This is a genomic window from Reyranella sp., assembly GCF_017305915.1.
Lineage (GTDB): Bacteria > Pseudomonadota > Alphaproteobacteria > Reyranellales > Reyranellaceae > Reyranella.
On the sequence record NZ_JAFKJN010000037.1, the window covers coordinates 1 to 54557 of the forward strand.

General features: G+C 68.2%; 59 protein-coding genes, 2 tRNA genes, 1 pseudogene and 1 riboswitch (1 of these 63 running past the window's edge). Of the genes and pseudogenes, 23 read left to right on the plus strand and 39 right to left on the minus strand.

Annotated features, from left to right (window positions below; translation table 11 throughout):
* Positions 1-112 (plus strand): annotated as a pseudogene (locus J0J01_RS29100) (IS110 family transposase); the annotation flags it as partial.
* 45 nt (positions 113-157) lie between these two features.
* Here J0J01_RS29100 and J0J01_RS29105 read toward each other — a convergent pair.
* From J0J01_RS29105 to J0J01_RS29180, 16 genes are all read right to left on the minus strand, one after another.
* Complete coding sequence (locus J0J01_RS29105; RefSeq protein WP_296387129.1) at positions 158-1120, minus strand: tripartite tricarboxylate transporter substrate binding protein; 963 nt, start codon at positions 1118-1120, stop codon at positions 158-160.
* Between the two features lie 148 nt (positions 1121-1268).
* Positions 1269-2408: a mandelate racemase/muconate lactonizing enzyme family protein gene (locus tag J0J01_RS29110; protein WP_296387130.1), complete on the minus strand. Its 1140-nt coding sequence runs from the start codon at positions 2406-2408 to the stop codon at positions 1269-1271.
* Positions 2409-2518: 110 nt separating this feature from the next.
* Positions 2519-3658 (minus strand): mandelate racemase/muconate lactonizing enzyme family protein, encoded by a 1140-nt coding sequence (locus J0J01_RS29115; protein WP_296387131.1) that lies wholly within the window; start codon positions 3656-3658, stop codon positions 2519-2521.
* Positions 3659-3804: 146 nt separating this feature from the next.
* Positions 3805-4740, minus strand: a complete 936-nt coding sequence (locus J0J01_RS29120) for a dienelactone hydrolase family protein (protein ID WP_296387194.1) — start codon at positions 4738-4740, stop codon at positions 3805-3807.
* A gap of 51 nt (positions 4741-4791) precedes the next feature.
* The gene (locus tag J0J01_RS29125; RefSeq protein WP_296387132.1) at positions 4792-5523 is read right to left on the minus strand and encodes a pentapeptide repeat-containing protein; all 732 of its coding nucleotides are present in this window, start codon (positions 5521-5523) and stop codon (positions 4792-4794) included.
* On the minus strand, positions 5520-7565 hold the full coding sequence (locus J0J01_RS29130) for a hydantoinase/oxoprolinase family protein (RefSeq protein ID WP_296387133.1): 2046 nt from the start codon (positions 7563-7565) through the stop codon (positions 5520-5522). The genes J0J01_RS29125 and J0J01_RS29130 overlap by 4 nt, the downstream gene beginning before the upstream one ends.
* 3 nt (positions 7566-7568) lie before the next feature.
* Positions 7569-8270, minus strand: a complete 702-nt coding sequence (locus tag J0J01_RS29135) for an ABC transporter ATP-binding protein (protein WP_296387134.1) — start codon at positions 8268-8270, stop codon at positions 7569-7571.
* 94 nt (positions 8271-8364) lie between these two features.
* Positions 8365-9114 (minus strand): ABC transporter ATP-binding protein, encoded by a 750-nt coding sequence (locus J0J01_RS29140; RefSeq protein WP_296387135.1) that lies wholly within the window; start codon positions 9112-9114, stop codon positions 8365-8367.
* On the minus strand, positions 9111-10949 hold the full coding sequence (locus tag J0J01_RS29145) for an ABC transporter permease (protein WP_296387136.1): 1839 nt from the start codon (positions 10947-10949) through the stop codon (positions 9111-9113). The genes J0J01_RS29140 and J0J01_RS29145 overlap by 4 nt, the downstream gene beginning before the upstream one ends.
* A gap of 88 nt (positions 10950-11037) precedes the next feature.
* On the minus strand, positions 11038-12243 hold the full coding sequence (locus J0J01_RS29150) for an ABC transporter substrate-binding protein (RefSeq protein WP_296387137.1): 1206 nt from the start codon (positions 12241-12243) through the stop codon (positions 11038-11040).
* A gap of 57 nt (positions 12244-12300) precedes the next feature.
* The gene (locus J0J01_RS29155; protein ID WP_296387138.1) at positions 12301-12681 is read right to left on the minus strand and encodes a hypothetical protein; all 381 of its coding nucleotides are present in this window, start codon (positions 12679-12681) and stop codon (positions 12301-12303) included.
* Entirely contained in the window at positions 12678-13634 is a 957-nt protein-coding gene (locus J0J01_RS29160) for a UPF0280 family protein (RefSeq protein WP_296387139.1), read from the minus strand. Before J0J01_RS29160 ends, J0J01_RS29155 begins: the two co-directional genes overlap by 4 nt.
* Entirely contained in the window at positions 13631-15061 is a 1431-nt protein-coding gene (locus J0J01_RS29165) for a 6-hydroxynicotinate reductase (RefSeq protein WP_296387140.1), read from the minus strand. Before J0J01_RS29165 ends, J0J01_RS29160 begins: the two co-directional genes overlap by 4 nt.
* Positions 15058-17754 carry a molybdopterin cofactor-binding domain-containing protein gene (locus J0J01_RS29170; RefSeq protein WP_296387141.1) on the minus strand — a complete coding sequence of 899 codons (2697 nt, stop codon included), beginning with the start codon at positions 17752-17754 and terminating at the stop codon, positions 15058-15060. The genes J0J01_RS29165 and J0J01_RS29170 overlap by 4 nt, the downstream gene beginning before the upstream one ends.
* Positions 17751-18575: an FAD binding domain-containing protein gene (locus J0J01_RS29175; RefSeq protein WP_296387142.1), complete on the minus strand. Its 825-nt coding sequence runs from the start codon at positions 18573-18575 to the stop codon at positions 17751-17753. The genes J0J01_RS29170 and J0J01_RS29175 overlap by 4 nt, the downstream gene beginning before the upstream one ends.
* Before the next feature lie 68 nt (positions 18576-18643).
* Positions 18644-19111 (minus strand): MarR family winged helix-turn-helix transcriptional regulator, encoded by a 468-nt coding sequence (locus J0J01_RS29180; RefSeq protein WP_296387143.1) that lies wholly within the window; start codon positions 19109-19111, stop codon positions 18644-18646.
* Between the two features lie 161 nt (positions 19112-19272).
* Here J0J01_RS29180 and J0J01_RS29185 point away from each other — a divergent pair, with 161 nt between their 5' ends.
* Positions 19273-20472 (plus strand): CoA transferase, encoded by a 1200-nt coding sequence (locus J0J01_RS29185; protein ID WP_296387144.1) that lies wholly within the window; start codon positions 19273-19275, stop codon positions 20470-20472.
* On the opposite strand, the gene J0J01_RS29190 is transcribed toward J0J01_RS29185, so the two are convergent.
* Together J0J01_RS29190 and J0J01_RS29195 are read right to left on the minus strand one after the other, a co-directional pair.
* Positions 20473-21414, minus strand: a complete 942-nt coding sequence (locus J0J01_RS29190; protein WP_296387145.1) for an ornithine cyclodeaminase family protein — start codon at positions 21412-21414, stop codon at positions 20473-20475. It abuts the gene before it with no gap.
* A complete protein-coding gene (locus J0J01_RS29195; RefSeq protein WP_296387146.1) occupies positions 21411-21842 on the minus strand; it encodes a lipopolysaccharide assembly protein LapA domain-containing protein in 432 nt (143 codons plus the stop codon). Before J0J01_RS29195 ends, J0J01_RS29190 begins: the two co-directional genes overlap by 4 nt.
* A gap of 51 nt (positions 21843-21893) precedes the next feature.
* Here J0J01_RS29195 and J0J01_RS29200 point away from each other — a divergent pair, with 51 nt between their 5' ends.
* A complete protein-coding gene (locus J0J01_RS29200; protein WP_296387147.1) occupies positions 21894-22025 on the plus strand; it encodes a hypothetical protein in 132 nt (43 codons plus the stop codon).
* A 1-nt stretch (position 22026) separates the two neighbouring features.
* Here J0J01_RS29200 and ihfB read toward each other — a convergent pair whose 3' ends face one another.
* From ihfB to aroA, 4 genes are all read right to left on the minus strand, one after another.
* Complete coding sequence (ihfB, locus tag J0J01_RS29205; RefSeq protein ID WP_296387148.1) at positions 22027-22362, minus strand: integration host factor subunit beta; 336 nt, start codon at positions 22360-22362, stop codon at positions 22027-22029.
* Between the two features lie 107 nt (positions 22363-22469).
* Entirely contained in the window at positions 22470-24191 is a 1722-nt protein-coding gene (gene rpsA / locus J0J01_RS29210) for a 30S ribosomal protein S1 (RefSeq protein WP_296387149.1), read from the minus strand.
* Between the two features lie 151 nt (positions 24192-24342).
* Entirely contained in the window at positions 24343-24963 is a 621-nt protein-coding gene (locus J0J01_RS29215; protein ID WP_296387195.1) for a d(CMP) kinase, read from the minus strand.
* Positions 24964-25054: 91 nt separating this feature from the next.
* Positions 25055-26395 (minus strand): 3-phosphoshikimate 1-carboxyvinyltransferase, encoded by a 1341-nt coding sequence (gene aroA, locus J0J01_RS29220; protein ID WP_296387196.1) that lies wholly within the window; start codon positions 26393-26395, stop codon positions 25055-25057.
* 145 nt (positions 26396-26540) lie between these two features.
* On the opposite strand from aroA, the gene J0J01_RS29225 reads away from it, so the two are divergent.
* The 3 genes from J0J01_RS29225 (at position 26541) to J0J01_RS29235 (ending at position 27242) form a co-directional block, all read left to right on the plus strand.
* Positions 26541-26894, plus strand: coding sequence for a TIGR02300 family protein (locus J0J01_RS29225; RefSeq protein WP_296387150.1), 354 nt, complete (start codon positions 26541-26543; stop codon positions 26892-26894).
* Between the two features lie 27 nt (positions 26895-26921).
* Positions 26922-26997: transfer RNA gene (locus tag J0J01_RS29230), tRNA-Ala, on the plus strand.
* Positions 26998-27166: 169 nt separating this feature from the next.
* Positions 27167-27242 (plus strand) — tRNA-Ala (locus J0J01_RS29235).
* 58 nt (positions 27243-27300) lie between these two features.
* On the opposite strand, the gene J0J01_RS29240 is transcribed toward J0J01_RS29235, so the two are convergent.
* From J0J01_RS29240 to J0J01_RS29250, 3 genes are all read right to left on the minus strand, one after another.
* The gene (locus J0J01_RS29240) at positions 27301-27600 is read right to left on the minus strand and encodes a hypothetical protein (RefSeq protein ID WP_296387151.1); all 300 of its coding nucleotides are present in this window, start codon (positions 27598-27600) and stop codon (positions 27301-27303) included.
* A gap of 209 nt (positions 27601-27809) precedes the next feature.
* Entirely contained in the window at positions 27810-28055 is a 246-nt protein-coding gene (locus J0J01_RS29245) for a hypothetical protein (RefSeq protein WP_296387152.1), read from the minus strand.
* Positions 28056-28167: 112 nt separating this feature from the next.
* Complete coding sequence (locus tag J0J01_RS29250; protein ID WP_296387153.1) at positions 28168-28422, minus strand: hypothetical protein; 255 nt, start codon at positions 28420-28422, stop codon at positions 28168-28170.
* A gap of 201 nt (positions 28423-28623) precedes the next feature.
* On the opposite strand from J0J01_RS29250, the gene J0J01_RS29255 reads away from it, so the two are divergent.
* Entirely contained in the window at positions 28624-29979 is a 1356-nt protein-coding gene (locus tag J0J01_RS29255) for a hypothetical protein (RefSeq protein WP_296387154.1), read from the plus strand.
* Positions 29980-30020: 41 nt separating this feature from the next.
* Here the strand turns inward: J0J01_RS29255 and J0J01_RS29260 are convergent, their stop codons facing one another.
* Positions 30021-30539 (minus strand): type VI secretion system-associated protein TagO, encoded by a 519-nt coding sequence (locus J0J01_RS29260; protein WP_296387155.1) that lies wholly within the window; start codon positions 30537-30539, stop codon positions 30021-30023.
* 239 nt (positions 30540-30778) lie between these two features.
* On the opposite strand from J0J01_RS29260, the gene J0J01_RS29265 reads away from it, so the two are divergent.
* From J0J01_RS29265 to J0J01_RS29275, 3 genes are all read left to right on the plus strand, one after another.
* Positions 30779-30943: a Flp family type IVb pilin gene (locus tag J0J01_RS29265; RefSeq protein WP_296387156.1), complete on the plus strand. Its 165-nt coding sequence runs from the start codon at positions 30779-30781 to the stop codon at positions 30941-30943.
* 147 nt (positions 30944-31090) lie between these two features.
* Positions 31091-31291, plus strand: coding sequence for a hypothetical protein (locus J0J01_RS29270; protein WP_296387157.1), 201 nt, complete (start codon positions 31091-31093; stop codon positions 31289-31291).
* A 5-nt stretch (positions 31292-31296) separates the two neighbouring features.
* Positions 31297-31761, plus strand: coding sequence for a hypothetical protein (locus J0J01_RS29275; protein ID WP_296387158.1), 465 nt, complete (start codon positions 31297-31299; stop codon positions 31759-31761).
* Positions 31762-32197: 436 nt separating this feature from the next.
* Here J0J01_RS29275 and J0J01_RS29280 read toward each other — a convergent pair whose 3' ends face one another.
* Complete coding sequence (locus tag J0J01_RS29280) at positions 32198-32395, minus strand: hypothetical protein (RefSeq protein WP_296387159.1); 198 nt, start codon at positions 32393-32395, stop codon at positions 32198-32200.
* A 57-nt stretch (positions 32396-32452) separates the two neighbouring features.
* Between J0J01_RS29280 and J0J01_RS29285 the strand changes: the two genes are divergently transcribed.
* On the plus strand, positions 32453-32974 hold the full coding sequence (locus J0J01_RS29285; protein ID WP_296387160.1) for a cupin domain-containing protein: 522 nt from the start codon (positions 32453-32455) through the stop codon (positions 32972-32974).
* Here J0J01_RS29285 and J0J01_RS29290 read toward each other — a convergent pair.
* The gene (locus J0J01_RS29290) at positions 32971-33759 is read right to left on the minus strand and encodes a hypothetical protein (RefSeq protein ID WP_296387161.1); all 789 of its coding nucleotides are present in this window, start codon (positions 33757-33759) and stop codon (positions 32971-32973) included. The genes J0J01_RS29285 and J0J01_RS29290 overlap by 4 nt on opposite strands.
* Positions 33760-33938: 179 nt before the next feature.
* Here J0J01_RS29290 and J0J01_RS29295 point away from each other — a divergent pair, with 179 nt between their 5' ends.
* Entirely contained in the window at positions 33939-34808 is an 870-nt protein-coding gene (locus J0J01_RS29295; protein WP_296387162.1) for a Ku protein, read from the plus strand.
* 122 nt (positions 34809-34930) lie between these two features.
* Here J0J01_RS29295 and J0J01_RS29300 read toward each other — a convergent pair whose 3' ends face one another.
* A complete protein-coding gene (locus J0J01_RS29300; protein ID WP_296387163.1) occupies positions 34931-35383 on the minus strand; it encodes a hypothetical protein in 453 nt (150 codons plus the stop codon).
* A gap of 447 nt (positions 35384-35830) precedes the next feature.
* Positions 35831-36808: an OmpA family protein gene (locus tag J0J01_RS29305; protein ID WP_296387164.1), complete on the minus strand. Its 978-nt coding sequence runs from the start codon at positions 36806-36808 to the stop codon at positions 35831-35833.
* A gap of 175 nt (positions 36809-36983) precedes the next feature.
* Between J0J01_RS29305 and J0J01_RS29310 the strand changes: the two genes are divergently transcribed.
* The 7 genes from J0J01_RS29310 (at position 36984) to J0J01_RS29340 (ending at position 42893) form a co-directional block, all read left to right on the plus strand.
* Entirely contained in the window at positions 36984-37775 is a 792-nt protein-coding gene (locus J0J01_RS29310) for an outer membrane beta-barrel protein (RefSeq protein ID WP_296387165.1), read from the plus strand.
* Between the two features lie 250 nt (positions 37776-38025).
* Entirely contained in the window at positions 38026-38751 is a 726-nt protein-coding gene (locus J0J01_RS29315) for a PhoH family protein (RefSeq protein ID WP_296387166.1), read from the plus strand.
* 239 nt (positions 38752-38990) lie between these two features.
* Entirely contained in the window at positions 38991-40910 is a 1920-nt protein-coding gene (gene uvrC, locus J0J01_RS29320; RefSeq protein WP_296387167.1) for an excinuclease ABC subunit UvrC, read from the plus strand.
* A gap of 111 nt (positions 40911-41021) precedes the next feature.
* Positions 41022-41591: a CDP-diacylglycerol--glycerol-3-phosphate 3-phosphatidyltransferase gene (pgsA, locus tag J0J01_RS29325; RefSeq protein WP_296387168.1), complete on the plus strand. Its 570-nt coding sequence runs from the start codon at positions 41022-41024 to the stop codon at positions 41589-41591.
* Positions 41588-41839, plus strand: a complete 252-nt coding sequence (locus J0J01_RS29330) for a MoaD/ThiS family protein (RefSeq protein WP_296387169.1) — start codon at positions 41588-41590, stop codon at positions 41837-41839. Before pgsA ends, J0J01_RS29330 begins: the two co-directional genes overlap by 4 nt.
* 2 nt (positions 41840-41841) lie before the next feature.
* A complete protein-coding gene (locus J0J01_RS29335) occupies positions 41842-42312 on the plus strand; it encodes a molybdenum cofactor biosynthesis protein MoaE (RefSeq protein WP_296387170.1) in 471 nt (156 codons plus the stop codon).
* A 68-nt stretch (positions 42313-42380) separates the two neighbouring features.
* The gene (locus tag J0J01_RS29340; RefSeq protein ID WP_296387171.1) at positions 42381-42893 is read left to right on the plus strand and encodes a hypothetical protein; all 513 of its coding nucleotides are present in this window, start codon (positions 42381-42383) and stop codon (positions 42891-42893) included.
* On the opposite strand, the gene J0J01_RS29345 is transcribed toward J0J01_RS29340, so the two are convergent.
* The 8 genes from J0J01_RS29345 to J0J01_RS29380 form a co-directional block, all read right to left on the minus strand.
* Positions 42890-43132: a DUF2630 family protein gene (locus J0J01_RS29345; RefSeq protein WP_296387172.1), complete on the minus strand. Its 243-nt coding sequence runs from the start codon at positions 43130-43132 to the stop codon at positions 42890-42892. The genes J0J01_RS29340 and J0J01_RS29345 overlap by 4 nt on opposite strands.
* Before the next feature lie 20 nt (positions 43133-43152).
* Positions 43153-44118 carry a HesA/MoeB/ThiF family protein gene (locus J0J01_RS29350; protein ID WP_296387173.1) on the minus strand — a complete coding sequence of 322 codons (966 nt, stop codon included), beginning with the start codon at positions 44116-44118 and terminating at the stop codon, positions 43153-43155.
* Positions 44115-44723, minus strand: coding sequence for a thiamine phosphate synthase (locus J0J01_RS29355; protein WP_296387197.1), 609 nt, complete (start codon positions 44721-44723; stop codon positions 44115-44117). Before J0J01_RS29355 ends, J0J01_RS29350 begins: the two co-directional genes overlap by 4 nt.
* Positions 44719-45507 carry a thiazole synthase gene (locus tag J0J01_RS29360; protein WP_296387198.1) on the minus strand — a complete coding sequence of 263 codons (789 nt, stop codon included), beginning with the start codon at positions 45505-45507 and terminating at the stop codon, positions 44719-44721. Before J0J01_RS29360 ends, J0J01_RS29355 begins: the two co-directional genes overlap by 5 nt.
* On the minus strand, positions 45504-45701 hold the full coding sequence (gene thiS, locus J0J01_RS29365; RefSeq protein ID WP_296387174.1) for a sulfur carrier protein ThiS: 198 nt from the start codon (positions 45699-45701) through the stop codon (positions 45504-45506). Before thiS ends, J0J01_RS29360 begins: the two co-directional genes overlap by 4 nt.
* On the minus strand, positions 45670-46656 hold the full coding sequence (gene thiO, locus J0J01_RS29370) for a glycine oxidase ThiO (protein WP_296387175.1): 987 nt from the start codon (positions 46654-46656) through the stop codon (positions 45670-45672). The genes thiS and thiO overlap by 32 nt, the downstream gene beginning before the upstream one ends.
* Positions 46649-46757: riboswitch (TPP riboswitch) on the minus strand. Its footprint overlaps the gene before it by 8 nt.
* A 131-nt stretch (positions 46758-46888) precedes the next feature.
* Complete coding sequence (locus J0J01_RS29375) at positions 46889-49156, minus strand: S8 family serine peptidase (RefSeq protein WP_296387176.1); 2268 nt, start codon at positions 49154-49156, stop codon at positions 46889-46891.
* Between the two features lie 128 nt (positions 49157-49284).
* Positions 49285-50196, minus strand: a complete 912-nt coding sequence (locus tag J0J01_RS29380) for a branched-chain amino acid aminotransferase (RefSeq protein ID WP_296387177.1) — start codon at positions 50194-50196, stop codon at positions 49285-49287.
* A 164-nt stretch (positions 50197-50360) separates the two neighbouring features.
* On the opposite strand from J0J01_RS29380, the gene J0J01_RS29385 reads away from it, so the two are divergent.
* From J0J01_RS29385 to J0J01_RS29400, 4 genes are read left to right on the plus strand one after another with little or no spacing between them, the layout of a single operon-like run.
* Complete coding sequence (locus J0J01_RS29385; protein WP_296387178.1) at positions 50361-50861, plus strand: MarR family transcriptional regulator; 501 nt, start codon at positions 50361-50363, stop codon at positions 50859-50861.
* A gap of 26 nt (positions 50862-50887) precedes the next feature.
* Positions 50888-51553 carry a response regulator gene (locus J0J01_RS29390; protein WP_296387179.1) on the plus strand — a complete coding sequence of 222 codons (666 nt, stop codon included), beginning with the start codon at positions 50888-50890 and terminating at the stop codon, positions 51551-51553.
* Positions 51550-52899, plus strand: a complete 1350-nt coding sequence (locus J0J01_RS29395; protein WP_296387180.1) for an ATP-binding protein — start codon at positions 51550-51552, stop codon at positions 52897-52899. The genes J0J01_RS29390 and J0J01_RS29395 overlap by 4 nt, the downstream gene beginning before the upstream one ends.
* 14 nt (positions 52900-52913) lie before the next feature.
* Positions 52914-53999, plus strand: coding sequence for a branched-chain amino acid aminotransferase (locus J0J01_RS29400; RefSeq protein ID WP_296387181.1), 1086 nt, complete (start codon positions 52914-52916; stop codon positions 53997-53999).
* Positions 54000-54075: 76 nt separating this feature from the next.
* Here the strand turns inward: J0J01_RS29400 and J0J01_RS29405 are convergent, their stop codons facing one another.
* Positions 54076-54557: the 3' portion of a GntR family transcriptional regulator gene (locus tag J0J01_RS29405; protein WP_296387182.1), read on the minus strand. The gene runs 358 nt beyond the window's last position; the window shows 482 of its 840 coding nt (coding positions 359-840); its start codon lies beyond the right edge, outside the window; it ends in the stop codon at positions 54076-54078.

Sequence of the window (54557 nt, forward strand, 5' to 3'; positions counted from 1 at the left end):
CGCTGCCGGCAAGAAGCCCAAGGTCGCCATCGTCGCCGTCATGCGTAAGCTCATCGTCACCCTCAACGCCATGAGCCGACACAACCTCCCTTGGCAGCCTGCCGGCGCTTAGGCCAAAAGACAGTTGCTCCCCATATGAATGGGGAGGGCTACGAGCTCAGTTCTCCGGCTTGATGTTGAAGTCGCGGATGACCTTGCCCCACTTGGCGCGATCGGCGGCGATCTCCTTATCGAAGTCCTCCTTCGAGCCGTTGACGATCCGCAGGCCGTTGTCGGCGAACTTCTGCTTCACCTCGGGCGTCGCCAGCGCCTTGGCGATCTCCTCATTCCAGCGCTTCTGCAGCTCGGGCGACAGGCCGGCCGGGCCGACGATGCCGAACCAGTTGTGGATCACGAAGTCCTTCAGCCCGGTCCTGGAGATCACCGGCACCTCGGGCAGCAAGGGCGAGGCGGCATCGGCGCCGTAGGCGACCGGCCGCAGGCCGCCACCGCGGATCTGGCCCATGAACTCCGGCATGTTGCCGAACATCAGGTCGACGCGGCCGCCGACCATGTCGATGATCGCCGGCGCGCCGCCGCGATAGGGCACCTGGGTGAGCTTGGTGCCGGTCAGCGCCATGAACAGCGCGCAGGAGAGCTGCTGGCTGGAGCCCGAGCCGACCGTGGCGCAGGTCACCTTCTCGGGATTGGCTTTGGCCGCCGTCTCGATGTCCTGCCACGTCTTGTAGGGCGTGTCGCGGCCGACCACGAGGACGTTGTAGACGCTGGCCACGTTGCCGATGGTCACGAGGTCCTTGTCGACATCGACGTTGCCCTTAACCATCTGCGGCAGCACGGTCATCATCGCCATCGAGGCGAGCAGGATGGTGTGCCCGTCGGGCGGCGACTTCGCGGTCTCCGCGGCGGCGATCATGCCCGAGGCACCGGCCTTGTTGTCGACCACCACCGTCTTGCCGAGCTGCTTGGTGAGCTGCTCGGCCAGCACGCGGCCGATGATGTCCGACGTGCCACCGGCCGGGAAGCCGTTGACGAAACGGATCTCCCTGGACGGGAAGCTCTGCGCTTGCGCCGCCCCCGCGAACAGCGCGGCCAGCACGCCGACGAACGCCAGTCTTTTCATTGCCAACTCCTTACACAACAAGACCACCTCACCCTGAGGAGCGGCCGCAGGCCGCGTCTCGAAGGGTGGGCAACACGCACGGTCCACCCTTCGAGACGCGCCCTTCGGGCGCTCCTCAGGGTGAGGTGGGGTTTGCCGAGGCTGCGCATCAGACATAACCGGCCCCCTCGATGACCGGATGGGCCGCGAGGAATTTCTCGTCGATCTCCACGCCGATGCCGGGCTTGTCGAGCGGACGGACGCAGCCGTCCTTGCCGATCTTCCACGGCTCGCTGCCGAGCTCGTCGCGGAAAAGGTTGGCGACCGAGAGGTCGGCCTCGAAGTAGCCGCCATTGTCGATCGCGGCGAGGAAATGGATCGACACCGCCTGGTTGAGGCCGGTCATCGAGGAATGCGGATGCACCGGCAGCTTCCACATCGAGGCCGCCGCCGCGATGCGCTGCACCTCGGTGATGCCGCCCGACTTGGAGAGATCGGGCTGCAGGATGGTGACGATCCCGTCCTCGATCACGCGATGGAACTCGAAGCGCGTGTAGTGGTTCTCGCCCGCCGCCAAGGGCGTGCGGCCGAAGCTGCGCGCCAGCCTGTAGGAGCGATGGTCGTGCGCCGGGAACGGCTCCTCCAGCCAGCCGATGTTGAGCTCGTCCATCGCCGGCATGACCTGGCGCACGTCGGCCACCGAGTAGCCGGTGTTGGCGTCGGTCAGCAGGACGATGTCGTCGCCGAAGCGGCGGCGCACCGCGGTCATCCGGGCGATGTCGGCCTTCACCGTATCGCCGACGCGGAGCTTCAGCGCCTTGTAGCCCGCCTCGACCATCGGCACGGCTTCGGCGGCCAGCGCATCGGGCGGCTGGTAGCCGAGCGAGATGCCACCGGCGTACGCGGGCACCGGCTTGTCGCTGCCGCCGAGCAGCTTGTAGAGCGGCCAGCCCGTCGCCTTGCCCTTGATGTCCCACAGCGCCTGGTCGAGGCCGCTCATCGCCATCGAGGTCGCCGCTCCCGCGCCGTGGCTGCCGAGCTGCATCTTGTAGATCCTGGCCCAGATGCCCACCGTGTCGCTGGCATCCATGCCCAGCACCAGATCGCGCAAGGTAGTGTTGACCAGATGGCCGATCGTGCCCGGGGCGCGGGCGTGGTGGCTCTCGCCCCAGCCGACGATGCCGTCCTCGGTCGTCACCTTGACCATGACGCAGTCGCGCTTGGTCATGGTGCCGATGCCGAGCGACACCTGCTTGTCCTTGGACACCCGGAACGAGGTCGGATAGGCCTTGATGTCGACGATCTTCATTTTGCACGCATCCCCCTGTCGTCCTGAACGCAGCGAAGGACCTCACGCCAGCACCAGACTCGTTGATCGCTCCGCTAGGTCCTTCGCTGCGCTCAGGACGACAATTAAATTCACGCCACCTTGTACTTCTTCAGCACCTCGCGATCGATCTCGATGCCGAGGCCGGGCCCGCCGGGCACCTTGACGATGCCCTTCTTCTGCTCGATCGGCGCCTGCGCGAGATGGTCGCGCAGCGGGTTGGGCGTCTGCTCGAACTCGAGCATCGGCGGCATCGGCCGGAAGGCCGGCGGCTGGTCGGGCAGCGCCGCGAGGAACTGCACCGTGGCGGCGAGTCCGATCGCCGAGCCCCAGGCATGCGGCACGCATTCGACGCCGAACGCCGAGGCCAGCGTCGCGATCTTGCGGCATTCCGAGAAGCCGCCGGCGGCGCACAGGTCGGGCTGCACGATGTCCATCGCCTTCCTGGCGATCACGTCGCGGAAGCCCCAGCGGGTGAAGTCGTTCTCGCCGCCGGCCACGGCCATGTCGAGCGCGCGCGTCACCTCGATATAGCCGTCATGGTCCTCCGGGCTGATCGGCTCCTCGAACCACAGGATGTCGTGCTCCTCCAGCATGCGGCCGAGCTTGATGGCGTTGGGCACCGAGAAGCAGTGGTTGGCGTCGACCGCGAGCTTGATGTCCGGCCCGATCGCCTGGCGCACCGCCGCGACGCGCCTCGCGTCGAGCTTCAGGTCGCCCAGTCCGATCTTCATCTTGATGGCGCGGAAGCCGTCGTTCTTGAACGCCAGCGCCTCCTCGACCGCCTCCTCGACCAGCCGGTCCATGTCGATGAAGTAGAGGCCGGTCGCGTAGGGGATCACCTCCGTGCGATAAGCGCCACCGATCAGCTTGTGCACCGGCTTGTTGACGGCGCGGCCCATGATGTCCCACAGCGCGATGTCGATGCCGGAAAGGGCGGAGATCGCCATGCCGGTCGTGCCGTAGTCCTTCACGCGGTTGTAGAGGTCTTCCCAGATCGTCTCGACGTCGAACGGGTCCTTGCCGACCACCCGGGCTTTGAACTGCGTGTCGATGAAGGTCTTGGCGACGGCGGCCGGGCCATAGCATTCGCCCCAGCCCGTGACGCCCTCGTCGGTCGAAACCTCGACCACGCAGGACGAGCGCGTGCCGTAGACCCAGCCGCGCGCCGACACGAACGGCTTGTCGACCTTGCATTGCAGGATGTGCGTGGCGACGTCGGTGATCTTCATGGTCTTCCTATTGCAGGTCCGGTGAAATCGCGCGAGGCCGCCGCTTTGCTCTGCGAAGTCTCAGGAGTCTCATTGGGGCTCACCCCACGAGACCGGTCCGGGCACCGTCAAAACAAGACGGAGGGTGCCGAAACTCGTCCGGACAGTTACTTGAGCGCGAACAGTGTGCGCACGAATCCGGCGACGGCGGTCTGGGTGGCCGTTGCGGCCGCGGCGTTGCGGCCGACATGCGGATCGAGCTGCACGCAGGCGTCGCGATAGCCGAACGGCTCGCCGGAAGCGGCATTGACCAGCACGCCGTCGGCCTTCTCGACGATCGAGCAGGCGCGCACCGTCTGCGAGCCTTTGGCGACCACCGGGCCGGAGCCCAGCGGCGTATCGTAGCCGTGATGGGCGTCGGGATACTCGGTCAGCACGACATCGCGGCCCGCCGCCTTCAGGCGCTCGACGAAGCGCTTGCAGGAGGCCACCGGGTTATAGTCGTCGGCGATGCCGTGGAAGATGCGGATCGGCTTCGCGACCACGTCGGTGTCGGAGAGGTAGGTCGTCGAGCAGTCGGGATAGAGCGGGATGTAGGCTGCGAACTCGGCGCCCGACTTGTTCCAGAGCTTGTGGAAGCGCTGCTCACTGGCGAAGAGAGCAGCCTGCCCGCCGCGCGAGAATCCCATCAGGGCGATGCGCTGCGGATCGACGCGCGGATGCTTGGCCAGCATCGCCAGTGCACCGTAGATATCCAGGATGAAGTTGAGCCGGCCGAGCTGCGTCTGGTCGGCCGACACCGAGGTCAGACCGCGCCCGGTAAAGCCGTCGATCGCGAAGGTCGACACGCCCATCGAATTGAACAGGCGGCTCCAGATGTCGATGCCCGGGCTCATGCCGCCCGAGCCGTGCATCAGGATCACGACGGGCAGCCGGCCGCCGCCCTGCGCGATCCGGAGCTCGCCGGTCACGGTAGCGGGCTTGCCGTCCTTGCCGGTCAGGAACTCGCCGTCACCGAGCGTCTGGGTCGGGATCGCATGCAGCTCGATGCGCTGGGCGATGTCGGCGGTTTGCGTCTCGGCGCGCGGCGGTGTCGCGGCCATCGCGCCCAGCACGGCGAGAATGGCCAAGGTACGTGCGATCATGTTTCCCCCTCAGTCGATCTCTTTGGATGAAGGATGCACGTCGACGCCGAGCTGTCCAAGGATCTCCGCCTGCTCGCTGTCGCTGATCTTGAGGCCGGCATAGTCGGCGAGCACAGCCAGGTTCAGGCCGGACAGCTCCGATCCGCGAAGGTCCGCACCGAGCAATCGGGCCCGTTCCCAGTCGATCCGGTCCAACGCGCAGCCGATCAGCGTGGCCTCGCTGAGGTCGGTGTCGATGAACGACGCCTCCGAGAGCTTGCACGACCGGAAGGCGCAATTCTGCAGGAACAGGCCGGACAAGTCGGCGAAGCTGATGTTGCACCGCTCGAAGCTGGCCCCGGTCAGGGTCGAGCGCCGCGAGATCGTCTTCGAGAAGCTCGATTGATGGAATTGCGCGCCGCGGAAGCTCGAGTCCGTGGCCGTCAGGTCGTAGAGATCGCAGCGCTCGAAGCGGCCGGTCGCGACGTTGCACTTGGCTATTTCGGCCGACTGGAGATCGCAAAAGGCGAAGGTGCAGCCCTTCCGCTTCTCCGCATCGAACCAGGAGCAGCCGACGAACCGCGCCTTGGCGAACTTGGCTCCGGCAAGGCGCATCGGCTCGAACCGGCAATCGGTGAAGGTGGCTTCCGAGAGATCGACCGCGTTCAAGTCCAGGGCCGACGAGAACAGCATGCCCTCGAAGGCACGGTCGCCGGCGGCCGTGGCCGCAAGCTCCTCCTGCGAGAGGGTGCGATGGCTCATCCGACGGCGATCAGCAGGTTGCCGAGCGCGTCCTGGTGGACCGTGTCGCCCGGCTCGATCACCGTCGTGCAATCGAGCTGCTCGAGGATCGCCGGGCCGGCGAAGGTCGCGTCCCTCGGCAGCTTGTCGCGCGCATAGATCGGCGTCTGGTGCCAGCCGTCGGCAAACCACACCCGGCGCTCGGCCACCTGCGCCGCCTTGAGAGTCGGCGCGCGCTCCGTGGCAGCCAGCGCCGCGAGCGAAATCTCCGGCCGCGCGCCGATCACCGCGGTGTGCAGGTTGACCAGCACCGGCGGGATTTCGGCAAGCTCGATGCCGAAGCGGCGCCAGTAGGCCGCGGCGAAGGCCTCGTGCAGACCGGCGACGCCGATGTCGGGCCGCTCGACCGCGACCGACAGGATATGGCTCTGCCCCTGGAACTGCATGTCGGCGCTGTAGACGGCGCGCAGCTCGCGCACCGGCACGCCTTCGTTGCGGATCGTAGCCTCGCCCTGCTCCTTCTGCTGGGCGTAGATGCCGGCGATGTCGGCGTCGACCACGGCCGACAGGGGCTTGTTGACCGTGCGCACATAGTCGTGCCGCAGGTCGGCGACGACGCAGCCCAGGGCGTTGGTGATGCCCGGCCGCGCCGGCACCAGCACGGTCGGGATCGCCAATTCGCGGGCCAGCGCCGTCGCGTGCAGCGGCCCGGCGCCGCCGAAGGCGAACAGCGCGAAGTCGCGCGGATCGTGGCCGCGTGATAGCGAGACCAGGCGCATCGCGCCGGCCATGCGGTCGTTGGCGATGCGCAGGATGGCGGCGGCGGCCGTGTCGGCGTCGAGGCCGAGCCGCTTGCCGACCTTGTCCGCGATCGCCTGGCGCACATGGTCGAGCGTCACCGGCCGGTCGACGCCCAGCAGCCGCTCGGGATTGAGCCGGCCCAGCACCAGGTTGGCGTCGGTGATGGTGGGCTCGCTGCCGCCCTTGCCGTAGCAGATCGGCCCCGGCCGCGCGCCGGCGCTCTCCGGCCCGACGCGCAGCATGCCGGCGGCATCGACCGAGGCGATCGAGCCGCCGCCGGCGCCGATCGTGTGCACGTCGACCATCGGCACGTGGATCGGCATGGCGTATTCGAGCTCGAGCTCGCCCGAGACCTGCGGGATCGCGTCCTCGATCAGGCCGACATCGGTCGAGGTGCCGCCCATGTCGTAGGTGATCAGGTTGGGCTGGCCCGAGACGCGGCCGGTATAGGCCGCCGCCATCACGCCCGACGCCGGACCCGACATCACCGTGTTGACCGCCGCCTGCGCGATGAGCTGCGAGGAGATCGTGCCGCCATTGCCCTGCATCACCAGGATGTCGCGGTCGAAGCCCTTGGCCCTGAGCTCCGTGCGCAGCCGGTCGAGGTAGCGCGCCAGCACCGGCTGCACCGAGGCATTGACCGCCGCCGTCACGCCGCGCTCGAACTCGCGATACTCCGACAGGATGGCGTGGCCCGGCGTGACGTAAGGGTTGGGCCACAGGCCGCGCACGATCTCGGCGGCGCGCTTCTCGTGCGCCGGGTTGATGTAGCTGTGCAGGAAATGGATGACGACCGCCTCGCAGCCCGAGGCCAGCAGCGTCTTCGCCGCGGCCGCGACGGCAGCCTCGTCGAGCTGAATCAGCACCTTGCCGTCGGCGTCCATGCGCTCGGGCACTTCGAGGCGCAGTTCGCGGTCGATCAGCGGATGGAAGGTGCCGCGCAGGCCGTAGGATTGCGGCCGGGTGCGGCGGCCGAGCTCCAGCACGTCGCGAAAGCCCTTGGTGGTGATCAGGCCGACCCTGGCGATCTTGCGCTCGAGCAGCGCGTTGGTCGTGGTGGTCGTGCCGTGGACCACGGCCTGCAGCGTCTTGGGCTCGGCGCCGGCGGCAGCGAGCGACGCCATGAAGCCGATCGCCTGGTTGTCGACGGTGGTCGGCACCTTGGCGAGCTTGACCTCGCCCGAGGCGGTATCGATCGCCAGCAGGTCGGTGAAGGTGCCGCCGACATCGATGCCGACCGTGAGGGTGTTGTTCGAAGCCATCTGTCAGACCGAGAGATACTGTTCGCGAAGCGATGCATTGGCGGCGAGATCGGCCATGGTGCCGCCGAAGCGGATCTGGCCCTTCTCGATGATATAGGCGCGGTCGGCGATCGCCTCGCAGAAGCGCAGGTTCTGTTCGCACAGCAGCACCGACAGGCCCTCGCCCTTGAGGGTGCGGATCGATTCGGCCATCTCATGCACGATGATCGGCGCCAGCCCCTCCGACGGCTCGTCGAGCAGCACGCACTTCGGGTTCCCCATCAGGGTACGGGCGATGGTCAGCATCTGCTGCTCGCCGCCCGACATGCGCCCGCCCGGCCGCTCGCGCATGCGGCCGAGATTGGGGAACAGCTTGAACAGACGATCCGCGTTCCAGGTCGGTGCGCCGCGGCGCGCGGCCTGGCGGCCGACCTCGAGATTCTCCATCACCGAGAGCTCGGTGAAGATGCGCCGCTCCTCGGGCACGTAGCCCAGGCCCATCCGCGCGATGCGGTAGGGCGGCAGGCGGTCGATGCGCGCGCCGGCGAACGCGACCTCGCCGCGCGCCGGCGGCACCAGGCCCATGATCGCCTTCATCGCCGTGGTCTTGCCGGCGCCGTTGCGGCCGAGCAGCGCCACGACCTCGCCGGCATTCGCCTCGAGCGACACGCCGTGCAGGATGTGGGCGCGGCCGTAGAAGGCGTGGAGGTCGGTCACGCGGAGCATGGACCGCCCCTCCTGTCGTCCTGAGCGCAGCGAAGGACCTCATCGCCGCTTGCAACCGGCATGAGATCCTTCGCTACGCTCAGGATGACAGAACTCAATGCCCGCTCCCCAGATACACCGCCTGCACGTCGCGATTGGCGCGCACCTCGGCAGGCAGGCCGCCGGCGATCAGGCGGCCGCGGTCGAGCACGATGATGCGATCGGCCTGGCTGAACACCACGTCCATGTCGTGCTCGGTGAACAGCACGGCGATCTTCTGCGCGCGCGCAAGTCGCGCGGCCAGCTCCATCAGCGCCACCCGCTCGCGCGGCGCCATGCCGGCAGTCGGCTCGTCCATCAAAAGCAAGCGCGGCTGGTTGGCCAGAGCCATCGCCAGCTCGACCCTCTTCAGGTCGCCGTAGGCCAGCACGCCGCACGGCCGCTCCGCCTGGTCGAGCATGCCGACCTGGGCGAGCAGCGCGTCGGCTTCGGGCCGCAGCTCCGAGCCGAAGCGCGACAGGAACTGCGTCAGCTTGCCGGCGTGGCTGTAGAGCGCCATCTGCACGTTCTCGCGGACGCTCAGCGACGCGAAGGTCGCGGTGATCTGGAAGGTGCGGCCGACACCCAGCCGCCAGATCGCGCGCGGGCTCATGCCGACGATGTTGCGGCCCTCGAACTCGATTAAGCCGCCGTCGGGCTCGAGCTGGCCGTTCAGCATGTTGAAGCAGGTGCTCTTGCCGGCGCCGTTGGGGCCGATCAGCGCCAGCAGCTCGCCGGCCGAGACGGCGAAGGCCACGTCCTCGACCGCCTGGACGCCGCCGAAGGCCTTGTGCAGGGCGTCGACGCGCAGCACCACGCCGTTCATGCCGGCCGCCAGCGCGCGTAGAGCGCCTTGAGGCCGCCGACCAGACCCTGCGGGAAGACGATGACGATCAGCAGGATCACGACGCCCAGCGCCGCCCGCCAGAACTCGGTCTCGCGCGCCAGCGTGTCGCGCAACCAGGTGAAGATCGCCGCGCCGACCACCGGGCCGGTCAGCGTCTCGACGCCGCCCAGCAGCACCATCACCAGCCCGTCGGTCGATTGCGCGATCGACACCGACGAGGGCGAGATGCTGCCCTTGGAGAAGGCGAAGACCGCGCCGGCCAGCCCCGCCAGGGTGCCGGCCAGCACGAAGGCGGCCCACTGGAAGGCGCGCAGGTCGATGCCGATCGCCTCGGCGCGCAGCGGCGAATCGCGGCCGGCGCGCAGCACGTAGCCGAACGGCGAGAACAGCGCCCGCCACAGCAATGCGATGCCGAGGCCGCAGAGCGCCAGCGTCATGTAGTAGTAGGCCGGCTTGCCGCTCAACCACATCGAGGGCCAGACGCCGACCAGGCCGTTGCTGCCGGCCGTCAGCTCGTCCCACTGGAAGACGACCGACCACGAGATCTGCGCGAAGGCGAGCGTCAGCATGGCGAGGTAGACGCCCGACAGGCGCACGCAGAACCAGCCATAGACCACGGCGAACAGGCCGGCGACGAACGGCGCCAGCACCAGCGCCAGCTCCATCGGCAGGCCGGCCTTCTTGAACAGCAGCGCGCCGGCATAGGCGCCGAGACCGAAATAGGCGGCATGGCCGAACGACACCATGCCGGCCGGCCCCATGATGAAATGCAGGCTGACCGCGAACAGGGCGAAGCAGGCGATGTCGGTCATCAGCACGGTGATGTAGCGATCGCCCAGCAGCGGCACCACGGCGAACGCGACCAGCCACGCGACGACCGGCCAGCGGCGCGGCGGCTGCAACGGCGGCGCCGGCTCGCCAAAGCGGGCCGTCGCCGGCGGCTTGCCGAGCAGGCCATAGGGCCGCATCACCAGCACCAGGCCCATGATCACGAACTCGACGACCAGCGTGAGCTTGGAGAAGCCGAAGCCGATGCAGAAGGCCTTGGCGACGCCGATCAACACCGCCGCCAGGAACGCGCCGCCGAGGCTGCCGAGTCCGCCGACGACGGTGACGACGAAGGCGTCGGCGATCACCGACAGGTCGAGATCGAGATTGGCCGGCTCGCGCGGGATCTGCAGCGCTCCGCCCAAACCTGCGAGCACCGCGCCGACGAAGAACACCGAGGTGAAGAGCCTGGCCTGGTCGACGCCGAGCGCGCCGACCATCTCGCGATCCTGCGTCGCGGCGCGGACCAGCGCGCCCCAGCGCGTCCTGGCGAGCAGCAGCCACATCGCCGCCAGCACCACCGGGCCGATGACGATCAGCAGCAGGTCGTAGGCCGGGATGCGCCGGCCCAGGATCTCGACCGGGAACGCAAGACCCGGTGCGCGCGGGCCGACCAGGTCTTCGGAGCCCCAAACGGCGAGTGCCACGTCCTTGATCACCAGCACGATGGCGAAGGTCGCGAGGAGCTGGAACAGCTCGGGCGCGCGGTAGATGCGGCGCAGCACCACGACTTCGATCACGACGCCGACGAGGCCGACCGCGAGCGCGGCCAGGATCACCGCGCTCCAGAAGCCGAGCGGCGTGCGGCCCAGCGCCTCGATCAGGCTGTAGGCGCCGTACAGCCCCAGCATGTAGAGCGAACCGTGCGCGAAGTTGACGATCCGCGTCACGCCGAAGATCAGCGACAGCCCGGCCGACACCAGGAACAGCGACGAGGCGGCGGCCAGCCCGTTCAGGAGCTGGATGACGAAGGAAGCGTAGCTCATGCGGTTGCCTTCCCCCTCCGGCCCTTCGGGCCACCTCCCCCGTCAGACGGGGGAGGCAGGGAGGGGGCGGGCCACAACGAGGCCGCCGTCAGTTGGCCGGCCGCATCTTCCTGACCTCTTCGTCACTCGGCAGCGCGTCCTTGCCGTCGACGAAGCGCCAGTCGGTCATGATGCCTTTGCCGTCCTTGAGGCCGATGCGGCCGACATAGGCACCCATCGTCGACTGATGGTCGAGCGGGCGATAGGTGACGTTGCCGAACGGCGTCGAATGGCTGAGGCCCGACATCGCCGCGACCAGCTTCTCTTGGTCGAGCGAGCCCGCCTTCTTCATCGCCGCGACCGCCGACATCGCGAGCGAGTAGCCGACGATCGAGCCCAGCCGCGGATAGTCCTTGTACTTGGCCTGATAGGCGTCGCGGAACTTCTTGTGCTCGGGCGAGTCAATCCCGTACCAGGGATAGCCGGTGACATACCAGCCGACCGGCGCCTCGTCCTTCAGCGGATCGAGATATTCCGGCTCGCCGCCCAGCAGGTTGAACACCTCGACGCCCTTGAAGGCGCCGCGCTGGCTGCCCTCGCGCACGAACTTGGCAAGGTCGGGACCGAACAGCGAGGAGAAGATCGCGTCGGGCTTGGCGTCGGCCAGCGCCTGCGCCACGGCGCCGGCGTCGATCTTGCCGAGCGGCGGCGCCTGCTCGGCGACGAACTCGACGTCGGGCTGCTTCTCCTTCAGGAGCTTCTTGAAGGCGGCGGTCGCCGACTGGCCGTACTCGTAGTTCGGATAGACGATCGCCCAGCGCTTCTTCTTGAGCCTGGCGGCGTCGGGGATGAGCATCGCCGTCTGCATGTAGGTCGAGGTGCGCAGGCGGAAGGTGTAGGCGTTGCCGTTGTCCCAGACGATCTTGTCGGTCAGCGGCTCGCCGGCGATGAACAGCGTCTTGCGCTGCTTGGCAAAGTCGGCGACGGCCAATCCGACGTTCGACGGGAAGGTGCCGATCAGGAAGGCGACCTTCTCGCGGCTCAGCAGCTCCTCGGCGACGCGCACGGCATCGGCCGGATTGCCGTTGTCGTCGCGGCTCACGATCTCGATCTTCTTGCCCAGCACGCCGCCCGCGGCATTGACCTCCTCGACCGCCATCTCCCAGCCCTTCTTGTAGGGCTCGAGGAAGGCCGCGAAGACCTTGTAGCTGTTCATCTCGCCGATCTTGATCGTGTCCTGCGCGGCGGCCGGCAGCGCGAACGACGCGGCCACCAGCGCCGAGACGCCGGCGAGCAGACGATTGCGGGTCAGCATGAAAATCCCCTTCCGGAAGCGTGGAACCCCTGTGGCGGGGAGCCTAGCACCACCCCATCACGACGCAAAAGAAGAGCGCGCCTGGATGCCCCAGTGGCCGTCCTGGCGGGTGACGATGTAGATCGTCTCGAATTCGCCCAGCGACGAGCCGTCGGCGCGGAAGCGGCTGAATTTCACCTTGAGATGGACCTTGTCGGGGCCGACATGGATCGGCGTGCGTTCGTCCCACCGGCTGCGGGCCCAGCCGTCGCCGGCGCGGGCACGGAAATCGTCGAGCCGGTACGCGCCGCGCTTCGGCCAGACCACGACCTTGCCGCCGGCGATCCGCACATGCGGGAAGTTGCAGGCGGCATTGACCGCGACCTCATCGCCGCGATTGAGCCCCGCCATGTAGGCGTCGAGCACCGCCAGCGCTTTCTGGAGCGGGTCGTCCGTCATCGCAATCCTCTATCGTTCCGGGCGCGAATCGCGCTGGCTGGCCATCCCTCTTCAAGAGCTGCACGCAGCAGTGCCATCCTGTCGTCCTGAGCGAAGCGAAGGACCTCATTGCCAGTTACCATGGCATGAGATCCTTCGCTTCGCTCAGGATGACAGAAGCGCCATTGGCCTTTCAGGGAGAGCGCCGCGCTGTCGATCAGGCCGAGGCGCCGCAGCCGGCGCGCTTCCTCTAGCCCGCGGTCGAGGGCCTCGTCGATGGCCCCGCGTGGCAGGTCGCCGACCGAGACCGTGACGGCCAAGTCGCCGAGGTCGCTGTCGGGATCGAGCTCACGGACAGGACGGCGTTCGATCGCGGGGTGATCGATGTTGACGGCGTTGGCGACCAGGGTCGCGGCGGCATCGGCGGCGGCGGCGGTGCGGGCCAGCACGGTGGCGCTGTCGGCGATGCCGAGCGAGAACGAGCGGCCGCCACGGCCCGAGGTGGCGATGCCGCGGACCGGACGGTCGTGAGTCAGAGCGACGGCGCCGTCGAGCCCCTGGGCGAAGATGCCGGCACGCAGGCTGTGGCCGGGGGAAAGATGGATCGCGATGTCGCCGCCGTCGTTGACGTAGGCCTTGTCGAGCGTGCGGCCGGCCGCCATCGCCTGCAGCATCTCGTCGGCGACGGCGCCGGCAACCGCGGCCATCGGCGTGATGAAGACAGCACGATGCGGCCACACCGCTTCGGCCATGCGGCGTGCCACCGCGCCGTGGAGCAGCGGATAGGCGTCGCCGACGGGACGGCGCAGCGTCGGCAGCTCGCGCACGAGGGTCGGCAGGATATCGCCGAAGCGGTCGATGGCCTGTCGATAGGCCGCCTCGACATCGTCGCGCGAGCCAAAGGCCTCGATGATCAGGTCGATCGGGCCGTGCTGCAGGTGCAGGCGGCCGTCGGGGAAGCGCGCGGCGATCATTCGAGCTTCACCTTGTTGCCGCGCAGCACGTCCTCCAGGGTCACGGCGCGCGAAGCGTAGCCGCCCAGCGCCGCGTAGTCGGACGCGCGCAGAGTGAACTCGATGGGCGCGACCAGCGCCGGCGTCGGCACGTAGCCGAAGCTCTTCTCCGGCATCTTTGCGACATCGACCATCAGGGTGATGCCGCCGCCCGGCCAGACATAGGCCGGCACGCCGCCCAACGTGACCTTGGTCAGGGTGTCGCGCACCGAGCGCGTGAGCCGCACCGGGTTCTCGGTCACGCCGGCGCGCAAGGAGCCGCCGGCGCCGGCCATGAACAGCACGGTGCAGAGCGCGGGCTCGCAATTCTCGGCGATGCGCTCGACCACCTTCTGCACCGGCGCGGGCATCGCGGCCAGCTGCGGCTTGAGGTCCTTGTCGAGCTCGAACCAGGCCGAATGCTCGCCGGTGGTCGAGACCATGAGCAGCTTGAGGCCGGGCCAGGCCTGCTTGGGATCGATCTTCTCGATGATCTCCAGCGGATCCTCGACGTCGGTGCCGCCCCAGCCGAGGCCGGGCTGCGCCACCTGGAAGTAGCGGCCGGGCGTCGACTTGCGGCCGCGCACCCGGATGCCGGCCGGCTTCATGTCGAGGAAGCGGCCGCCCTGGTGCTCGCTCAGCACGCCGGTGATGTGGTCGTCGACCACGATCACCTCGTCGACATGGGCCCTCCATTGCGGCGCGAACATGCCGATCGCCGCCGAGCCGCAGCCGACCCGCATGCGCTCTTCGCGCACGCCGTTCACCACCGGCGGCCTGTCGGCCTGCACCACGACGGTCGCGCCGCCGTCGATCGCGAGCTCCACCGCCTCCTTGCTGCACAGCGCCAGCAGTGCGTCGCAGGTGACGACGCCTTCCTTCTTGCTGCCCCCCGTCAGGTGATGCACGCCGCCCAGCGACAGCATCTGCGAGCCGTATTCGGCTGTCGTGACGTGGCCGACTGCTTCTCCCTTGACCCGCACGGCCGCCTGTTCGGGGCCGAGATAACGGTCGGTGTCGATCTTCACCTTGACGCCGCAGTAGCTGAAGATGCCCTCGGTCACGACGGTGACCATGTCGACGCCGTCGGGCTTCGACGAGACGATGAAGGGCGCCGGCTTGTAGTCGGGATAGGTCGTGGTGGCACCGATGCCGGTCACGAACGCACCCTCGCCTTTGCCGAGTTCCCCCGCCCACGATTGGCTGCCTTCGACGAAGGCGACGCGCGCGAGATCGGCCTTGGCCAGCAGCACCAGCGGATCGACGCGCACCAGCCTGCCGTCCTCGTTGGCGTAGCGGTCGCAGGCGCCGGCGCGGCCGGGCCGGATGCGGCACAGCACCGGGCAGGCGTCGCAGCGCACGATGCCGGCGGTGCGTTCGGCTTCGCTCAGCGCCAGCTCGTCGCTCATGGCTTGGCTCCTTGGCGGAGGATGGCTTCGCGCAGCCGGTGCGGCAGCACGGGCACGCGATGCACCCGCACGCCGGTCGCGTGATGGATGGCGCCGAGGATCGCGGGCGCCGTCGGCACCAGGCCCGGCTCGCCGACGCCCTTGGCGCCGGAGGGGCCGAGCGGCTCGCGATCCTCGATCAGCAGGCACTCGATCTCGGGCACGTCGCCGATGGTGGGGATGAGATAGTCGTGCAGGTTCTCGGTGCGGCCGGGCAGATACTCTTCCATCAGCGCGAGGCCCAAACCCTGGGCGATGCCGCCTTCGATCTGGCCTTCGACCAGGGTCGGGTTGATCGCCTTGCCGACATCGTGCGCCGCCACCATGCGCAGCACCTTGACCGTACCGAGCTCGATGTCGACTTCGACGATCGCGATCTGGGCGGCGAAGGCGTAGGTCGCGTAGGGGATGCCCTGTCCGTTCTCGTCGAGCGGCGTGGTCGGCGGATCGAAGGTCCCCTCGCCCATCAGCGGCCCGACCCTGGCGAGGTCGAGCGTGTGCGCGATGCCGCCGTCGCTCACCTTGAGCGCCGCGCCGTCGAGCGTGAGCGTCGCGTCGGGACCGGCATTGGCCAGGCGCAGGATCTTCTGGCGCAGGTCGAGGCCCGCGCGCTCGGCCGCCTTGCCGGAGACGAAGGTCTGGCGCGACGCCGAGGTCTTGCCGGCGTCGGCGGTGAGATCGGTGTCGCCGGTCACCAGCGTGAACTGCCCGACCGGCAGGCCCAGCGCATCCGCGGCGATCTGGGTCATGATGGTGTTGCTGCCCTGCCCGATATCGAGCGCGCCGCTATACAGCGTCAGCGTGCCGTCCACCGCCAGCCCGACCCGCATGATCGAGGGGTTCGACATCGAGGTGTTGCCGATGCCGTACCACATGCAGCCGATCCCGACGCCACGCCGCATCGCGCTGCCCGCCGCATTGAAGGCGGCGACTGCAGACTGCGCCTTCATCCAGTGCGGGCGCAGCGCCTCGAGGCATTGGATGAGCCCCGCGGAGTGTTCGAGCGTCTGGCCGCACGCCGTCACGTCGCCCGCGCGCAGCGCGTTGCGCTGGCGGAACTCCAGGCGATCGATGCCGATCTGGTCGGCGAGCGAGTCCATCATCGCCTCGTGCGCGATGGCGGCCTGCGGCACGCCGAAGCCGCGGAAGGCGCCGGCGGGCGGGCCGTTGGTGAAGAAGGCCTCACCCCAGGTGCGGACGTTGGGTATCGCGTAAGGACCCATCGCATGGACCGGCACACGGTTGGCGACGGTCGGGCCCCACGAGGCGTAGGCGCCGGTGTCGAAGGTCGCCGACACGTCGCAGGCCACGAGCTTGCCCGCGGCATCGCAGCCGAACTTCGCCGTCACACGCGCGGGATGGCGCTTGGTCGAGGCGGCCATGCTTTCGGGCCGCGTATAGACCAGCGCGACGGGACGGCCGAGCTTCCAGGCCGCGATCGCGATCAAGGGCTGCACCGAGAGATCGAGCTTGCCGCCGAAGCCGCCGCCGCAGGCGGTCGGCACGATGCGCACGGACTCGGCCGGCAGCCGCATGACGCTCGCGATCTCGTCGCGATCCATGTAGGGCGTCTGGGTTGAGGCGTGGATCTCGATCCGGTCGCCGACGCGGCGCGCCCAGCCGGCCTCGGGCTCGATATAGGCATGCTCGACGAAGGCGGTCTCGAAGACGCCCTCGGCCACCGCCGCGCAGTCGGCAAAGCCGTTGACGTGGCCGCGCTTCACGCCGCCATCGAGCAGCAGGTTCTTCGGCTTGTCGGCCTGGACCAGCGGCGCGTCGGGCGCCGTCGCGGCGTCGATGCCGAACAGCGGCGGCTCGGGCTTCCAGTCGATGGGGATCTGCTCGTCGCGGATCGCCAGGACATCGGCGCGCGCGCCGACCAGCGCCAGAACGGCCTCGCCGCGATAGCGCACGAGCCCGTCGGCCAGCACCGGCTGGTCCTTGATGTCGGGGTAGATGCCATAGCCGTTGAACGGCACGTCTGCCGCGGTCAGCACGGCAGCCAGGCGCGCGCGCAACGGACCGAGGTCGCCCACGGCGAAGCGCGCCCGCGCATGCGGCGAGCGCACGACGCGAATCCACAGCGCGTCGGCCGGCACCGCGTCCGCGCCGAACCGGTCGCGGCCGGTGACCTTGGGCACGCCGTCGAGGCGCGGAAGGCGCGCGCCGACGGCGGCGCCCGCCGGTGGTGACACTGCAACACCCGATGCGCAGGCCATCACGGCATCGACGATCTTGGTATAGCCGGTGCAGCGGCAGAGCACGCCGCCCAGCGCATCCTCGACCTCGGCGCGGGTCGGCGCAGGATCGTTGCGCAGGACGTCCTGCGCCGCCATCAGCATGCCCGGCGTACAGATGCCGCACTGCGCCGCGCCGTGATCGAGGAAGGATTTCTGCAGCGCCGCGAGCGTGCCGGTCGGCGCGAGGCCCTCGACCGTCTCGACCGTGCGGCCGGTCATCCGGCCCATCGCGACCAGGCACGAACAGACCTGGCGGCCGTCGAGGAGGACCGTGCAGGCGCCGCAGTCGCCCGCGTCGCAGCCGACCTTGGTGCCGATGAGCCCGAGATCGTCGCGCAACGCCGAGGCCAGGCGCGCGACCGGCGCGCCGTCCCAGTCGACGTGAACACCGTTCAGCGTGAAACCGACCTTCACGCCAGGCTCCGCAGCAGGCGACGCAGCAGGGTGACGGCCGCGTCGCGGCGATAGGCGGCGCTGCCACGCACATCGTCGATCGGCGACAGTGGCGCGAGATGCCGAGCGTCGACCCGCCCGGCGAGTGCGCCGACCGGCGTGCCGACGAGAGCGTCTTCGAGCGCGGGCAGGCGTTGCGCCACGGCCGAGCAGGCGCCGACCGCGACGCGCGCCGCAGCGACGCGGCCATCCTCGATCTCGAGCGTGGCGGCGGCCATGGCGATGGAGATCACCAGATAGCGGCGCGCGCCGAGCTTGAGGAACCCGCTGCGCGCCGGCCGCGACGGCTTCGGCACATGGATCGCGACCACCAGCTCGCCCGGCGCGAGCGCCGTTCGACGGTTGCCGGTGATGAAGGCCGCGAGCGGCAGGCGACGCGCACCGGCGCGACCGGCGAGCTCGATCTCGGCGCCGAGCACCAGCAAGGGCGGTACGCCGTCGGCGGCCGGCGAGGCGTTGCACAGATTGCCGGCCAGGGTGCCGGCGTTCTGGATCTGGCGGCCGCCGACCTCGCGCGCCGCCTGCTTCAGGCCGTCGAACAGGGGCGGCAACGGCGCCTCTATCAGCGCCGACCAGGTCGTGGCGGCGCCCAGCCGCCAGCCCTCGGGACCCTCGGAAATGCCGCGCAGATCGGCGATAGCGCTGATGTCGAGCACGGGCTCGTCGATCGTCCGCCCGATCCGCGCCGGATAGAAATCGGTGCCGCCCGCCAGCACCGTCCAGGGACGCGCCAGCGCCTGCAATGCCTCGTCCAGGCTCGTGGGGCGGAGATAGTCACCCATATCGTTCGTATACGTACAATATGGGCAAAGTGTACGGGATGCAGACGGGCGCTGTCAGCAGCAGCGGCTCAAACGATCTTGGAAAGAAGCTCGAGGAGCTGGCGTTGCTCGGCCGGCGTCAGCGGCTTCAGCGTCTCGCGCGAGACCGCAGGCCCGTTCATCATCAGTTTGGCGACCGACCTCTGACCGTCGAGCGTGAGGCTGAGCAGCGTGCGCCGCGCATCGCCCGGATCCGGACGCGAATCGACAAGCCCGCGATCCTTCAGCCGACGCACCACGCCCTGCATCGTCGCCTTGTCCATGCCGACGAGTCGGCCGAGCAGGTTCTGCGACAGCTCGGTGTACTCGTGCAGCTTGACCATGCTCGAGTACTGAGTCGGCGTGATGTTTGGATCGCCAATGCTGGTCTGGAAGATCGACGACGCGCGCTGATGCGCGCGCCGCAGCAGATAACCGATTTGATCTTCTATCCTGTACGGCCGTGGCGTGCTTGCTGCCGCCTTAGGCTCGCTTTGTTTTTTTGCGACGTTGCGCATCGCCCCCCGCGCACTCTCCAAGAGCCATCGCTACACCGGCTGCGCGCTTTGCACAACGGTGACATTGTGTTCCCGGCGTAACAGGCGAAGCGATGCTGCTCTTGACTCGTGAACACGGGGCGAGGCAGCGCGACGCACTGCAGATTTTTGGAGGAACGAACATGGCCGGCGCATTGAGCGGCATCCGCATCGTCGATTTGACCAACGTCATTCTCGGCCCCTACGGCACGATGCTCCTCGCAGACCAGGGCGCCGACGTGATCAAGGTCGAGGCGCCCGAGGGCGACGCGGTGCGCCACATCGGCAAGCCGCGCAGGACGGCCGGCATGGGGCCGGCTTACCTCTACGTCAACCGCAACAAGCGCTCGCTCTGCCTCGACCTCAAGAACCCGAAGGCGCTCGCCGCCCTGGTCGAAGTGATCAAGACCGCGGACGCTTTCGTACACGCGCTGCGACCGCAGGCAATCGAAGGTCTTGGGCTGACCTACGAGGAGGTGCGCAAGATAAAGCCCGACATCGTCTATGTCGGCGCCTACGGCTTCTCGGCCGACGGTCCCTACGGTCGCCTGCCCGCCTATGACGACGCGATCCAGGCACGCTTCGGGATCGCCGACCTGATGGGCCGTGCCGCCGGAGACGACGTGCCGCGCTATCCGCCGACCATCCTGGCCGACAAGACCTGCGGCCTGACCTTTGCTTTCTCCGTGCTTGCAGCGTTGATGCACAAGCAGCGCACCGGCGAGGGCCAGTTCGTCGAGGTGCCGATGTTCGAGACCATGGCCGCGTGGCTGATGGTCGAGCACCTATGGGAGCGCACCTTCGACGACGAGGGCGAGGTCGGCTACAGCCGCCTGCTCGCCCGCACCCGCAAGCCCTACCGCACGCTCGACGGCTGGATGGCGATCCTGCCGTACAACGACAAGCACTGGCGCAACTTCTTCGAGCTGATCGGCCGGCCCGAGGTGCTGAAGGACCCGCGCTACGCGACCCTCAACGCCCGCTCGATGCACATCAACGAGATGTACGCCATGGTCGAGGCGCTGACGCCCTCGCACACTACGGCCGAATGGGTCGCCCTGCTCGACAAAGCGCAGATCCCCAACGCTCCGGTGGCCAAGCCCGCCGACCTGCTCGAGGACCCGCACCTGGTGTGGCGCAAGCTGTTCAAGAAGTACCCGCACCCCAGCGAGGGCGAGATCCTGATGGTCGAGCCGCCGATGCGCATGAGCCGCACCCCGCCCTCGATCCATCGCATGGCGCCGCTGATGGGGGCCGATTCACGCGAAGTGCTGGCCGAGGTGGGCGTCAGCGAGGCCGAGATCGAGGCTCTGAAGCAGGCCGGTGCCCTGATCGAGCCTTAGTTAGCCTGCGACCGCGAGCTCCGCCGCGGCGAGGTCCTCGAGCGCGGTGCCGACGGACTTGAACAGGGTGATGCTGGACGTGTCGCCGGCGAGCCGGCCGGTCTGCTCGCCGCGCGCCAGCTCGAACAGGTCGGCGATGACGTCGTCCTCGTCGATCGTGCCGTTCTTGATGGGCTGCACGATGTCGCCCGCCTCCTTGAGCGCGCCCTGGCGGGTGTCGATGTAGACCCTCGCGCGCCAAACCGCCTTGTCGTCGCTCTCGCGCATCTCGGGGGTGTAGGCGCCCACGAGGTCGATATGTTGTCCCTCGCGCAGCCAGTCGCCTTCGACCAGCGGCTCCCTGGAGAGCGTCGCGCAGGAAATGACATCGGCTTCACCGATCGCCGCCTTGCGGTCGGCAACGGCGCGTACCGCGATCGGCCGCCCGACCGCGGTCGGCAGCGACGCCGCGAGGTGCCGAGCGAGCGCCTCGGCCCGGCTCTGGCGGCGCCCCCAGATCATGACCTCGCGGATCGGCCGCACCTTGGCGTGCACGCGGATGAGATTGGGCGCCAGCGCGCCGGTGCCGATCATCAGCAGGCGCTCCGCGTCGTGCGGCGCGAGATAGCGCGCAGCCAGGCCCGAGGCACAGGCGGTGCGCCGCTTGGTCAGCATCGTACCGTCGAGCAGCGCGACCGGCTGGCCGGTGCTGCCGTCGAGCAGCGCGTACTGGCCGAACACCGAGGGCAGCGACCGCTTGGCGTTGTCGGGGAAGACCGTGACCAGCTTGATGCCGACATGGCGCGGCGACCAGGCCGGCATCAGCAGCAGGGTGCCGGTCGGCAGGTGATGGTGATGCCGCAACGGCACCTCGGCGCCGGCGCGGAAGGCGGCCTCGAGATGGTCGATCAGGGCAAGGTCGTCGAGCGCGGCATCGACGTCCTCAGCCGACAGGATCCTCATCCCTTGAAGGGCTCCGGCGCGACCAGCGCGGTCTGGCGCTCGATTGCCCGCTGCTCGCGCGGCGCGGGACCCGCCGCCGGTGTCGGAGCCGGGGTCGTCGTCGGCCGGGCGGCGGCCAATTGGCTGCGCAGTTCCTCGACCTCGCGCTCCAGCCGCTCGACCTCGCGGCGGCGGCCTCGGGCGTTGCGGCGCTGATGGCGGCCGGCCCACCAGCCCAGCCCCAGCCCGGCCAGCACGCCCAGCAGCAGCACCGCCAGCACCAGCAGGTAGAGCGGCAGCACGACGGTATGGGGAACCGGCCAGAGCGACAGCTCGGTGCGCTCGGTGTTGCTGACGGCGATCAGCACACCGAGCAGCAGGAACAGCAGGAAGAGGGCGCGCGAGAGGAACTTCATGCCGTCCCACCATGCCACGGCGGCAACCTGCATCGCGAGCCTCTTCGCCGTGCCACCTTTGGGCCGCTCGAGCGTTCAGCAGACATGGCCAACTCGTCCTTCGGTGCCCTGGTTCTCCTGATGCTGGTGGTCGCGGCCGCCGTCTTCCTGCTGACGCCGCATGAGCGCAGCGTCGCATCGTTCAATCCGCCGGCCTTCTGGTCGAGCCAGCGCTAGCTCAGCTCTTGTCCTCGCCGGCCGGCTCGGGCGGGGCGAGGCCCGCCGCGCGCACCGCTTCCTTGTTCAGCCGGTCGCGCAGGTCCTTGCCCGTCTTGAAGTAGGGCACCCGCTTGGAGGCCACCGCGACCTGCTCGCCGGTACGCGGATTGCGGCCGGTCCGCGGGTCGCGCTTCTTCACCGAGAAGGCACCAAAGCCGCGCAACTCGACGCGGTCGCCGTTGGACAGCGCTTTCGAGATCTCATCGAAGACCGTGGCGACGATGCGCTCCACATCCCTTTGATAGAGATGAGGATTCTTGGCCGCCAGGCGGGCAATCAGCTCCGACTTGGTCATTGGCGCAATAATAGCGCAATAACTGGCTCCGGACAACTAAGTCCTTGAAACCAAAAGAAAAGGGCCGGCACGCCGGCCGGCCCTTCGATTTGGTCGCAAAAAGCGACCTATTTCTCTTCCTCTTCCTTCTTGCGAAGGGCGGCGCCGAGGATGTCGCCCAGGCTGGCGCCCGAGTCGGACGAGCCGAAGTCGGCCATCGCCTTCTTCTCCTCGTCGAGCTCGCGCGCCTTGACCGACAGCACGACCCGGCGCGAGGCCTTGTCGATGTTGGTGATCTTGGCGTCGAGCTTGTCGCCCACCGCATAGCGGTCGGGGCGCTGCTCGGAGCGGTCGCGGCTGAGCTCGGACTTGCGGATGAAGCCCGGGATGCCGTCCTGCACCGTGACGTCGATGCCGTTGTCCTGGATGCCCGCGACGATGACGGTGACCACGTCGCCCTTCTTGGCGACGGCGTTCACCTTCTCGAACGGGTCGTTGGCGAGCTGCTTGATGCCCAGCGAGATGCGCTCCTTGTCGATGTCGACGTCGAGCACCTTCACCTTAACGGCATCGTTCTTCTTGTAGTCGCGGATCGCCTCGTCGCCGGCCTTGTCCCACGACAGGTCGGAGAGATGGACCATGCCGTCGATGTCGCCGGGCAGGCCGACGAACAGGCCGAACTCGGTGATGTTGCGGACCTCGCCGTCGAGCTCGGTGCCCGCCGGATACTTCTCGGCGAAGCTCTCCCACGGGTTGGCCATGCACTGCTTGAGGCCGAGCGAGATGCGGCGCTTGGACATGTCGACGTCCAGCACCATCACTTCGACCTCCTGCGAGGTCGACACGATCTTGCCGGGGTGCACGTTCTTCTTGGTCCAGCTCATCTCCGAGACGTGGACCAGACCCTCGACGCCCGGCTCCAGCTCCACGAAGGCGCCGTAGTCGGTGATGTTGGTGACGCGGCCCTTGAGCTTGAGGCCGACCGGGTACTTGGCCCCGGCGCCGTCCCACGGATCGCTCATCAGCTGCTTCATGCCGAGCGAGATGCGCTGGGTCTCCGGGTTGAAGCGGATGACCTGCACCTTGACGTTCTGGCCGATGGTCAGTGCCTCGGACGGATGGTTGATGCGCTTCCACGCGATGTCGGTCACGTGCAGCAGGCCATCGACGCCGCCCAGATCGACGAACGCACCATAGTCGGTGATGTTCTTGACCACGCCGTCGAGCACCTGGCCCTCGCTCAGGTTGCCCATCAGGCGGGTACGGTCCTCGGCGCGGGTCTCCTCCATGACGGCGCGGCGCGACACGACGATGTTGCCGCGGCGGCGGTCCATCTTGAGGATCGCGAACTGCTGGTCCTGGCCCATCAGCGGGCCGACGTCGCGCACCGGGCGCACATCGACCTGGCTGCCCGGCAGGAAGGCCACGGCGCCGCCGAGATCGACGGTGAACCCGCCCTTCACACGACCGAAGATCGTGCCCATGACACGCTCTTGGTCGTTGAACGCCTTCTCGAGGACGGTCCAGGCCTCCTCGCGCCGCGCCTTCTCGCGCGACAGGACGGCCTCGCCTTCCTTGTTCTCCATGCGGTCGACGAAGATGTCGACCGTGTCGCCTTCCTTGATCTCGGCGGCGACGCCGCCGTTGTTGAATTCCCTGAGAGGGACTCGGCCTTCGGACTTGAGGCCGACATCGACCACGACGAAGTCGTTGGCGATGCGCACCACGGTTCCCTTGACCACGGTGCCTTCGAAGCTGGATGAACCGCCGAGCGATTCGTCGAGTAGTGCGGCGAACTCTGCGCTGGCGGCATCGTTCGGCTGTTTCCGCAGGGCGCTGCCCTTAGCCATTCAAAACCTCTTCCTTCATCGATCCCGGGCGAAACGCTGCCGCCCGTCGGCCAACCGGTAGATCCGGCGGATCCAGTGCCTTGAAACTCCACGGGACAACTTCCGTTGCCCGCAATCGCCGCTGAGACGTCGTCAGGCTGCCGGCGGCGACTTATGGCGCGGCAACCCGAAAGCCCTTGCCCTCGATGAAAGCCACAGCGGCGGCAAACGCCGCATCGGCATCCATTTCAGTGGTATCGAGAAGCCAGGCATCGGGCGCGGCTTTCAGAGGTGCAGCCGCCCGTTCGCTGTCGCGACGGTCCCGCTCCGCCATCTCGGCAAGAACGCGCGGTTTTATAGTGTCGACCCCTCGCGCCCGCAACTCCTGATACCGCCGCTCCGCCCGGGCCTCCGGGCTCGCGGTCACGAACAATTTCACCGGAGCGTCGGGGCAGATCACGGTGCCGATGTCGCGGCCATCGAGCACCGCGCCCGATGCCTGCGACGAGAATTCCTTTTGGAATTTCAATAGGTTGACCCGAACCTCCGGGATCGCGCCCACCTTCGAGGCCTGCTGGCCCGCCTCGTCGGTCCGAAGCGCCGGATCGGCGAGATCGGCCGCGGTCAGCCGGGCCGCGACCTCGGCGGGCGCCCGGCCGGTCTGCAGCGCCCGCCAGCCGACGGCCCGGTAGAGCAGGCCGGTGTCGAGATGGGGCAGCCGGAAATGCGCCGCCAGCCGCTTGGCCAGCGTCCCCTTGCCCGAGGCCGACGGCCCGTCGACGGCGATGACCAGGCGTTGGGTCATCGGCTCGAGTGGACCGCGGTCCAGGTCCGCTCAGCCTCATGAGCGGACCTGGAGGTCCGCGGTCCGGAAGACGAAGACATCACGCGTCCTCGATCTTGGCGCCGAGGCCGTTCATCAGGGCGGCGAAGCCGGGGAACGAGGTGTCGATCGGCGAGCCGTCGTCGACCGCGACCGCCTCGCGCGCCGCCAGCCCCAGCACCAGGAACGCCATGGCGATGCGATGGTCGAGATGGGTCTTCACCAGGCCGCCGCCGGCCGGCGCCTTGCCATCGCCGTACACGACCAGGAAGTCGGCGCCCATCTCGTGGCGCACGCCGTTGGCGGCGAGGCCCGCGGCGACGCTCGACAGCCGGTCGCTCTCCTTGGCGCGCAGCTCGGCCAGGCCCAGCATGCGCGTGGTGCCCTCGGCGCAGGCCGCGGCAACCGCGAGGATCGGATATTCGTCGATCATGGTCGGCGCGCGCTCGGGCGGCACCTCGATGCCCTTCAGCACGCCGCCCTTCACGTGCAGGTCGGCCACCGGCTCGCCGCCGACCTCGCGCTGGTTCTCGAAGGTGAGGTCGGCGCCCATTTCCTTCAGCGTGGTGTAGAGGCCGGCCCGCAGGGGATTCACGCCGACATTCTCGACCAGCACGTCGCTGCCCGGCTTCACCGCCGCGGCCACCACGGCGAAGGCGGCCGACGACGGATCGCCCGGCACCACGATGTCGCGCGCCTTGAGCTCGGGCCAGCCGACGACCGTGATGCGCTTGCCCCTGTTGTCGGCCGGCGCCACGCGCACCTCGGCGCCGAAATGGCGCAGCATGCGCTCGGTGTGGTCGCGCGTGGCCTCGGGCTCGATCACCGTCGTCTCGCCCGCCGTGTTGAGGCCGGCGAGCAGGATGCAGCTCTTCACCTGCGCCGAGGCGACCGGCAGGGTGTATTCGATCGGCACCATCTCGTCGGTACCGACGATGGCGAGCGGCATGCGGCCGCCCTCGCGCGCCTCGAAGCGGGCGCCCATGCGGCTGAGCGGATCGATCACCCGCTGCATCGGCCGCTTCCGCAGCGACCCGTCGCCGGTCATGAACGAGGTGAAGCGATGGCTCGCCAGGATGCCCGACAGCAGCCGGGCCGAGGTCCCGGAGTTGCCGAGGTCGAGCACGTCGGCCGGCTCCTGGCCGCCGCCGACGCCGAAGCCGCGGACCCGCCATACGCCGTCTTCCCGCACGACCCGCGCGCCCAGCGCCTGCATGGCCGCAGCCGTGCACAGCACATCCTCGCCGGTCAGCAGGCCGGTGATGGCGGTCTCGCCGAGCGCCATGCCGCCGAACATCAGGGCGCGGTGCGATACCGACTTATCGCCCGGGGCACGGACTTTCCCCTCCAGCCGGGCGACCGGACGGGCGATGAGCTTGCGGGGGTTGGCGGCAACGGACAGGACGGGCTCCCAACAAAGGCAAAAGCGCGACGCGGCGCTCTCGTACCATGCCCGAATTTGGTTTTGACAGGGTGAAAGACGCGTGACATACGCCCTCCCTCGCGGCCGAAAGGCCCTTCACAGCGGAATTTCCGGGAGATCCAGAGTGGTCAAGGCGTCCTGGGGTACCAAGCGCACCTGCCAGAACTGTGCAGCGCGCTTCTATGACCTGAACAAGAGCCCGATAAAGTGCCCCAAATGCGGCCGTGAGCATGATCGCGAGGACTTCGTCAAAGTCCGCCGCGGCCGTGCCGCCGCCGCGGCAGCCGGCTCGGCTGCTGCGGCAGCCGCCGCCAAGGCGCTACTCGCGAAGAACAAGAAGGTCGAGGAGGCGGCGACCGACGAAGCGGCGGACGTCGAAGCCGACGACGAGGCGTTGGAGGATACCGACGATCTCGCCGACGAGACCGACGACATCGAGGTCGAGGTCGAGGACGACAAGGGCGAAGGCGATCGCTGATCGCGCGTCTCGACCACCCAGGGTTTCGGGGCCATAGCTCAGCTGGGAGAGCGCTACAATGGCATTGTAGAGGTCGACGGTTCGATCCCGTCTGGCTCCACCAAATCGAGGAAGCGGCCGGCAGGAAACTGCCGGCCCCTTTTGCGTCTACGGTTGCGTTTCCAGGGGCGGTCGCCTTGCCGCCCCCTGCACGCATGACAAAAGGGCAATAACGCCCGCAGTTGCCAGTGGCCCGCGCGCGACTTATACCGTGCGCCGCCAGCACGAATTTCGGGGCCATAGCTCAGCTGGGAGAGCGCTACAATGGCATTGTAGAGGTCGACGGTTCGATCCCGTCTGGCTCCACCAAGATCGAGGGCTCAGCGGGAACCGCTGAGCCCTTTGTCTTTGTTCCCGGCCACGTCGATCAGTAATGCGTGCCGAGCCATTCGGCATCGGCAGCGATGTCTGCCGCGATCAGGCTGAGCGAGTCCTGGCGCGGCGTCGACAGCCCAACCGTCATCCGCCAGGCGACGCAGTTGCGGATCAGGCGGTCGCGCCGGGGGCCGGCGCTGGCATCGATCCGATCCAGATCGCGAAGGGCACTGAAGTGGCGGGCGATCGAATCGGTCAGCTCGACGCTGGGGGACTGGATCCTGGCGCTTCGCGCCGCCGACGCCGCGGCGCCGATCGCGCGGGCCGCGTGCCCGAATTCGGTGTTTTGCATCGGACAACCGCCTGATCAGTTCGACCGAGGGGCCGATTGGCCGGCCCCGCCGCCGTGCAAGACCACCACGGCAAGGCTCTGGGCGATGAGGAACAGGGCGAACAGCCCTCCACCCAGCAACGATTCCATGGCGCTCTCCCTGCCTCTGTGACGGGCCGCAGTGAACCCGACCGCCGTGCGCCGAGCGTGAGCGCAGCGTTCGCGCGGCGTTAAATGTGCGGCCGCCTGCTGAAAATCCTGTCCGCCCGACTGGTTTTCAGGCCGTTAGCCGTTGCATGGACCGAGCAGCGATCAGGAGATTGCTCGAAGCCGCAGAACGGCGCGCCGAGGATGCGGCCGAACGGGTCGCCCGACGGCGCCGGCTCGTCACTGGCCTCGAACGCAACGCAGACCGACGCTGCGGGAACGGGCGGCAGGTTGCCGCCGCCATCCTCGAGCAACTCGAGCTGTCGCACGGGATCATGCTTCAGGACTGCGATCGGCTGCGGCGAGCTGGCCCAGCGAATCGCCTAGCCGGGACGTCTTTCAAGAGCATGACGCGCGACTGGAGCGGCGCGCCGGCAGCGTCTAGAGCTCGTCGCTGTCCGGACTGAGGCGGCTGCGCGCCTTCTCGGGAGTAGCGGGACGAGCAGTGTCGCGGTGATCCGCATCGCTGCGCACAGCCTTCGGCTCGATCCGCCAGCCCTGGCGATCGACGGCTTCACCACCGGGCAGAAAGTCCTCGTCGATGCGATGGCCCGACGTGGCATTCTCCTGCAGGCTGGACGCCAGCATCCCCGTCACCACCAGCGCACCGAGCAGCAGGACGAGGGTGGCGAGCAAGCCCCTCATCGTTGGCGACATGACCGCATTCCCACACAAACCTACACCTTAAATGACGACGATTTGGGGCAGCCCTGAGGCACCGATGCCGACTGCAATTTGCGTAGTCCCGCGTTCGATCGCAGGCTCCGCGGACCGAACGACGGCATTGATCTGTGCGCGAAAACAACCGATAGGACCGCGGGGTTTGGGGACCGGGGAATGCAGAAGGTAGCGACCACCGGCAACGCTACGATCATCGCCTATGACGGCAAGCCATTGCTGGCGACCGATCCGTGGTTCGGCGACGAAGATCCGGCCTATTTCGGCAGCTGGGTGCTGTCGCACCGCATCCCGCAGCAGCTCAAGGACGACATACTCGCCTGCGAATATATCTGGTTCAGCCACGGCCATCCCGACCATCTGAACCCGGCCAGCGTCGAGCGCTTCAAGGGCAAGAAGATCCTGCTCGCCGACCATGTCGGCAGCCGCATCTACGAGGACGTGTCGCCCAACGGCTTCGACGTCACCGTCCTGCCCGACCGCAAGTGGGTGACGCTGTCGGACCACGTCCGGATCCACTGCATCACCACCAGCATCCAGGATACGATCCTGCTGCTCGAGGTCGGCGGCCGGCTGTTCATCAACCTCAACGACGCCGGCGCGCGCGACTGCTCGCGCTACATCCGCAGCATCAGCCGGCACTACCGGCACTCCTACGTGCTGGCGCTGTCGGGCTACGGCGACGCCGACATGATCAACATCTACAAGGAGGACGGCTCCTTCCTCGTGCCGCGCGCGGCGAAGAAGCCGTCGGTCGGCGCCCAGTTCAACAACCTCGTCAAGGCGACCGGCGCGCGGTCGGTCATCCCCTCCTCGTCCTTCCACCAGTACCAGCGCGAGGACTCGATGTGGGCGCAGGCCTACACGACGCCGTTCGAGGCGTTCCAGGGCGGCCTCGATCCCGGCATCGAGTTCATCCCGCCGTTCTCGTCGGTCGATTGCGAGACCGGCCGGATCGAGACGGCGCCCCACGAGGAGCTCGTCGTCACGCCGCGGCCTTCGACCGATTTCGGCGACGACTGGACAGACCAGCTCGAGGCAGCCGACATCAAGAAGATCGAGGACTACTTCAGCCGCAAGGAGCCGGTGCGCAAGCACTTCGGCTTCGTCACCTTCAAGGTCGGCGGCAAGGAGCACGCCTTCAAGATGGCGGGCCGCAAGGACCGCGGCATCACCTTCGAGGTGCCGCGTGGCAGCCTGATGACCTCGATCGACTACCGCATCTTCGACGACCTGCTGATCGGCAACTTCATGAAGACGACGCTGCATGGCCTCGCGTCGCTGAACGACGCGCCGGGCAAGTTCAACTACAGCGTCGCCAAGTACGGCGACAACGGCCGGGCCGAGACCGAGGGAGAGATCGCGAAGTACCTGGCGGAGTATCGGAGGCGGGCCGGCATCGACTACCTGGTGAGCATGCTCGAGGACCAGTCGCGCAACTTCCTCACCCGCTTCGCCAAGCAGGACACGCCGCTCTACCGGATGATGAAGCAGCTCTACATCTCGCTGCGGTAGGCCCGTCCCGCGCCCGCCCGAGCGGCGGGCCTTTCTCGTGCTCAGCGGGCGACCTGAGGCTTGCCCGGCCCGTCGTCCGCCCCGTCCAGCCAGCCGCAGCGGCGGCCGACGGCGGCGATCGCGCTCCTGCCGTCCTCGACATCGAAGCTCGCGTCGATCGCCGCACCGAAGCCGCGGTCGATGACCAGCCTGAGCGCGCCCGCCTCCATCAGCGCGCGGGCGAGCGCGATCGCCCGCTCGCCGCCGAGCGACAGGCAATCGCCGAAAGCGCAGGTGCGCCACGGCGCGCCCTCGGGCTTGCTGCCGTCGATCGACCACTGGACCTGGTTCTGGCCGTTGCCGAAGTACATGTCGGCGGTGGTCAGGCTGAGCGCGGTCCGGCCCTCGGCGCATTCGACGATCAGCAGCGCCCGCTGCAGGCCGCCGCGGTACTTGATCGCCCCCTCGGTCGCCGCGACCTGGCCGATCTCGCCGCGCACCGGGTCCTTGATCGTCACCGAGCGCCAGGGCGCGCCCGCCGGCAGGCCGGCGGCAACCAGCATCGCGAGGCCCAGCAGCATGATCAGCCGGGCGCCGGAATGTAACAATTGCTGCCGGACGAAATTAGCAGAATCGCGCAAAACCCAAGCCTTACAGCGTTTCCGGCCATCCCACCCGGCCGGGCATCGGTGATCAAGGGTACACCAAATACAATTCCGGCGGCGACCGTTACGGGGCCCCGCTGATACAAGCTCTCAACGCCGCTCAACGGCGGTTCTGAGAGCGTACGGCCATTCATATTCTTTTAAGGGGATTAACAATGCTGTCCATTTTCCGCCGCCTGATGAAGTCCGAGAAGGGCGCCACCGCCATCGAATACACACTGATCGCCTCGCTGATCGCCGTCGCCGCGATCACCGCCATGGGCTCCGTCGGTACCAAGGTCAACGCCGTGCTGAGCAACGTCGCCAGCACGATGAAGTAAGCCTGAGCAGGAAGGATAGCCGGGCCGGGCGGCAACCCAGAGCCGCCCGCGCCAAGCCCTTCCCCCTCGAAAAGCCGCCCGGCCGCAAGCCGGGCGTTTTTTTGCCCCCATTCCGCGCCATCATCGCGCCGAAAAGGGGGGAGCCGCATGCAACGCCTCGCGACCGTCGTAACCCCGGCTGCCGGCCTGCTGGCGGTGGTCGCCGCACCGGCGCCGGCGCAGGTCGGCCCTTACGACGAGGTCTATGAGCGCAACGTCGGCAAGGGCCCGGCGCTCAAGTTCGCGCACGACATCGACGCGCTGTGGTACCGCGGCGGCGCGCTGTCCCCGCTGCCGATGCAATGGTGAACGCGATGCGTGGCGCACGGGCGATCCTGGCGGCGCTGGCGCTGGCGGCTTGCAGCAGCGACGTGCCGCTGGCGCCGCGCGATCTCGATGAGGCCGCCAAGCGCTTCGATCCGCCGCCGCCGGGACTCGCGGCGCTCTATGTCGTGCGCGAGGGCACCTTCGTGTCGGCGCCGGTGACGCTGCTGGTCGACCGGCGGCGGGTCGGGCTGCTGGGCTACGACACCTACTCCCGGCTCGAGCTGCCGCCCGGCGGCCACGCCGTGCGCGTGCAGGACCTCGATAGCGGCCAGCAGCTTGCGGTGACCAACGTTCAGCTCGCGGTCGGCGACATCCGCTTCGTGTCGGTCGGCACTGCCGCGCTCGACTCGCCGCTCACCAACACCATCACCGAGATGAACGCCCGCGAGCTGCCGGGGACGCAGGGCCGTACCGCGGTGGCCGGCAAACGGCTGGTAGCGCGGGGCCGCTGAGCGGTCAGAATCGCTTGAAGATCGGGAAGCGCGACCGGCGCACTGCCGGCGAATCGTTGAACAGCACCAGGAAGAGCTGCTGCTGCTGCTGGCCGACCCGCGGGTCCTCCGGCCTGGTGGCCGGTGTCGTCGCGGTCGCCTGCGACAGTGCCTGGTCGTTGCGGCAATAGACGCCGAGAGAGCGGGGCGCGGCCGGTTGGCCTGCATCACCGGCAACAGGCGGCGCTGCATCTCTTGCTGCTTCAGTTGCGGAAACGGATTGCCGTCGACGATGACGCGGAAAGTCCTGCCGTTGGTGGCGGCATAGAACGCGCTGAAGTCATATTGCGGCGCATAGTCCGTGCCGCCGATCATCGGCGACGTCGAGACGCGCAAGCCGCGAGCAGCATCGCGGCCAGCAGGACAGGCGCGCGCATAGCGCTCACGCTCAAGGTGTTCAGGTGGTGGCTCCGCGCGGCGTACGGTCGCGCTTGGCGCCCTTGAGGTCGGCGTTCTGGCTGCCGGGCAGCGCCGCGTCGTTCTTCTTGCGCTCGTCCTTGCGCTTGTCGTCGCGCTGCGGCGGGTCGGCGTGGGCGCCGGGATTGAGCCGCTCGTAATCGTGATGGTCGTTGGGTCGGTCGACAGGTCGAGGCATCGGGTCCTCCCTGATGGTCTCTTCGTCAACGGCCGCGATCATGCGATTGTTGCCGCCATGCCCTCCACCAAGCCGCAACTCTACCGCTTCGAGGACGACGGCCAGACGCCCAACAACCCGCGCCTGCCGTTGCTGCTCTACCGCGGTGTCGTCGAAAACGGCGGCCGCGATCCCGCCGCAGCCTACGAGACGATGTTCGAAGGCCACGGCTGGGGCGATTCCTGGCGCAACGGCATCTTTCCGTTCCTGCACTTCCATGCCGCCGCACACGAAGTGCTGGGCATCGCTCGCGGCTCCGCACAGGTGCAGTTCGGCGGCGACAACGGACAGACGCTGCAGGTCGAAGCCGGCGATGTCGTCGTGCTGCCCGCCGGCACCGGCCATCGCCGTATTTCGGCCAGCCCCGACCTGCTGGTGGTCGGGGCCTACCCGGCCGGCAGCGACTACGGCCAGCACCGTCCCGGGCAGATCGACCTTCGGCAGGCACAGGTGCGGATCGCCAGCGTGCCGCTGCCGGACCAGGATCCGGTCTACGGCCAGGACGGGCCGCTGATTGAGGCGTGGCATCCGCATCGCTAATTCGGGCTGCTCGGCTGGGCGGCGCCGCGGGCGCGGGCGAGCTCGCCGCGGGCGCGGCGGATCGACGGGTTCTGGATGTCGATGCGCTCGGCCTCGTTGAGGGCGCTGTCGGCGGCGGCGAAGTCGCGCCGCGCCACCGCCTCGCGCATGCGGGTCAGCGCCTGGGCGATGCGGGCCTCGCGACGCGACGTCTTCTCCTGCGATTGCTGGAGCGCGGTGCGCAGCGTGGCGATCTCCGGCGCGTCGGGCTTCAACCGGCTCGCCTCGGCGAGAGCGGCTTCCGCCGCCGGCGCATCGTCGTGCTCGATCGCCAGCTGCGCCCGCTTGATCTGGCTGGCATGGCCGCCCTCCGGAGTGCGCAGCTGCTCGATGTCGCGCCGCGCCTCCTCGAGCTCGGGCAGGTCGGGCACCACCTTCTTGGCCTTCCCCAGCGTCGCCTCGGCCGCATTGAAGTTGCCGGCCGCCGCCTGGCGGCGTGCCTCGCCGATCAGGTCGACCGCCTCGTCGCGGCGCAGTCCACTGACTGTCGGCGTGAGGTCGTCATCCGGATCGGCCAGAGCCGACGAGGTCTGGGCCGACGAAGTCTGGGCCGATGAACTCTGACCCGGCCCGGGCTGCTGCGCCTGGGCGCTGCGGCGCGGTGCATTGCTGTCGGGATTGGCGGTCGAGCGCGGATTGGAATGCGAGAAGGCGATCACGCCCACGGCCAGGAGGATGACGGCGACGGCCAGGGCCCCGTAGCGGATCTGTCGTTTGCGGGTCTCGCTGAGCTCGCGGTAGCGCACGCGGTCCCTCCAGTCATCCGGATGTGCAAACGCAATCGGTCTCGACGGGTTCCCCGAATGCTGCACCAAGGGCTTGCGAGGGCGAAACGAGAACGACCGCATCATCTGGATTGATTTGCATCGGCGGCAACAAATCGGCACGAAGGGTGTTGAATCGGCCGCCTAAGAGAGGGTTTTTCATGCCGGCGCGTCCATCCTGGGAAGGCCATTTGCGGCTGTCGCTCGTCACCTGTCCGGTGTCGCTCTATCCCGCGACCAGCGAAGCCGAGACCATCCGCTTCAACCTGATCAACCCGCAGACCAACAACCGCATCAAGATGAAGACCGTCGACGCCGGCACCGGCGAGGAGGTCTCGCGCGGCGAGCTGGTCAAGGGCTACCAGGTCGCCAAGGACGAGTACGTCCTCCTGAGCAAGGACGATTTCGAATCGGTGAAGCTCGAATCGACGCGCATCATCGACATCGAGAAGTTCGTGCCGCGCGACGGCATTGACCGGTTGTACTGGGACACGCCCTACCACCTGGTGCCCTCGGGCAAGACCGGCATCGAGGCCTTCGCGGTGATCCGCGAGGCGATGAAACAGAAGCGCATGATCGCCATCGGCCGGCTGGTGATGAGCACGCGCGAGCGGATCTGCGCCATCGAGATCGAGGATGACGGGTTGCTCCTGACCACGCTCCGCACGGCCGAGGAAGTGCGCGCGCTGACCGATCTGTCGGCGCCGTCGCTGCCCAAGCCCGACGCGCAGATGCTGGCGATCGCCGAGAAGATCGTCGACCAGCAGACCGGCAAGTTCGACCCGGCGGAGTTCGTCGACCGCTACGAGGACGCGCTGCGCGCCCTGATCGAGGACAAGCGCAAGGGCCGGGTCATCAAGCCGGCCAAGGCGGCCAACGATGACGGCAAGGTGGTCGACCTGATGGCGGCGCTGCGCAACAGCCTGAAGGGCGGCGCCGGCGCGCGCGACCGCGCCGAGAGCGTTGCCGCCACGGCCCGCCGCGCCCCAGCCAAGAGCAAGAAGAAGCCGGCTCGCCGCAGCGCCGCCTGACGGCGGCGCGCGTTGCGACATTCGCGCGCACCCGGAGAGTTCCGGCAACTTGTAGCCCTTGGCAGCGAGCCGCTGACCGCCAGCCTGCTGCCGCCGACAGCCCACTACCGCACGGCGTCGTTCTACTGATCGAGGAAGCCGAAGCGCGCGTCGATCAAGCAGCCCTGGCTGTCGCGGCAGATCAGCAGCTCCTCCGGCCGCTTGGTCGGATCGCGACGCTGGCAGGTCAGGAAATCGTCGTTGCCCTTGGCGATCTGCTTCTGCGCCAGCGTGCGTTCCCGCCGGCCCTGGTCGCGTGACGTGAAAATCTGGCGGGTGAGATAGTCCCACAGCCGCTTGTCCCGCACCTTGGCCGCCTCGAGCTGCTCGGCGACGTCCTTGCATTCGCGCCGGGTCGAGTTGGCGCATTGCTCCTTTAGGAACAGCTCCAGCGAGCGCATGCGCGCTTCCGACACGCCGGCACAGTAGCTCGCCAGCCGCTCCTGCTCGGTCAGGAACCCGACCCCCTGCGCCCCCGCGACCGCCGCCCCCAGCGCCAGCCCGAGGCCCGCCATCGTCAACCACACCCACCGCATGCCCCATTTCTAACGGCCACCCGCCCGTATCCGCAACGGGCCGAGGACGGCCTCGGGTGCATCCTGGGTGTAGGGCTCGTACGATCGCGTCAACGCCCCCGGCCCCGAAGCTGGCAATGCCGCGAACCAGCAAAAGTTGTGGGCACCGTTTCGGTACACTTGGCCAATAACGGAGAAAACGGCGAAAACCGAGGGGCCTGACGGATCTCGAACGACCGGGCTCATCTGCCTGCACGCCTCCTTCGACTCGGACGGAGGCACCATAAGCACGATCTCCTGCACCGCCTAATATGGGCAATGGCCGGCGAATTTCGCCGCCAAACACGGCACGCGAATCGCGTTCCATTGCCCATATTGGACGAGCGGCAGGTCGAGTTACCCACAAGGAGGAACGGCCGGACTTTCGTCCGGCCGCGCGAGGTGAGGAGAGGAGACGGTCGCGATGAATTACTGGATGACGATCTCGACGCGGCGGTTCTGCGGCTCGCGCACGCCGTCGGCGGTCTGCACCAGCGGCTGGCTCTCGCCCTTGCCGACCACCGAGATCGCCGTCGCCGGCACGCCGTCCCGGACGAGCGCGTCCTTGACCGTGTTGGCGCGGCGCAGCGACAGCGCCATGTTGTAGTTGTCGGGGCCCGACTTGTCGGCGTGACCGGTGGCTATCACGCGCGCGCTGCCGCGCTGCTGGTAGGCCTGTGCGACCTGCTGCAGCGTCTGGTGCGCCTGCGGCGAGAGATCCGAGCGATCCCAATCGAAGAACACCATGAAGGACGGCGCGGCGGCGGGCGCCGGAGCCGGCGGCGGCGCGGCGGGCGCGGCCTCGGGCTGGCCGAACTTGTAGGTCAGGCCCAGCATCACCGAGAAGTTGTTGTTGTTGTACTGGCCGGGATTGGTGGTGCCGTAGTAGCGGCCGTCGAGATCGAGGCGCCAGCCCGGCGCCATGTTGTAGCCGATGCCGACGATGCCCTGGTAGGCGAACTGGGTGCTGCACATGGTGCAGCCCGACGAGATCGACGGATCGACGAAGGCGATGCCGGCGCCCGCGCCGACATACGGCGTGATGACGGCGCCCGGGAAGAAGTCGTAGAGCGCATTGGCCATCACCGAGACCTGGTTGATGGTGCCGTAACGGTTGGCGAACGTGCCGTTGGAATAGGCGACCGTGCCGGTGCCGTTGTTCTGGCGATACATGCCTTCCAACTCGATGCGCGGGCCGACGAAGTCGTAGCCGACCTTGCCGCCGGCGGCCCAGCCGGTGTTCATCGAGTAGCTGTTGTTGTTGAGCAGCCAGTTCAGGCCGCCCTCCGCGCCGATGTAGAAGCCGGGATAGGTCGGATAAGCGGACTGGCCGAACAACGACTGCGCGTTGGCAGCGGCGATCGGCAGAGCCACGAGCGCGACCGCGCCCAACAGAACATTCTTCATATGCGGTACTTCCTCACGAGGTTGACGCAACCAGGTTACGCAACTTCCCAACGCCACCTCTCCGCCTCCGTTGCCCTATCCGTCACACTGCAGCCCATACTGTGACGCACACGCCACACATCGTGCTTTTGCTGTGGCGACTTCGGTGCGACTGTGCGGAAAAAGGGGAGAAGTGATGACGCGCCTGCTGGGGCTGTGCGCATTGATATTCGCAGGGCTTCTGCCGATGTCCGTAATGGCACAAGGTCCGAATTGGGATGGCTACTATCTCGGCGCGAGCCTCGGCGCGCGCTTCGCGTCGAACGACTGGGTCACCAGCCGCGCCTGTCCCAACGTGGCGGTCTGCAGCGGCGGCATCCCGGGGCCCGACTTCGCGCAGACGTTCAACAGCACGAGTGCGCGCATTGCCGCGTTCGGCGGCCGCAACTGGATGTTGGGCTCGACCTGGCTCGCCGGGCTGGAAGCGGAGATCGGTTGGGCCGACAACCGCAACACCAACAGCCCGATTCCCGGCACGACGCTGAGCGGCGGCATCGTGCCCTCGATCACCAACGGCGATACGGCGTCGGTCGACCTGTCGTGGGATGCGAGCGTCCGCGCCCGCATCGGCGCGCTTGTGCAGCCCAACACGCTACTGTTCGCGACGGCGGGCCTCGCGCTGCAGCGCGTCGACATGACGGCGACCTGCAACAACAACGGCGCCACCACCTACTGCACCTCGCCACCCGGCGCGCCGCACTACGAGGTGCAGAGCCTGGTCCTGCCCGGCTGGACGATCGGGGCCGGGCTCGAGCACCTGCTGGCGCCCAACTGGCTGGTGCGGCTGGAGGACCGCTATGCCGACTTCGGCCAGGCAAACCCGACCTTCTTCACCTACAACTTCGGCAATGGCGGCGACGACCGGGTCTACGCCCACGTCTATGTCCGGACCCACACGGCCAGCCTCGGGGTGGCCTATAAGTTTTGACGGTCGGGCTTCCCTGGTGTGAATTTTCAGTTTCGGACCATAAATATTGTGGCTGGACCGCCACAATCGCGCTACCCTTCGTTCGGTAGCTGAAGGAGGTGCATATCCGTCCGAGGATCATGGTCCCCGACGGAGTCCAGATCACCGGTGGTTTCCACCGCGTGCCCTGTCAGCTTCACCTCCCGGCTGCCGATCGCCCACGCCTCCGCCTTGCGGAGGCGTTTTTGTTTCCAGACACCGGAGTTCGAATATGGCCAAACGCGCTGCCCGCCGCGCCAAGCTGCATGCCATCGACAACGACCGTATTCACAGCCTGGTGTTCGACCAAAAGCCGGCGAACGACCGGGACCAGAGCTATATCCGCAAGGTCCGACCGCGCTCCGATAATCAGCGCCTGCTGATGGAGGCGATCGAGAGCAAGCCGCTCACCATCGCGGTCGGCCCCGCCGGCACCGGCAAGACCTACCTCGCGATCTCGGCCGCCGTGGAAGCGCTGGAGGCCGGCACGGTCTCCCGCATCCTGCTGAGCCGGCCGGCGGTCGAGGCCGGCGAGAACCTGGGCTTCCTGCCCGGCGACATGCGCGAGAAGCTCGACCCCTACCTGCGGCCGCTGTGGGACGCCCTGAACGACCGGCTGGGCGCCAAGCGCCTGCGCCAGAACCTCGACGACGGCACCATCGAGATCGCCCCGGTTGCATTCATGCGCGGCCGCACGCTCAACAACAGCTTCGTGCTGATCGACGAGGCGCAGAACTGCACCTACGGCCAGCTCAAGATGCTGCTGACCCGGCTGGGCTGGCATTCGACCATGGTGATGACCGGCGACCCCGACCAGACCGACCTGCTGCCCGAACTGTCGGGCCTGGGCGCCATCGCCCAGCGGCTCGAGAACTTCGAGGATATCGCAGTCGTGCGGCTGGCGGACAAGGACGTGGTGCGCCATCCCCTGGTCGGCCGGATGTTGTCCGTACTCTAACAATCCCCGGGTTTATCCACAGATCGATATGTTCCACCCAATCGGATCAAATGCGGAACATTTCGCTTTGCACGCTCTAAGTGAGAGCTATTCGCAACGGTAATAACGCAATATAAACAATGGACTAACAGCGGGGTGGCAGGCGACTGCCACCCCGCTTACATTGAGTCAATACAGTGACGCGCCTGGAGCAGCGGGCGCCCTGATGTCTTTCTCACAGATTTCCCCACATACGCGCCGTGACCCCGGAACAGACGACGGAACAGAGACAAGGCCAAGACGACGCGGTTGCTGACGCACCGGTTGCGGAAGGCTCGCTGGCCGACGGCATCAAGGTCATCGCCGAGTTCGTACGCACCCTGCCGAAGAAGCCCGGCGTCTATCGCATGATCGCGGCCGACGGCGAGGTGCTGTACGTCGGCAAGGCGCGGTCGCTGCGCAACCGGGTTACCGCCTACACTCAGCCCAACCGGTTGGAGACCCGGCTGATGCGGATGGTGCAGGCCACGCGCAGCATGGAGTTCGTGGTCACCGACAGCGAGGCCGAGGCCCTGCTGCTCGAGAACAACCTGATCAAGCGCTTCCGGCCGCGCTTCAACGTGCTGCTGCGCGACGACAAGTCGTTCCCCTACATCGTCATCCGCCGCGACACCGAATGGCCGCAGCTCGCCAAGCACCGCGGCACGCGCCAGGCCGGCAACGAGTATTTCGGGCCGTTCGCCTCGGCGACCGCGGTCAACCGCACGCTCTATGCCCTGCAGCGCGCCTTCCCGCTGCGCTCCTGCTCCGACGGCGTGTTCTCGACCCGCACGCGGCCCTGCCTGCAGTACCAGATCAAGCGCTGCACGGCGCCGTGCGTGGCCCGCATCGAAAAGCCCGAGTACACGACCATCGTCGACGAGGTGCGCGACTTCCTCGGCGGCAAGAACCGCGAGGTCCAGCAGGCGCTGTCGCAGCGCATGGAGAAGGCCTCGACCGAGCTGCATTTCGAGGAAGCCGCCGTACTGCGCGATCGCATCCGCGCGCTGGCCCACATCCAGTCGCACCAGTCGATCAGCCTCGACTCGATCGACGAGGCGGACATCTTCGCGACCCATGCCGAGGGCGGCCAGGTCTGCGTGCAGGTGTTCTTCCTGCGCGCCGGCCAGAATCTCGGCAACCGTGCCTATTTCCCCAGCCATGCCAGGGAACTGAGCGAGGCCGAGGTGCTGTCGGCTTTCATCGGCCAGTTCTACGAAGCGCGGCCGGCGCCGAAGCTGATCCTGACCAGCCACGAAGTGCCGGAAGCCGAGCTGCTGCAAAGCGCGCTCGGCATCAGTGCCGGCCACAAGGTCGAGATCCGCAACCCGAAGCGCGGCGACCAGAAGGATGCGCTCGACCAGGCGGTCACCAATGCGCGCGAGGCGTTGGCGCGGCGCATGGCCGAGCGCGGCACGCAGCGGCAACTGCTCGAGGGCGTGGCCCGCGTGTTCAACCTCGAGGGGCCGCCGGAGCGCGTCGAGGTCTACGACAACAGCCACATCCAGGGCGCCGCGCCGATCGGCGCGATGATCGTCGCCGGGCCGGACGGCTTCATCAAGAACAGCTACCGCAAGTTCAACATCAAGACCGAAGGCGCGGCGGGCGACGACTTCGCCATGATGCGTGAGGTGCTGTCGCGCCGTTTCGGCCGCGCGCTGAAGGAAAACCCCGAGCGCGACGAGGAGCATTGGCCCGACCTGGTGCTGATCGACGGCGGCCAGGGTCAGCTCGAGGTGGCGCGCCAGGTGCTGACCGAGCTGGGGCTGGAGGACATCGCCATCGTCGGCATCGCCAAGGGACCTGACCGCGATGCCGGCCGCGAGCGCTTCTTCATGCCGGGCAGGCCGCCTTTCTCGCTCGAGCCGCGCGATCCGGTGCTCTACTTCCTGCAGCGTCTGCGCGACGAGGCGCATCGCTTCGCGATCGGCACGCATCGCACGCGGCGCGCCGCCGACATCACGCGCTCGGCGCTCGACGAGGTGCCGGGCATCGGCGCGGCCCGCAAGCGCGCGCTGCTGCACCATTTCGGCAGCGCCCGTGCGGTTGGTGCGGCGACCCTCGAGGACATCAAGTCGGTGTCCGGAATCTCCGATGCGCTGGCCCGGAAGATTCATGACCATTTCCGCGGCGGGCGATAACGGTGCCGCTGTCATCCCGAGCGCAGCGAGGGATCTTTGAGCCGCAGCAAGGATCCCTCGCTGCGCTCGGGATGACAGCATGCTACGCCCCGCCCTAAGGTGCGTCTGAAAATGCTGAACACCGCAAACATCCTGACGCTGTCGCGCATTGCGGCGATCCCGCTGGTCGTCGCCTGCTTCTGGCTCGATCGCGGCTGGTCGCAATGGCTGTCGATGGGCCTGTTCGTCGCCGCCGGCATCACCGACTATTTCGACGGCTATTTCGCGCGCCGCTATCACCAGATCTCGCGGCTCGGCCGCTTCCTCGATCCGATCGCCGACAAGCTGCTGGTCGCGGCGGCGCTGCTGATGCTGGTCGAGCGCGGGCCGCTCACCGGCGTGCATGTGCTGGCGGCGCTGATCATCCTGGCGCGCGAGATCCTGGTCTCGGGCCTGCGCGAGTTCCTGGCCGAGCTGCGCGTCGGCCTGCCGGTCAGCCAGCTCGCCAAGTGGAAGACCGCGGTGCAGATGCTGGCGATCGGCTTCCTGCTGGTCGGCGACGCGGCTTCGCCGCTGATCACCCGCGCCGGCCTGTGGCTGATCTGGATCGCGGCCGTGCTGACCCTGATCACCGGCTACGACTACCTGCGCACCGGCCTGCGCCACATGGCGGAGGATGCACCGCCGGGAGCCGCCGAATGAAAGTGCGCTACTTCGCCTGGATGAAGCGCACAGTGGGCGTCGCCGAGGAAGAGGTGACGCCGCCGGCCGATGTGACGACCGTCGGTGAGCTCGTGGTCTGGCTGCGCCAGAAGAGCGGCGGCCATGCCGAGGCGCTGGCCGAGGGCGCGGCGTTCGGCGCCGCCGTCGACAAGCGCACCGCGACGTTCGACGCCGAGCTCGCCGGCGCGCACGAGGTCGCCTTCTTCCCGCCGTTCACCGGAGGCTGACGATGGCGGTGCGCGTGCAGGAGTCGGACTTCGATGTCGGCGCCGAGCTGGAGCGGCTGACGGCCGGCAACAAGCGGATCGGCGGGCTGGCGGTGTTCGTCGGCCTGGTGCGCGAGATGCATGTGCGCGAGGGCTATCACCGTGACCGCGTCGATGCGCTCACCCTGGAGCACTATCCCGGCATGACCGAGCGGGCGCTGGAGGAGATCGAGGCCGAGGCCCGGCGGCGCTGGCCGCTCGAGGCGACCTTGATCGTCCATCGCCATGGCCGGCTGGAGGCAGGCGACCGCATCGTGCTGGTGGCCGTCGGCTCGCCGCACCGCGAGGCGGCCTTCGAGGCCTGCGAGTTCCTGGTCGACTGGCTCAAGACCAAGGCGCCGTTCTGGAAGCTCGAGGAGACCCCGAAGGGCGAGAAATGGGTCGGGGCCCACGCCGAGGACGACCAGGCTGCCGCACGGTGGAACAAGAAATAGCCAAAAAAGGTTTGCAACGGTTGCGCGCGCCGATCTGTTGACTCCTGGTCACGCACGGAGAGAGCCCCATGCGCTACTGTGTCCAACCTGCAACAGCCAAGGATGTCGCCCTGCTGGCGCTCGCCATGGGCGACGAAGACGCAGGCGACACCGAATTCGACAACAATGACGGTGAGCAGAAGCCGCTCGACCATCTGCTCAATGCCTTCCTGTCCAGCACCGAGGTGTGGGCGGCGCACGATCCCCAGGGGCAGCCCTGCGCGCTGTGGGGCGTCGGGCCGACCAGCCAGGATTTCGAGGTCGGCCGGTTCTGGCTGCTGACCTGCGAGGAGGTCGAGACCCAGCCGCACGACCTAGCGGCGCTGTCGACGATCGTGCTGCCCGAGATGCTGACGTCCTACGCGCGGCTGGAAAGCATCGTCGACGCGCAGAACCAGCGCGCGCTGTCGCTGCTGCAGGGGCTGGGCTTCACCGTCGAGCCGGCCTGCTTCCACGAGCCGACCGGCCGGCGCTGCCATCGCGTCTGGATCGAGGAGGATGCCTCGACCCTGGCCGTGAAGGGGCCGGCGCTGCTCAATTAGCCGCGATAGTTCTCGACGATCTTGGCCGGCCGCACCTCGGCGTCGTCGGGATTGCGGCCGAACTCGCGCAGCGCACGGCGCTGGCGCAGCAGGTCCCAGCAGCGGTCGAGCTCGACGTTGATCTGGTCGAGATGCTTTTTCTCCGCGTCGGAGACGGCGCCCTTGGCGTAGAGCTTCTTCTCCTCGGCGACCAGCTCCTCGATGTGCTTGAGCACGGTCCGATCGGTCGTGTGGGTCATGAGGCCCTCCTTTTGTAAGCTCAACCCAAAGCCACCAACGCCAGGTTGACAAGCCCGCGCTCGCGCAAGGCGTCGGCCGCCATCAGCGCCCGCTGGCCGCTGCGGCAACACAGGACGATGCGGCCGGCCGGTGGGGGTTCCGCCGCCAGCGCTGCGACACGATCGACCGGCAGCCGCCGCCCACCGGCGAAAGTCTGCGGTGCTTCGTCGGCGCCGCGCAGATCGACCACCAGGTCGTCGGCCGTCACCTCGTCCGGCGCGATGAACGGCACCGCACTGTCCGGTTCCGGACTGCCGGCAAAGCCGAAGCCACCGAAGGCGAGCTTCTGGGCATCGAAGGTCGTCACGCGGCCCAGCACCGTCGGCTCCAGCCCGAGCAGCAAGTGCAACGTCAGATGCGCCTGCAGGCTGCCCAGCACCGCGACCGCCGTGCCCAGCACGCCGACCGTGGCGCAGGTGCCGCCGTCGATCGACACTTCCGGGAACACCGCGCGATAGGAGGGCCCGCCGCCGCAGAAGGCGCCGGCATAGCCGGTGAGCCCGATCACCGACGCCGACACGAGAGGCTTTGCTGCGGCGTGGCAGGCATCGCTCAGCATGTAGGTCACGGCGAAGCTGTCTGCCGCATCGACGATCACATCCGCTGTCGCGACCAGTGCGGCCGCGTTCTGCGGCGTCAGCCGCGCGACGACGGCCTCGATCGCGAGGCCCGGGTTGAACCGCAGCAGCCGCTCGCGCGCGGCTTCGGCTTTCGGCTTGCCGAGATCGTCCATGCCGTAGAGCGGCTGGCGATGCAGGTTGGTCTCCTCCACCACGTCGTGATCGACGATCGTCAGCCACCCGACGCCGGCGCCGACCAGATACTGCAGCACCGGGCAGCCGAGCCCGCCCGCGCCCACCACGAGCACCGACGCCGCCGCGAGCCGCGCCTGTCCGGCGGCGCCGACCTCGCTCAGCACGGTCTGGCGGGCGTAGCGGCCGGTCATGCGTGAACTCGCGTTGCCGCGATCCAGGCCGTGGCCTGCTTGATCGGATCGGGGTTGTTGACGATGTCGCCGACCACCGCCGCGGAATCGGCGCCGGCCTTCAGGCACTGCAGCGCCCTGTCGAGCGTCAGCCCGCCGATCGCGACCAGGGGCCGGCCGCCGATCAGCTTCTTCCATTCGCCGATCCGCTCGAGGCCCTGTGGCTCGAAAGGCATCTTCTTCAGCGCCGTCGGCCAGATCGGCCCCAGCGCCACGTAGTCGGGATCGACGCCAAGCCCCTTCTCCAGCTCGGCGTGATCATGCGTGCTGACGCCGAGCTTGAGGCCCGCGCGCTTGATCGCCTTCACGTCGGCATCGACGAGGTCTTCCTGGCCGAGATGGACCCAGGTGCACTTCTCGTCGATCGCGATCTGCCAGTAGTCGTTCACGATCAGGTCGGCGCCATGCTTCGCACAGACGTCGCGTGCCTCGCGCACCTGCCGCTGTAGCTCGGCGTCGGATTTGTCCTTGATGCGCAGCTGCACGAACTTCGCGCCCGCCGGCACGAGCCTCGCCACCCACGTCGAATCGGGAACAACGGGATAGAACGGATCGATCACATCAATCTCCTAACGCCGCCTTGCCGAGCACCGGCGTCGACGGCACCGCCATGTCGCGCGGCTCGAGCGGCTTGGCGGCGAAGGCCATGCGCCCGGCATTGATCGCCATCGCGAAGGCCTTCGCCATCGCGACCGGATCGCCCGCCTCGGCCACGGCCGTGTTCAACAGCACCGCGTCGTAGCCCAGCTCCATCGCCGCCGCGGCGTGCGACGGCACGCCGAGCCCGGCATCGACCACCAGCGGGATGTCCGGAAAGTGCGCGCGCAGGGCCTTCAGGCCATACACGTTGTTCAGCCCGCGCGCCGAGCCGATCGGAGCGCCCCACGGCATCAGCACCTTGCAGCCGGCCTCGACCAGGCGGTCGGCGACGGCGAGATCCTCCGTCGTGTAGGGGAAGACCTCGAAGCCCTCCTCGCTCAGCACGCGCGCGGCCTCGACCAGGCCGAACACGTCGGGCTGCAGGGTCTCGTCGTCGCGGATCACCTCGAGCTTGATCCACGGCGTGTCGAACATCTCGCGCGCCATGTGGGCGGTGGTCACCGCCTCCTTGACGCTGTGGCAGCCCGCGGTGTTCGGCAGCACCCTGACGCCGAGCGCGCGGATGATCGACCAGAAGCTCTGGCCGCCGCGCGCCCCGGAGCCTTCTGGCCCAGCCTCGCGGCGCAGCGACACCGTCACCACCTCGGCGCCCGACGCCTGGATCGCATCGGCCAGCACCTTGGGCGAGGGATAGCGCGCCGTGCCGAGCAGCAGCCGCGAGGAAAGCTCGACGCCGTAGAACACCGTCAGCCTCCCTGCATCGGCGCCACGACCTCTAGCTTGTCGCCGTCGTTGAGCGCGGTCGCGCTTCGCGCCGGTGCCGGCACGAAGCGGCCGTTGACCGCCGTCGCCACCTTCTTGCCGCCGTAGCCCAGCGCGGTCAGCGCGAGCGCCAGCGTGCCCGGCTCGACCTCACGCTGATCGCCGTTGACGAAGATCCGCATGGTCTCTCTCCACAAGATCGGCCGCCTGCCGCGCCATCGCCGGCGCCAGCAGGAAGCCATGACGATAAAGGCCGTTGACCAGGAGCCCGTTGAGCCCGCGGCGCACGGCCGGAAGATTGTCCGGAAAGGCCGGCCGGAGGTCGGCGCCGAGCTCCAGGATCTCGGCCTCGCCGAACGCCGGATGCAGGGTGTAGGCGGCGTTCAAGAGCTCGACCGCCGAGCGCACGCTGACGCCGCCCGGCGTCTCGTTCTCGATCGAGGTGGCGCCGACCATGAACACCCCGTCGCCGCGCGGCACGATGTAGAGCGGGATGCGCGGATGCAGCAACCGCACCGGCCGCGCCAGCGACACCTCGCGCGAGCGGATCATCGCCATCTCGCCGCGCACGCCGCGCAGGTCGCTCATCGCATCGCGCGCCGCCAGCCCGCGGCAGTCGATGACGAGATCGCCGTCCGGCGCATCGACGCCGAAGCGGATCGCGACGCCGCGCTTGGCCAGCGCCTCGGCGATCGCCGGCAGCGCCCGCCGCGGATCGAGATGCCCCTCGCGCGGAAAGAACAGCGCGCGGCGGAAGCGGCCGGCAAGATCGGGCTCGAGCGCGGCGATGCCCGCCTCGTCGCGCCATTCGTACGCCTCCGTGCGCTCGGCGAAGCGGGTCAGCTCGGCGGTGTCGCGCGCCGGCGCCACGACCAGGCTGCCGTTGCGCACCGTCCCGGGGAAATGGCGCAGCCACCAGTCGATCGACGGCACGCCCAGCCGCATCACCGCCTCGTCGGTCGCCGCGCGCTCGCACCACGGCGCCAGCATGCCGCCCGCCAGTCGCGAGCAGCCCGCGCCGACGGCGTGGCCGCGCTCGATCACCTCGACCGCCAGCCCCCGCAGGCTCAATTCCAGCGCGGTCGTGAGGCCGGCGACGCCGGCTCCGACAACTGTGACTTTGGCTCCGCTCGACATGGGCTCCCGTTCCTTCGCCGGCATGACCCGGATCAGGTTCAAAGGGTTCAGCCACTATGGCTGTCTCAGACCGGCCTCGCCGGACACCCCTCGGACGTGGACCGAAGGAGACTGCCGCAGCCCTCGCCTGTCAAGCCATGCTGCGGGCGCGCTCAAGCGCGGCTGGGGTGCGCCATGCGTCCGGCGCAGCGCTGCCATAGGTCGCGGCCTGCGATCCGGACTGAGCCGGCGGCTAAGGCACGGCGTTCAGGCCGGAACCGAGATCGCCGGTCACCACCAGGGCGAAATCCTGGCTGGGGCCCAAGAGGTTGCTGGCCGTGATCTGGACCAGATAGTCGCCGGCCGCCGGCGTCGGAATGCGCACGATCTCGACGTTGTTGTCGGCGTCGAGCGGCCCCAGCTTCATCGGCCGGTCCGCGTTGCCGGTGATCTTCCTGCCGCCCGGCGCCTCGACGATGACATTGAGATCGTTCTGCAGGGCGCGCGCCGGAATATCCGTGAAGGCCATGCAGAAGCGCAGCTCGCGTCCGGCGCCCACCGAGATGCGATAGCGCAGCCGCTGGCCGGGCTGGGTGAGCTGTCCCGCCGGATTTTGCCAGGTGTCGACGAACTCGAGCTTGAGCGTCGGCTCGGCCGGATTGGGGATCGCCCACGGCATATGCACGCGGCCGAAGCCCTGATGGAAGTTCGGCACGTTGGGGAAGTCGGCGATCGCCGCCGGACCGGTCATCGCCCGCGTGCTGTTGACCAGGGTTGCCTTCATCAGCGCGGCCGACGGCTCGACGTGGCGGGCATCGATATAGTACTGGCGGATCAGGGCGAGGCAGCCGCTGACGATCGGCGTCGCCATGCTGGTGCCGCCCATATAGGCATAGCGGCCAGCGAAGCCGTTGAACGTAGCCCAGAAATTCCGCACCGGCGCCCGCGAGGACTTGGTCGAGACGATGTCTGTGCCGGGCGCAACGACGTCGGGCTTGATGCGGCGGTCGTCGCACGGCCCGCGGCTGGAGAAGGCGGCCATCTCCTCGGGCAGGCCGGAAACCCTACCCGTGCTCGTCGGCGGAGTCGGGAAAGCCCGCGGGAAGGCCTGGCCCCAGGTCATCTGGGACAAGCCGCCCGTCGTGCGGTCGCTCTGGCTAGCGCCGACGGTCACCGCATTCTTGGCGGTCGCCGGCGATCCGACCGACAGCCAGTCGACGAAGCCCGGCTGCGAGCTGGACGGGTTGTTCAAAGTGCCGTCGTTGCCGGCGGCGATGACGATCGTCATGTCGCGATGCTTGTTGACGAATTCGTCGGCCTCGAGCGAGGTGAAGGGATAGCGCGCGTTGGTTCCCGCGCCCCAGCTGTTGTTGTGGATGCGCGCACCGTTGTCGTACGCCTCCTGGAACAGGTCGTTGATGTCCAGCGGCAGCCCGCCGAGGCCGCCGCTCGCATCCAGGATCGACTGGAAGAAGAAGCGCACCGCGGGCGCGGTGCCGCGGATCTGGCCGTTGGACGCCGCGCCGTCGCCGCCGATGCTGCCGGCGACGTGCGTCCCGTGCCCATGGGTATCGGAGGAATCGTTGCTGCGGCCGAGCGCGATGATGCCGGCGAAGCGGCCCTGCAGGTCCGGATGCTGGTCGTCGATACCGGTATCGGCGATCGCCACCAGCTGGCCCGTGCCGTCATAGGGATAGAGCGCGCCGCCGGGTGCCGCCGCGTCGATGCCCAGCAGGACGCGGGCACGGTCGTTGCTGAAGGTTGGCGGCACGTACTCCATCACCTGGTAGACGCCGGGCAACGTGTTGAGCTCGGCCAGCACCGGCGAGTTCTGCTTGAGCACGACCCGGACCTTGCGGTCCTTGCCGCCCAGCACGATGGCTTCGCGGCTGTGAAGGAACGTCACGACCGCCGCCAGGTCGGCCGGCGACTTCAACCGGATGTCGTAGGTCGCGGCCTGCTCGAAGCCGCCGGGGGCCGGCACTGCCTCCGCGGCGGCCGGCATCGCCGGCGCCCTTTCATGCTCGGCCTGGGCCTCGATCGACAGGACGAACGGCAGGGCGCGAACCGTGGCAACGTTCGGCGAATCGACATCGACGGCATAGAGCCGCGGGCCTGTCGATTCGATGATCCTGACTCCGAGCGCCTCGAGCTGTTGCCGCCACTGTGCCAGCAACGGCCCGGCAAGCTGCAGCGTGTAGGTCGGCTTGAGGGGAGCGCCCGTGGCATCGACGTCCGGGATGATGCCGGCGCCGACGCCAGGTGCTGCGAAGCCGAAACTCGGCGCGCCGAGGGCCGAGACATGCGCGCTCTCGAGCGCCGGCGACAGATCGGCGAGCGGCGGTTTCGCCTCGGCCAACTCGTGCACGATCAGGCCCTGGGTCTCCAGGTCGCCGATCCTGCCCTCGTCGATCTCGCCCATGACGAAGGAGGGCGTCGACACCGCGGCCGACAACGCCTGCTCCGCCGCCGCCTTCTCACGCTCGTGCATGAAATAGGCGATGATGCGCTTGTTCGCCATCGCACCCTGCCCCTTCCGGCGGCTCTACTCGCAATGGTTGCGCACACTATGCGCTCGGCGGACCACAGGGCGCAACCGCATTCGCGGGGCAGACGACGACGATTGTGCTGTGCTCCGGCGGTCGCCGCTCAGGCCGCGAGGTGGCGCGACTCGCCGAAGCCTTCGCAATCGGGTTGCCGTACCAGCTTCTGGTAGTCTTCCATCAGCGCACGCGTCATCGGGCCGACCTGGTAGCGGCGATGGTCGATCGCGCCGACCGGTACGATCTCTGCCGCGGTGCCGCACAGGAAGACCTCGCTCGCCTCGTCGAGCTCCTCGGGCATCACCGCCCGCTCCTCGACCGACCATCCGTGCTTGCCGGCGAGGCCCATCACCGCGCGCCGCGTGATGCCGTCGAGGAAGTTCTCGACCTTGGGCGTGACCAGCTTGCCGCCCATCGCCAGGAACACGTTGGCGCCGGTCGATTCGGCGAGCCGGCCCTGCCAGTCGAGCATCAGCGCATCGTCGAAGCCGGCGCCGAGCGCGCGGTCCTTCTCGATGCCGCAGATGAGGTAGAGGCCGGCGACCTTGGCGGTGCCCGGCGCCACGTCCGGCGCCGGCCGGCGATACTTCGCCATCGTGACGTTGATGCCGCCCGGCTTCACCTGCACCGACAGCCGGCCCTCCTGCGCCCACGGCGCGATCGCCAGATGCACCGTGGTGCCGATCGCCGACACGCCCATCACCTCCGAGCCGCGCCAGGCGATCGGCCGGACGTACCCCGAGGCGAGGCCGTTGGCCTTCACGACGGCACGCGTGGCCTCGTCGATCTCCTCGCGCGTGTAGGGCAGCTCGTATTCCAGGACCCGCGCCGAATTGCGCAGGCGGGCGCTGTGCGCCGCCAAGCGAAAGACCCGGCCGTCATAGATGCGCTCGCCCTCGAACACCGCCGAGCCGTAATGCAGGGCGTGGGTGAGCACATGCGTCGTTGCTTCGCGCCAAGGCAGCAATTTGCCGTCCAGCCAGATGAACCCGTCGCGATCCGCCATCGTTAAGGACATTGCCCGTCCTCCTGTCGTATGATTCCAAATGGATCGTTTACGATTCTCAAATAGCAACTTTCATTGCATATAGGTCAATAACACTGACTGAGTCAAGATTATTGCCCTAATCGCCCGTGTAGACGGTTGCGTTTCGGCCCGTATCGGCGTTGGTTGGCTGCCCCATGGTGGAGACGAAATCACCGGCGAACCCGCTGTTCCTGCGCGAGGAGGAACTGCGCCAGGGCATCGAACTGATGTTCTATGCCTATCGCGACTTCACGTTCGAATCGGACCAGCAGCTCAAGCGCTACAAGCTCGGCCGGGCGCATCATCGCGCGCTCTATTTCATCGGCCGCCATCCCGGCCAGACGGTCGGCCATCTGCTGTCGATCCTGAAGGTCACCAAGCAGTCGATCAGCCGCGTGCTGAAGGATCTGCTCGAGCAGGAATACGTCGAGCAGAAGAGCGGCCCGCGCGATCGCCGCGAGCGGCGGCTGTGGCTCACCGAGAAGGGCGTGAAGCTCGAGAAGGAGCTGACCGACCGCCAGAGCCAGCGCTTCGCGAGGGCCTATCGCGAGACCGGCGCCGACGCGGTCGAGGGCTTCCGCAAGGTGCTGCTCGGCCTGCTCGATCCGGCCGAGCGAATCGAGGTCGACAAGCGGGTGCGCGGGAGCGGCCGCTGAGCGACCAAGACAAGCAGCATGTGCTGGTGGTCGACGACGACACCCGCCTGCGCGAGCTGCTGAAATCCTTCCTGTCGCGCAGCGGTCTTCGGGTCAGCACGGCGGGCAATGCCGCCCAGGCGCGCCAGCAGCTCGACGCACTGCATTTCGACCTGATCGTGCTCGACGTGATGATGCCGGGTCAGACCGGTCTCGAGTTCGCCGGCGAGCTGCGCAAGACCAACGACGTGCCGATCCTGATGCTGACCGCAATGGGCGATCCCAAGGACCGCATCGCCGGCCTCGAGAAGGGTGTCGACGACTATCTCGGCAAGCCGTTCGAGCCGCGCGAGCTGCTGTTGCGCATCCAGAGCATCCTGCGCCGCGGCCGTCCGGTGGAGGCGCCCGCGACGGCGCCGGATCGCGTGACCTTCGGGCCGTTCCAGTTCGACATGGCGCTGGGCGAGCTGACCCAGAAGGACAAACGGGTGCCGCTGACCGACGCCGAGATCGCGCTGTTGCGGGCGCTGGGCGCCCAGCTCGGCGAGGTGATGAGCCGCGAGACGCTGAGCAAGAGCGTCGGCGGCGGCGTCAACGAGCGCGCGATCGACGTGCAGGTGACGCGGCTGCGCCGCAAGATCGAGCCCGACCCCGGTTTCCCGCGTTACCTGCGCACGGTGCGCGGCCAGGGCTATCGGCTGGTGGACGCGTGAGCAAGTTCGCGGAGCTGTTCGAGAGCGTCGCGACCTGGGCCGACCGGCATTCGCCGCAGACCCTGTTCGCGCGCGCCCTGATCATCATCGTGGTGCCGATGCTGCTGCTGCAGGCGCTGTCGGCGTGGTGGTTCTACAGCCAGCGCGGCGACAACGTGACCAACCGCCTGGCGCTGCTGCTGGTGCGCGACCTGCGCCTGCTGATCGAGATGCGCACGGACTTTCCCGATGACGCGCACCGCTACTGGATCATCAATCACGCCCGCACCGATCTGCTGCTCAGCGTGCGCTTCCGCGCCGGCATCGTGCCGCCGTTCCGCTCGCCGGCCTATTTCGACATCGTCGCCCGCGAGGTCCAGGGCGCGCTCGATGCCGATCTGCGCCGGCCCTACTACCTCAACAACACCGTCGGCAACGACCAGCTCATGATCGAGATCCAGGTTTCCGACAACGAGGTGATGGAAGTCTACGTGCCCTACCTGCGGCTGACCTTCGGCTCGAGCTTCGCCTATGTGCTGGCCCAGGTCGGCCTCGCCTTGGTGCTGTTCGGCCTCGCCATCTGGTTCATGCGCCGCGAGCTGGTGCCGATCGAGCATCTCGGCGTCGCCGCCGATGCGCTGGGCAAGGGTCGCGACATTCCCGACATCGCCTTCAAGGGCGGCACGCGCGAGGTGCGCAACGCCGCCACCGCCTTCCAGACCATGAAGATCCGGCTCAGCCGCTCGATCCAGCAACGCACCGAGATGCTGGCCGGCGTCAGCCACGATCTACGCACGCCGCTCACCCGCATGAAGCTGTCGCTGGCGCTGCTGCCCGAGTCGGCCGAAACCAAGGAGCTCGCCGACGACGTCGCCGACATGCAGCGCATGATTGAGGGCTATCTCGCCTTCGCCCGCGGCGAGGGTGACGAGGAACCCATTCCGTCCGACCTCTCCGACATCCTCGAGGACGTCGCCGCCGGCGCCCGGCGCGACAACGCCGAGGTCGCGGTGGGCTGGTCGGGCGACATGAACCTCGAGCTGCGGCCAATCGCCATCAAGCGCTGCATCACCAACCTGGTCGCCAACGCGCTGCGCCACGGCACGCGTGCCGAGATTTCCGCGACGCGCGGCAAGACCTCGGTCGAGATCACCGTCGACGACGACGGCCCCGGCATTCCCGAGGACCGCTACGAGGACGTGTTCCGCCCGTTCGTGCGGCTCGACGAATCGCGCAACGTCGACACCGGCGGCACCGGCCTCGGCCTCACCATCGCCCGCGACATCGCGCGCAGCCACGGCGGCGACGTCACCCTGGCCAAGTCATCGCTGGGCGGACTGCGCGTGGTTGTAAGGCTTCCCGTCTGAGATAGAGTGAGAGCATGTCCAAGCTGAAGTTCGTCCGCCATCCCCATCCCTCGCCCGTGCCGGCCGCCAAGCGCGCCGAGCTGCTGGCCAACCCGGGCTTCGGCCGGGTGTTCAGCGACCACATGGTCACCATCAAGTATAGCGACGCCGAGGGCTGGCACGACGCGCGCATCGAGCCGCGCGGGCCGATCTCGATGGATCCCGCCGCGGCCGTGCTGCACTACGCCCAGGAAGTGTTCGAGGGGCTGAAGGCCTACAAGACCGCCGACGGCGGCGCGACCCTGTTCCGCCCACGCGAGAACGCCAAGCGCTTCCAGCAGTCGGCAGAGCGGCTAGCCATGCCGGTCCTGCCCGAGGACGTCTTCCTCGAGGCGGTCGACCAGCTCGTCAGCATCGACCGCGAATGGATCCCGGGCGGCGACGGCAGCCTCTACATCCGGCCGTACATGTTCGCCAACGAGATCTTCCTCGGCGTGAAGCCATCGTCGAACTACCTGTTCATCGTCATCGCCTCGTCGGTCGGTAGCTACTTCAAGTCGGGCGCCGACGCGGTCTCGGTCTGGGTCAGCCAGGAATACACGCGCGCCGCCCCGGGCGGCACCGGCGCCGCCAAGTGCGGCGGCAACTACGCCGCCAGCCTGCTCGCGCAGGCCGAGGCGACGCGCCATGGCTGCGACCAGGTCGTCTTCCTCGATGCCGCCGAGCGCAAGTGGATCGAGGAGCTCGGCGGCATGAACGTGTTCTTCGTGTTCAACGACGGCTCGCTGTCGACGCCGCCGCTCGGCGGCACGATCCTGCCGGGCGTCACCCGCTCGTCGCTGATCACGCTCGCCAAGGACAAGGGCATCAAGGTGCGCGAGGAGCGCTACTCGTACGAGGAGTGGAAGGCCGACGCGCACAGCGGCAAGCTGCGCGAGGCCTTCGCCTGCGGCACCGCCGCGGTGGTGACCCCGATCGGCACGGTCCGCGCGCCCGAGGGCGAGTTCAAGATCGGCAATGGCGGCGCGGGCACCCGCACTGAGGAGTTGAAGGCCGCCCTGGTCGACATCCAGCGCAGCCGCGCCACCGACCCGCACAAGTGGGTCCACAAGGTCTTCTAGAGTCTTGCTGGACCGCGGGCCTCCAGCCCGGCTCAGAATCATGAGCGGGCCGGAGGCCCGCGGTCCGGCACGATTACTAAACGTCGTGCCTCAGGCGGCCGACGCTGTAGCTGTCGATATCGTCGGCGCCGACTTCCATCACCATGCGGGTGCGCAACGGCGTCGACCATACCGTGAGGTAGTGGACGGGCGCGCCCTCGCGGTTGTGCACCAGGCGTACGATCTTCAGCACCGCCGAATTGACCTCGACATCGAGCGCCTGCGCCACCACCGGATCGGCTAGCGCGGCATTCACCTCCTGCGCCACGCGACCGACCTTCTCGAAGCCGCCGAAGATCAGCTCGTGCAGCGAGGTCTTCTGCAGGTTCTTGCGCGTCACCGCCTTGGCGAAGCGCCGCGGGATCCAGCCGTCGAGCAGGATCACCGCCTTACCGCGCGCCGACCGCGTCCGGATGAGATGCACCGCCTCCTCGCCGTCCACCAGGCCGAGCGCCTCGGCGATCGGCGCCGGGCAGCGCTCGACCTCGAAGTGCAGGATGCCCATCATCGTTTCCTTCA

Coding starts and splice junctions, on each gene's coding strand:
- J0J01_RS29105 (WP_296387129.1), bottom strand. CDS start 1,120: ATGAAAAGACTGGCGTTCGTCGGCGTGCTGGCCGCGCTGTTCGCGGGG.
- J0J01_RS29110 (WP_296387130.1), bottom strand. CDS start 2,408: ATGAAGATCGTCGACATCAAGGCCTATCCGACCTCGTTCCGGGTGTCC.
- J0J01_RS29115 (WP_296387131.1), bottom strand. CDS start 3,658: ATGAAGATCACCGACGTCGCCACGCACATCCTGCAATGCAAGGTCGAC.
- J0J01_RS29120 (WP_296387194.1), bottom strand. CDS start 4,740: ATGGCCGCGACACCGCCGCGCGCCGAGACGCAAACCGCCGACATCGCC.
- J0J01_RS29125 (WP_296387132.1), bottom strand. CDS start 5,523: ATGAGCCATCGCACCCTCTCGCAGGAGGAGCTTGCGGCCACGGCCGCC.
- J0J01_RS29130 (WP_296387133.1), bottom strand. CDS start 7,565: ATGGCTTCGAACAACACCCTCACGGTCGGCATCGATGTCGGCGGCACC.
- J0J01_RS29135 (WP_296387134.1), bottom strand. CDS start 8,270: ATGCTCCGCGTGACCGACCTCCACGCCTTCTACGGCCGCGCCCACATC.
- J0J01_RS29140 (WP_296387135.1), bottom strand. CDS start 9,114: ATGAACGGCGTGGTGCTGCGCGTCGACGCCCTGCACAAGGCCTTCGGC.
- J0J01_RS29145 (WP_296387136.1), bottom strand. CDS start 10,949: ATGAGCTACGCTTCCTTCGTCATCCAGCTCCTGAACGGGCTGGCCGCC.
- J0J01_RS29150 (WP_296387137.1), bottom strand. CDS start 12,243: ATGCTGACCCGCAATCGTCTGCTCGCCGGCGTCTCGGCGCTGGTGGCC.
- J0J01_RS29155 (WP_296387138.1), bottom strand. CDS start 12,681: ATGACGGACGACCCGCTCCAGAAAGCGCTGGCGGTGCTCGACGCCTAC.
- J0J01_RS29160 (WP_296387139.1), bottom strand. CDS start 13,634: ATGATCGCCGCGCGCTTCCCCGACGGCCGCCTGCACCTGCAGCACGGC.
- J0J01_RS29165 (WP_296387140.1), bottom strand. CDS start 15,061: ATGAGCGACGAGCTGGCGCTGAGCGAAGCCGAACGCACCGCCGGCATC.
- J0J01_RS29175 (WP_296387142.1), bottom strand. CDS start 18,575: ATGGGTGACTATCTCCGCCCCACGAGCCTGGACGAGGCATTGCAGGCG.
- J0J01_RS29180 (WP_296387143.1), bottom strand. CDS start 19,111: ATGCGCAACGTCGCAAAAAAACAAAGCGAGCCTAAGGCGGCAGCAAGC.
- J0J01_RS29185 (WP_296387144.1), top strand. CDS start 19,273: ATGGCCGGCGCATTGAGCGGCATCCGCATCGTCGATTTGACCAACGTC.
- J0J01_RS29190 (WP_296387145.1), bottom strand. CDS start 21,414: ATGAGGATCCTGTCGGCTGAGGACGTCGATGCCGCGCTCGACGACCTT.
- J0J01_RS29195 (WP_296387146.1), bottom strand. CDS start 21,842: ATGCAGGTTGCCGCCGTGGCATGGTGGGACGGCATGAAGTTCCTCTCG.
- J0J01_RS29200 (WP_296387147.1), top strand. CDS start 21,894: ATGGCCAACTCGTCCTTCGGTGCCCTGGTTCTCCTGATGCTGGTGGTC.
- ihfB (WP_296387148.1), bottom strand. CDS start 22,362: ATGACCAAGTCGGAGCTGATTGCCCGCCTGGCGGCCAAGAATCCTCAT.
- rpsA (WP_296387149.1), bottom strand. CDS start 24,191: ATGGCTAAGGGCAGCGCCCTGCGGAAACAGCCGAACGATGCCGCCAGC.
- J0J01_RS29240 (WP_296387151.1), bottom strand. CDS start 27,600: ATGCAAAACACCGAATTCGGGCACGCGGCCCGCGCGATCGGCGCCGCG.
- J0J01_RS29255 (WP_296387154.1), top strand. CDS start 28,624: ATGCAGAAGGTAGCGACCACCGGCAACGCTACGATCATCGCCTATGAC.
- J0J01_RS29260 (WP_296387155.1), bottom strand. CDS start 30,539: ATGCTGCTGGGCCTCGCGATGCTGGTTGCCGCCGGCCTGCCGGCGGGC.
- J0J01_RS29265 (WP_296387156.1), top strand. CDS start 30,779: ATGCTGTCCATTTTCCGCCGCCTGATGAAGTCCGAGAAGGGCGCCACC.
- J0J01_RS29270 (WP_296387157.1), top strand. CDS start 31,091: ATGCAACGCCTCGCGACCGTCGTAACCCCGGCTGCCGGCCTGCTGGCG.
- J0J01_RS29275 (WP_296387158.1), top strand. CDS start 31,297: ATGCGTGGCGCACGGGCGATCCTGGCGGCGCTGGCGCTGGCGGCTTGC.
- J0J01_RS29280 (WP_296387159.1), bottom strand. CDS start 32,395: ATGCCTCGACCTGTCGACCGACCCAACGACCATCACGATTACGAGCGG.
- J0J01_RS29285 (WP_296387160.1), top strand. CDS start 32,453: ATGCCCTCCACCAAGCCGCAACTCTACCGCTTCGAGGACGACGGCCAG.
- J0J01_RS29295 (WP_296387162.1), top strand. CDS start 33,939: ATGCCGGCGCGTCCATCCTGGGAAGGCCATTTGCGGCTGTCGCTCGTC.
- J0J01_RS29300 (WP_296387163.1), bottom strand. CDS start 35,383: ATGCGGTGGGTGTGGTTGACGATGGCGGGCCTCGGGCTGGCGCTGGGG.
- J0J01_RS29305 (WP_296387164.1), bottom strand. CDS start 36,808: ATGAAGAATGTTCTGTTGGGCGCGGTCGCGCTCGTGGCTCTGCCGATC.
- J0J01_RS29310 (WP_296387165.1), top strand. CDS start 36,984: ATGACGCGCCTGCTGGGGCTGTGCGCATTGATATTCGCAGGGCTTCTG.
- J0J01_RS29315 (WP_296387166.1), top strand. CDS start 38,026: ATGGCCAAACGCGCTGCCCGCCGCGCCAAGCTGCATGCCATCGACAAC.
- pgsA (WP_296387168.1), top strand. CDS start 41,022: ATGCTGAACACCGCAAACATCCTGACGCTGTCGCGCATTGCGGCGATC.
- J0J01_RS29330 (WP_296387169.1), top strand. CDS start 41,588: ATGAAAGTGCGCTACTTCGCCTGGATGAAGCGCACAGTGGGCGTCGCC.
- J0J01_RS29335 (WP_296387170.1), top strand. CDS start 41,842: ATGGCGGTGCGCGTGCAGGAGTCGGACTTCGATGTCGGCGCCGAGCTG.
- J0J01_RS29340 (WP_296387171.1), top strand. CDS start 42,381: ATGCGCTACTGTGTCCAACCTGCAACAGCCAAGGATGTCGCCCTGCTG.
- J0J01_RS29345 (WP_296387172.1), bottom strand. CDS start 43,132: ATGACCCACACGACCGATCGGACCGTGCTCAAGCACATCGAGGAGCTG.
- J0J01_RS29350 (WP_296387173.1), bottom strand. CDS start 44,118: ATGACCGGCCGCTACGCCCGCCAGACCGTGCTGAGCGAGGTCGGCGCC.
- thiS (WP_296387174.1), bottom strand. CDS start 45,701: ATGCGGATCTTCGTCAACGGCGATCAGCGTGAGGTCGAGCCGGGCACG.
- thiO (WP_296387175.1), bottom strand. CDS start 46,656: ATGTCGAGCGGAGCCAAAGTCACAGTTGTCGGAGCCGGCGTCGCCGGC.
- J0J01_RS29375 (WP_296387176.1), bottom strand. CDS start 49,156: ATGGCGAACAAGCGCATCATCGCCTATTTCATGCACGAGCGTGAGAAG.
- J0J01_RS29380 (WP_296387177.1), bottom strand. CDS start 50,196: ATGTCCTTAACGATGGCGGATCGCGACGGGTTCATCTGGCTGGACGGC.
- J0J01_RS29385 (WP_296387178.1), top strand. CDS start 50,361: ATGGTGGAGACGAAATCACCGGCGAACCCGCTGTTCCTGCGCGAGGAG.
- J0J01_RS29400 (WP_296387181.1), top strand. CDS start 52,914: ATGTCCAAGCTGAAGTTCGTCCGCCATCCCCATCCCTCGCCCGTGCCG.